We start from the raw sequence: 55,407 nt of genomic DNA, 5'->3' as shown, positions 1-55,407 counted from the left end.
CTTCGTGGCGCGGGATGGCGTAGAGGTTCTGCACGGCCGCGGCCATCGCCTGCACGGCGTTGCGGCCCTGTGCGGGGCGGCCGCCGGCGTGGACGGGTTCGCCCGTGAAGTCCGCGCGGAACTGGTGGACCGCGAGGAACCCCTCGACGCCGGCGACGACCTCGCCGGTCGGGTGGTCGAGGCCGACGTGGACCGCGAGCAGGGAGTCCACGTCGTCGAGCAGGCCGCTCTCGGCCATCGGCTTGCCGCCGCCGATGGCTTCCTCGGCGGGCTGGAAGAACACCTTCAGCGTCCCGTCGAAGTCGCTGTCGGCGATCGCTTCTAGCACGCCCAGACCGATCGTGGCGTGCGCGTCGTGGCCGCAGGCGTGCATCGCGCCCTCGTGTTCGGAGCGAAAGCCCTCGCTGACGGGCACGTGCGTCTCGTCGGACGACTCCGCGCGCGGCAGGCCGTCGATATCGACGCGCAGGCCGACAGTCGGGCCGTCACCGCCCTCGATAGTCGCCATCGCGCCCGTGTACCCGCCGCGGAGTCGTTCCAGCGTCTCCGGGTTCGCGCCGGCGTCTTCGGCCTGTCGGTACCAGCGGTCGAGTTCCGCCTCGTCGGGGACTGAGAAGCGCTCGCCCTCGGCGAGCACCTCGGGGCCGACGCGGATCTCGTCCACGTCGAGCGATTCGAGTTCCGCGACGATGCGGGCGGTCGTCCAGAACTCCCGCCAGGCGGGTTCGGGTCGTCGGTGGAACGCGCGGCGCAACTCGACCAGGCGCTCGCGACTCGGCTGACTCATGGCGTGTGGTGGGTGCCGCGGGAAGGTGACGGTTTCGACGTCCGTGCCTGTCGAGTGGGTGCCGTCGGAGAGAAGATAGTGACCGCAGTGAACGGCGTGATTTCGGTCTCTCCAGCGGTGGCGGTCGCTGGAATGCCAGCGCCTTCAGAAACGGCGGGCGACGAGACGACTCGAGCTCATCGGACCTGTTCTATCTCGGCTTCGACGTGGATGCGGTCGGGGTAGTCGTCGCCGGCGACCGACCGGGCGAACTCGTCGTGGCCGTGGATCTCGACGGTTCGGGTGTAGGCGGTGTACTGCCAGGGCTCGAACTCGCCGCCGTCGGCCGCGAGCCGCTTGCTCTGGGGCACGCGGTGGTCGGTCGGCGGCTGCGGGTGTGGCCCTTTCAGTTCCACGCCCTTGCGCTCGGCGGTCGTCTTGACGCCGTCGACGATGTCGTCGAGGAGGCGCCGACGGCCGCTCGTGAACGTGAGTTTCGTGACGAAGGGCATGTCCGTCCGGTCGCCAGCGACGGGGATAAGCGATGCGTTTGGCGCCGCGGTCTCCTGTCGAAGCTGTGAGAAGTCACCGGACCGACGCTCCGATATTCACTTAAGTTGTGATCGAGTACGTATCCGCAATGATAGAGGCCACGAGCGCGGGAGCCATCCTCTTTCGCGACACGCGTGGCCGGCGGGAGTACCTGCTCCTCAAGAGCCGCCCGGGCGACTGGGAGTTCCCGAAAGGGGGCGTCGAAGGCGACGAGGAACTGCAACAGACCGCCATCCGCGAAGTGAAAGAGGAGGCCGGAATCGGTGATTTCCGGCTCTTGGACGGCTTCCGAGAAGACTACGACTACGTGTTCGAAGCCAACGGCAACACGATCCACAAGACCGTACACCTGTTCATCGCCCGCTCGTTCGAGGCGTCGGCGGAGCTCTCTCACGAGCACCGCGACCTCCAGTGGCGCGACTACGAACAGGCCGTCAACACCGTCACGCAGGACGGCCCCCGCGAGATCCTCGAACAGGCCCACGAGTTCCTCGACGAGAAACTCGCCGAGGAGGAAGCGGAGAACGAGGAACAGGCCGAAGAGGCCTGAGGACGGCCACGCCCTCCGTCGGCCGCCCCGTCAGCGACTGCCACGCCCTCCGGCAGGTCGAATCTGTCGGCCACCGCGAGAGCCACCGATTCCTCGACGCCGAGCGACCGCTCGGTACTCGCCTCGCGGCGACCGCTACTGTCGGCACTCTCCGGCGCTGTCGTCGAGAGAACGGCGTCCCGGTGACCGGCCTATATCGCCGAGGAACTCCCGCGATATCGAGCGTCGCCGAAGCCCAGCAGCGGGAAGAAGACGAATCCGAGGAAGAACAGACCGATCCCGTAGCCCGCTCCCTTCCCGAACGCCTTCGCCACGTCGATCATCGGGACGATGACGGCGAACGGCACGAAGATGCTCAACAGCACCCACACCATGTCCCGGCCCGCGATCTCCGCCACGAGCACGTAGATGTTGTAGATCGGAATGATGGCGGCCCAGCCCGGTTGTCCAGCCTTCGTGAACGTCTTCCACATCCCCGCGACCGCGAGCAGCGCCAGGACCATCGGAATCACGAAGAACATCAGTCCGAGCGCGGCGATCGCGCCCGCGCCGTCTCCCTGCAGTGCTACCGTTCCAATCCCGGGTATCATGTTCCCAGCCATGTGCCCAAGTGTTACCGCATACTATTTAAATCCTATTGAACTACAAACACGTCACGCGCAGCGTTATTTCGGCGAAATACAACTACTATGTTCCGTAGTTCGGACGTGTGTGTATCTCAACGTCCCAATCTGTGCTTCCGATGGGTACTGAAATAATATAACGAGGCAGATATGTTCTCGGGTGATGGCTTCGAACGGTGCCGAGATCGATTCGCGCAACACCTAAACGCCTGCCGCCCCCTCCCTCGGTCGTGTCATCCGTGGACGGCGCCCCCATCGACGGGTCCGAGTTCGTCTTCGAGCTGTGCGTGTGCCAGTGGGCGGAGCGAGCGTGGCCGCCGGAGGGGGTCGATACGGACGATTCGGCGCTCGTCGTCGCCCGGCAGATCGGGACGAAGCGACGCCGGTGGGACACCGTCGTCGTCGAGTGCGACCCCGAGGGACTCCGTCAGCGCGCGAACTTCGGGCTCGCGGAACTCGACTCGGATCTGCTGCACGTCGTCCGCAACGCGCCCGCCGAGTGGACGTGGTACCGCGACGCGCTGCCCGACCCGGGGTACCCCTGGCGCTACGTCCGCGAGGCGGTCCACGAGGCGGCCGACCGCGGGCTCGTCGAGCGCCGACGCCTGTCGAACAACCGGATCGAACTCCGCCGCAAGTGGGAGTACCCCGACTGGGTCCGGCGGATCGTCGCCATCGAGAACAAGCCGGACCTGGACGCGAGCGCGGCGCGGGCGCTGGCCCCGCAACTCGAACGCGACGTCGCGCTCGCGCTCGCCGACGAGGTGTGGGTCGCGACCACCGAGACGGGCGACACGGTCGAACCCGCGCTGATCGAGGACGTGCCCGTCGAGGCCGGCGTCCTGACCGTCGACGCCGACGGCGACGCGAGCGTCTCCTGGCACCCGCGCTCGCTCTCGGTCGACGACCCGGGAACCCGGATCCTCGAACGGCCCGCCGGCGGGGAGCACGACGCCTCCGCCGCACGCTTCGAGTACGCCGACGCCGAGTGGAAGGCCGACAAGCGCCTCGAACTCGCCGAGCGGGCATACGGCCGGGGCTGGCGCGCCTACGCCGACACGATGCGCCCGGACTGCCGGCAGTTCCGACTCTCGGACGAGACGCCCGGGTTCCTGCCGTACTGTGACGCCAAGGAGTGCCACCAGACCGCCGGCCAGTGTTCGGGTTCCTGCCCCGACTTCGAACCGGAGCCGCCGGTCTGGCGGTCGGGCGACTGGCCGATCACCGGCGGGCCGGGGAAGGGGATCAAGCGGTTGCTGGAGCGACAGCGGCGGCGCGAACGCCCTGGACTGGACGGGGAGTCGTAGCGTCCCTCTCCGACCGGTCCGGATCTCTCGCATCGAATAGATTAGACAAACGACCGAAGTACCGCTCCGCCGAACGGGGAACTGTGCTCGTTCCTGCTTCGGCGTCCGGGAAAGTCGCCGCCGCGTTGCTCGGTCTCTTCTTCGTCGCGATGAATCCACCAGTCGTGACAGCGATCGGCAGTGGTCCAGCCGTCGCGGGGTTCGCCCCACTGTACGTCTGGTTCGTGTTCTGGGGCGTGTTCGTGTCCCTCGTCCTGGCCTGGGCCGCTCACGAGAACGCGTTCGGTCTGGGAGCGGACCAGGTACCGCCCGAACTCGAACAGACCGACCCGACGCCGGAGGGGCCTGCCGATGCTCCGGGTGACTCGCGGGTAAACTGATGGTCTCCCTGCAGGCGACTGTCGCGCTGACCACCATCGGCGTCTACCTCCTCGTCGTCCTCGCCGTGGGGTACCGCGGGTGGCAGATCGGGACGCTCGAGGTCGACGACTGGATGGCCGCCGGTCGCGACCTCGGCCTCGTCGTGCTCCTGTTCACCTATACGGCGACCTATCACTCCGCGTTCGCGTTCCTGGGTATCGGGGGGTTCGTCTACGACAACGGGATCGGCATCTTCGGAGCGGCGTTCCTCTGGGTCGCGCTGTCGGGGCTCATCCTCTGGGTGCTCGGAACCCGCGTCTGGCTGCTCGGGAAGAAGTACGGGTACATCACGCCCGCGGACCTCGTCGGCGACCTCTACGACTCCGACCTGCTGGCGCGACTCGTCAGCCTCACGCTCGTCGTCGTCACGTTCCCGTACGTGGCCATCCAGCTGATCGGGAGCGGACTCGTCTTCGAGACCGCCACCCGCGGCCTCGTGAGCTTCGAGGTCGGTGCGGCGCTCCTCCTGCTCGTCGGCGTCCTCTACGTGTGGCTCGGTGGCCTGCGTGCCGTGGCGTGGACGGACACGATCCAGGGCGTGTTCCTCTTCGCCGCGATGTGGCTCGCCGGCTGGGTCTTCGTCTTCACCGCGTTCCGGGGCCCCGCGTCGTTCTGGACGCGGCTCTCGGAGAACTTCGCCGCGTACCTGGCCCTCCCGGGGCCGGCGGGCCTGTTCACCCCGGCGTACTACACGACGCTGTGGCTCACGTTCGCACTCGGTATCATGATGCTGCCACACCTGTTTCTCCGGTACGTCGCCGCCCGCTCGCCGCGAGTCCTCAGGTGGACCGCGGCGTTCGGCACCGGCTATCTGATCCTCTTCTACGTCCCGACCGCGTTTCTGGCCCTCGGTGCGGTCGTCGCCTTCCCGGACCTGGCGCGGCCCGACTCCGCGATCCCGGCGGTCCTGTTCGAGTTCACACCGGTCTGGTTCGCGTCCGTCGTCGTGGCGGGCGCGGTCGCCGCCGCGATGAGTACGGCCGACTCACAGCTCCACGCCGTCTCGACGCTGATCACGCGTGACTGGTACGAGCCCCTCGCCGGCAGCGACGTCGACGAGCGGACCGTGACTCGCACGGCCCGACTGCTGGTCCCCCTGCTCGGCGCGATTTCGTACGTCATCGCCGTTCAGGAGGTCAGGTTCATCCTCGACCTCGCCGCCGTCTCGCTCTACAACGCCGCACAGGTGTTCCCCATCCTCGTCGGCGGGCTGGTCTGGCCCCGGGCGTCCCGGTCCGGCGCGCTGTCTGGGTTCGTGCTCGGCGTCACCGTCACGTGCGTGCTCACCTTCGACGTCATCACACTGCCAGCGAGCCTGCCGGGGTTCGTCCCCGGGTTCTACGGGCTCCTCGTCAACGTCGTCACGTTCGTCTCCCTCGGTCTGCTCGGTCCCGATTCCGAAAACGAGGACGTACTCCGCGTGCAGCGGTATCTCGAATACGCGACCCGCCGTCAGTGGGAGGAGACGGTTCGAGACGACGATTGAATCGAATCCAGCGGCCAGCCTAGTTGGGCGTCTCGGTGGGCCAGCATCAGTCGGGCGTCTCGAGCGGCGGTCGCAGCGACCACGTCCTCGCGAGCCGGGACGGCCGAACCGCGGGTCCGCCCGCTTACTGTTCGATCGGACGAGTCACCGTCGACTCGATCCACGCTCGCTCGTTCTCCGGGTCCTGAATGACCGCGATTTTCGTTCCGCGGTCGTCGTCGTATTCGGTGTACGTTTCTCGCACGTCAGCCTGTCCGTCTCGGTGTTCCATCTGTTGGTGTCGGTTGTCGGGTTCGGTTCACTCCGCGTCGTTCGATTCGCTGTTCTCCCACGTCTCGAGGCACTCTTCGCTGCAGAACGTATACAGACTGAAGTTCACGTCCTCGACCTGGCCGCGGATCGGATACCACTCGGTGGTCTCGATAGCGTGCTCACAGACGGAGCACTGTTCGTTTGGCTGCCCACCGGTGGCAGTCGACTCGGGGCCTGCTGTGTCGTTCCTGTCGTACATTGCGATTGGATCCGCTCTCGGGCGTCTCTCGACTCGTGCCCCCTGCTCATTCGATCGTGCCGCTCGATTCGGGCCGTTCCACGACTACCTTCCGGTCCTCGTGGACGACGACGTCACAGCCGTGGAACGTGAAGTTCACCTGGCCGCCCGTCCGGTGCGGGCCTGCAGGGTCCGTCTCGAAGAGAGCGTCCAGCGCGTCCGGGTCGACCGTCCAGTAGAGTGGGTCCAGTTCTGTCGGCTCGTTTCCAGTCACGTCTGCCACTGCGGAGACGACCGCGAGGGACGGCACCTCATCGTAGATCGCCCGTTCGATGCGAGTACCTTTCAAGCTCATCGATTACTCGTAGGCCGCTCGGCCCGATAGCCGGAGCGGGTCGGTAGTGAGGGTACGAGGAGAGCGGGGGGTAACTATCTAGGGTGTGCGGCCGGAGTGACGCGCCGTCCCCGTCGGCAGGTCACCGATGGTCGAACACGAGAGAGAGGAATTTGCGCTCTGCGGCGCGGAGATGGCCCGAGACCGTCGGCGCGGAGACGCGGAGCGACTCGGCGAGCTCCTGGCCGCTGGTCCGCCGGGGCGACTCGAAGTAGCCGCTGTAGAAGGCCGTCTTGAGAACCTCCAGCTGTCGATCGGTGAGCGTCTCCTCGAGAGCGACCCGGAACTCCTGGCGCGTCTGCATCGAACGTTCGCGGTCGCGCCGGGCGACGAACTCCGCGCCGGCGTATCTGTCGTGGAACGTCTCGACGAATTCGCGGACGTCCGCACTCTGGGGGAGTTCGATGACGATGTGGACGGTCCCGTCCCTGACCGATATCGTCTGCGGGGACCCGCCGTGTTCGGCGAGCGTCGTCGCGATGGTCGGTCCGGCGACGGTCGCCTCGTACAGGGCCTCGTCGTCTTCGGCGACCAGTCGATACGACTCGACGGAGACCGACGCGTCGAGTGCCGACCGGACGGATTCCGGTGACGCCCCTCGAACGGTGAAGATGATTCGCGACGACTCCTCGGAGACCGGGACGATGCCCTCGAACTCGATCTCGGCGTCGATCTGGGTGGCCAGCCGGGGGAGGAAACTCTGGGTGTCGTCGTGGAGCCGGAAGTCGAGTTCGACCACGCGGTCGGTGAGCAGCGCTTCCTTCGTCTCGACGGCGTTGATGGCGTTCGCCACCGTCTGCCCGAGTTCGGCGAACACGGCCTGTCCCACCTCGTCGAACAGTCCGACCTCGTCGGTGTAGACGGTGAGCCCGCCGAAACTGAACTCGCCGTACGACAGCGGAACGCTGACGACGGACTGAAACTCGCGGGAGAACGCCTCTGCCCGCCACGGCGCGGACCGGAGGTCCGTCGCGACGTTGGGAACACTCGTCACCTCGCCGGTCCGTATCGTCTCGACCGACGGTTCGCCCGTCTCGCCGTCCGTCTCCAGCGACACGCTGTCGAGATACCCTCCCTCGGCCCCGCTCCACGCCCTCGGAACGACCCGGTCCGCCGCCGAGTCCTGTTCGCCGATCCAGGCGAATCGGAATCGCTCGGCCCCGGTCAATCGGTCGCAGACGACCGTCTCGATCTCCTGGCGCGTCGTGGCCTGGACGAGGCCCTGGTCGACGTCGCGGATGAGTTCGTTGAGTCGGTTGAGGCGAACGAGTTGCTCGTTTTGCTCTCGAAGCCGCTCGTCCCGTTCGCGGAGTTCGGTCTCTCCCTCGACGCGGTCGAACGCGGCTTCGGCCGTCGCGGCCAGCAGATCGACGAGTTTCCGGGTGCTCCGATCGAACGCGCCGACTTCCGACGCGCCGACGAACACGCCGTGTTCGCCGAGCGGAACCGCTATCACACTCCGCATCGGTGCGGAAACCGAGTCCAACCCGAAGGCTTCGATGTCGTCGGCGGTAGACGACTCCCCGTCGACGAATCCCGTCCAGACGGGCGAGTCGTCGCCCGGTCGGAACGTCGGATGCACGTCGGTCTCGCTCGTGAAATCGCCCGCCGAGACGGCCGGGACCAGCGCGTTCTCCGTATCGTCGAAGCGGTACAGCAGCGCGCCCGAGAGGGCGAGGTCGGAGACGGCCCGCTCGACGACTAGCCGGCCGATGTCGTCGTGCATCTCCGTGTGAAGCAGCCCTCGCGTCGACTCGTGCAGGGCGGTGAGCGACTGTTCCCGCTTCTCGCTTTCGAGCGCCGCGATCGCGTGACTGATCGTCTCGCCGAGTTCGCCGAGCACCTCCGTTTCGCGGTCGTCGAACGCGCTGGACCGCCCGGAGTACACCGCGAGGACGCCGTACTCGACGTCGCCGTAGACGAGCGGGATCGATGCCATCGACCGGAGGTCCTGCGTACCCGCACTCTCGTGCCACGGGGCGAACGCACGGGCGTTCTGGACCGCCTTGAGAGTCTGGACTGTCTCCGTACGGAGCGCCGTCGCACCGTTGGCCTGCTCGACCGAAGGGGTGTCACTGGCGTCGAGGACGTCGCCGAAGTCGTCTGCGCCCGCTCCCGCCCACGCACGCGGCACGACCGCGTCGGAGTCCCGACCGTACTCCGCGATCCAGGCGAACACGTACTGATCCGCGGCGGCGAGGCGGTCACACACCGCCTGTTCGATCTCGTCTCTCGTCCCTGCCGTGACGAGCGCCTGATCGATGTCCCGGATGACAGCGTTGATGCGGTTGAGTTCGTCGAGTTCGTTCCGCTGGCGTTCGATCTCTCGCTGTCGGTCGAGGCGGTCCGAGACGTCCCGAATCACCCCGGCAGTGCCCGAGAACTCCTCGTCGAACTCGAGCGCCCTGAACCGGACCTCGACCGGAACCTCGGCCCCTGCTTTCGTGTACAGATCGTACTGTGCCGTCAGTACGTCCTCGGGGTGTTCCGCCAGGTACGTCCGCCGCTCTGCGACCTGATCCATCGTCTCGTCCGAGAGGATGAGAGAGACGGAGGCGCCGAGCAGTTCGTCCCGCGTGTACCCCGTGAGGTCGACCATCCCCTCGTTGACCGACGTGAAACGGGATTCGGCGTCGAGGATGTAGACGCCGTCGGGGACCGTCTCGACCAGCGACCTGTACTGCTCTACCTTCGAGCCGCGAGCCGTCACGACCGCTGTCCTCGCGTCGGCAGTGCCGCCGGTTCCGACCGAGACCCCGTCCGCGGAGAGGCGCTGGCGTCGCCTTCGACACCACGGGGCGTCTCTCCGGGTGCCATCTGTCTCACTGTTCGACGAGGACCGACGGGCGCCGGGGCTGAACCGCGGTGGGTCTGCGATCGGTCCCCGCCCCTCCGATCGGCGGCTCTCGACCGGCCGGATGCGAGCGGACCGTCCGCAGAGATCTGTAGAACGGCGTGTCGAACGGGACATTCGCGCCGGAATCGGAAGAAAAACGGAGACTTCTCATGGGTAATATGTAAGGGTCTCGACCCGCTTAAGGGGGACCCCTAAAGAATTAGTCGGGTTCCATGATCGATTCGGTGAGGTGATGCCGATTGACTGGACGGCCGGCCACAGAGGTCTTCTCCGGTGTCGTTCGAAGCGATGCCGGCGCTGGGCGATCCAGCGCAGTTGGTGACCGCTCTCCGCGACCGAGCGGGGAGTGGAACGTGTCGCTCAGTCGTCCGCGTCGCTCAGTCGTCGCCGTCGGTGCGTTCGACCTCCAGCGCGTCGCGCTCGACGGCGAGCCGGTAGGTCGGGACGGTCTTCTGGACGCGCTCGACGACGCCCTTCTCGGTGAGCGAGCGCAGTGCCGAACGCACGTCGTCCACCTCGGGGTCGAAGCCCTCCTCGCGGAGGTCGTGGAGCGTCGCGACGACGCTCTGGGGCTCCGCGTCGTGGTCGGGGAGGACGTCGATGGTCGCCGCCTGGAGCGGCGGGGCGGTGACGACCTGTTCGTTCACCTCGCCCTCGATCTCGTCGCCGACGAGTTCGTTGGCCTCGGGCGTCGCGCAGATGAGGCTGTCCTCGTTGCGGTAGTAGAAGTCTTTCAGCTCGGATTCGAGGTACTGGTGGACGTCGCTCCCGCTGTCCATCTCCCACTGGGCCTGTAGCTCCGCGTTCTTCGTCGGCTGGAGCGCCACCACGTCCGCGAGTCGCTCGCGGGCCTCGTCCGATAACGTCATTCGTCCGCCGGTAGGGACATGGGCTATTAAGCCGTGTTGCTTGCCGGTCGCGGCCGGCGCTCGCGCGAGTCGAGACTGCCGACGGATCAGAGGTCGTCGAGCGTGCCGGCCACGTCGTCCCAGTGGCTCCCTTTCCAGAAGTGCTGCCCGCAGTTGCGACAGCGCCAGACGGTCTCCTCGTGGGTCTCGGGCGCGTACTCGGGCGTCGGCTCCGTCCGGTCGACCCGTTCGAGCGGGCCGTTGCAGGCGCTACACCGGCTCGGTTCCGGGGCGAGCTCCACGTCGAACCCCGACCGACGGAGCTCGCGCAGTTGCTCGGTCACCTCGCGAGTCGAGAGCAGTTGCGAGCGCTCGGCCCGAGCGGCCAGGTCGCGGTCGCGCGTGACGAGCACGCGCCCCTCGGTGTGAGCCACTGCCAGTACGTCCTCGTCGTCCTCGATGCCGCGCTCGCCCGCGTAGGCCGCGTCGTACCCGCACATCCGCAGGTACGTCGCGAGTTTGCCCAGCATCGTGTCGAGGAGGAGCGCCGTCTCGACGGCTGGCTCCCGCGGGATCGCCTCCTCGGCGGTCACGGCGCCCGGGCTCCGGTCGAGGGCGCGCTCGTCGCTGTCGGACTCGTCGCCGGTCGTGTCGGGCTCGTCGCCGGTCATTCGAGAAACTCGCGCAGATCTTCGACGCCTCGCGTATTGAGTACGTCGGTCTCCTCGGCCCAGCCCCGCCGCGCCGTGTGCACGCCGTATCGCAGGAGTCCGTACCGCTGCGGGCTGTGTGCGTCCGTGTTGATCGCGATCGTCGCGCCCGCGTCGACGGCCGTCTTGACCGGCCCGCCGCCGAGGTCGAGTCGCGCCGGGTTGGCGTTGACCTCCAGTGCGGTGTCGTGGTCGGCCGCGGCCGTCGCCAGTCGCTCCACGTCCACGTCCAGCCCCGACCGCTGGTTGATGTACCGACCGGTCGGGTGGCCGATGATGTCGACCCCCGGGTGTTCGACCGCGGCGACGAGCCGGTCGGTCCCGTCGCCGTCGAGCCCCGCGTGGGGCGAGGCGACGACCACGTCCAGGTCGGCCAGCAGGTCGTCCGCGACCGATATCGACCCGTCGGTCCCGATATTCCCCTCGACGCCGGTTAACACCTCGATCTCGGCGTCGTCGGCTACCGCGTGGACGGCCTCGATCTGCTCGCGGAGGTCCGCGTCGGAGACGCCGACGCCGCCGACCATCCCGGGTCCGGTCGCGTGGTCGGTGATCGCGACGTAGTCGTGGCCGAACGCCGCGGCCCCCTCGACCATCTCGCGGATCGTGTGACCGCCGTCGGACCAGTCGCTGTGGACGTGCAGGTCGCCGCGCACGTCGGACTGCGCGAGCAGGTCCGGCAGTTCCCCCGCTCGCGCGGCCTCTATCTCGCCCCTGTTCTCCCGGATCTCGGGGGCCATCCACGGGAGATCCAGCGCTTCGTACATCCCCTCCTCCGTCTCGCCGGCGACGCGGTCGCCCGCCCGCTGGTCGGCGTCTGGGTCGTCGACCTCGGAGATATCGAACACGCCGTACTCGTTCATCTTCAGGTCCCGCTCGATGGCGACGTTCCGGAGTGTGACGTTGTGGTCCTTGCTCCCGGTGAAGTACTGGAGCGCGCTCCCGAACTCCGAGGTGTCGACGACCCGGAGGTCGACACGCACCTCGCCCGAGCGGACGCTCGCTTTCTGGTCGCCCGCCTCGATGACCGCGTCGGCCTCGGGCCAGTCGGTGAAGGCGTCGACGACCGCCCCGGGCTCCTCGCTCCCGACGAGCACGTCCACGTCGCCGATCGTCTCCTTCCACCGCCGGAGCGACCCCGCGAGGTCGATCCGCTCGACGCCCGGGCGCCCGTCGAGATAGTCGACGACGCCCTCGCCGCGGGGGCGGGCCTCGCCGAGCAACTCCCGCTCGGTCGCCTCGCGGGCGAACTCGATGTTCTCCAGGATGTTCTGTTCGGTCTTGGCGCCGAAGCCGCTCACCTCCTGAATCTCGCCGGCCTCGGCGGCCGCTTCGAGGTCGTCGAGCGTCTCGATACCGAGCGCCTCGTAGAGGCTCCCGACCGTCTTCGGGCCGACGCCCTCGACCCGGGTGAGCTCCGACATGTCGACCGGGAGCTCCGCGCGAAGCTCCTCGAGTTCCTCGATCTCGCTGGTCTCGACGTACTCGACGATCTTCGAGGCGATGGCGTCGCCGACGCCCTCGATGTCGTCGAGCGCGTCCTCGCCGGCGCGGGCGAGTCTGGCGACGTCGTCGGTGTGCTCGCGGACGTTCTCCGCGGCCCGGCGGTACGCGCGCGGTTTGTACTCAACGCCCTGGGCCGCCAGCAAGTCGGCGAACTCCTCGAGTCGGGCGGCGATCTCGTCGTTCCGGCTCATGGCGACCTCGAGCGGTGCGAGCCCTGACTGTCCGTGTCCTGGCCCAGCGCCTTCTTCAGGAAGCTCATCCAGCGCTTCTTGTCGGCGGTCTCCTGCGCCTGGATCTCCGCCTCCAGGTTCGTGGGTCCGAGATTCTCCAGGGCGTTGAGCGCGCGGTCGATGCCGATGATCGCCTCGGCGAGGTCCTCGCCCTCGGCGCGGGAGATGTCGCCGTCCTCGATCAGGTCCTTGCGCTCCCGGCGCTCGCGTCGGAGGTTCGTCTTGGCCCGGTCGACGCGCTCGCGTTCGCCGGCCGGGATCGTGTCCCGACGCTTGATCTCGAAGACGAACTCCCGCAGGTCGATCGACTCCCCCTGGACGTCGATGCGCTCGGGGATGTCCGCGCCCACGGTGGCTCCCTCCCGTCCGATGCGTTCCAGGAGCTGTTTGCGCTCGTACTCTTTCACGACTCCGTGTCGGGTCTCGACGGTGAAAAACCCACGCGATACCCGTCCCATCGACGCTGTGTCGGTCGCTCACGGCGGGTGGCGCCCGTCGGTAGGGTGGCCGTTCGACCCGGGCCAGAAGGGTAGGCCCTATATGGTTGGGCGTCCTACGGCTGTGTAGCACCGTCGTCAGCGGACGGCCGGCGATTACCCAAATATGAGCCGCGTATACAGACTCCACTCGACACTGGAACTGCCCCTGGAGGACGTGTACGACTTCTTCGATGACGCGGACCTGCCCGAGGCCATCGAAGACGTCGATATCACACGCCGGAACAACACGCTCATCATCAGCGCTGTCTCCGTGGACGAGAGCATCAGCAAGTACACGCCCACGGCGCAGTTGAAGGCCAGCGTGACCGAGAACCGCGTCTACGAGGAGATCGAAGAGGACGAGGAAGACGACAGTTCTCCGGTCCACACCACCGACACCGCCGGCGGCCCGCAGTGGGGCGCCCTCGAGGAGGAAGAGGAGGAGCCGCCCTCGGAGCTCGTCGAGTACGCCTGTTTCAAGGGCGACCGCGAGACCGTCCTCCAGAACAGCACCCTCCAGTACGAGATGTTTCTCGTCCTCACCGAGATCGCTCGCATCGCCGAGAAAGGGACGCTCACCGCCATCACCTGCCCGGACGACGACCTTCAGGCCGTCCGCATCGTCGACGGCGAGGACCGACCCGCCTCCATCAACGTCGTCGAGGACCCCCGCGAAGACGAGGACTCCGAGGGCGTCAACTGGCGCGACAACGAGTTCATCTCCGGATAACACGCCGCCGTCTCCTGCGGTCTCCGTTCACGTTCGTCCAGTAGCCACACCGTTCGCGACCTCGTTCCCCCCGAACGACCGCTCACACCGACCGCTCACACCGACAGGTCCCTACGCGCCGGAGTCGCGGACGTCGACGCTCCCGTCGCTGGAATAGACGACCGTACAGTCCGCGTACTCGAAGGTTGCCGTCCCCTGCTCTCCGTCCGGCGACCGGAAGAGCGCGTCGAGCGCGTCCGGGTCGAGCACCTCGTAGAGCGGCGGCAACGCCATCGGATCGACGTTTCTGTGCGCCGCGACCGCCGATACGACCGCTTCGCTCGGCGAGTTCGGATCGTCGCTGTGGCCGGAGCCTGTCGCACTCATCGGTCGAATCGAGGCCAGTTCGACGTAAAACTCCACCGAACGCCAGTACCACGTTCGTCGTACCACCGGCCGATACGACGGCGGAGTTCCCGACGACGAGGACGACGGTCGATTACTCGCCGACCGGAACGGTCGTTGACCACTCTGCGATCGAGGAACGCCCGCCGACTACTCGGGGAGCGCGTCCGGCCCGGCGACCCACTCGACCACGTCGAGGGTGACGTTCACCTCGATCCACGCGGCGACGACGATCATGACGACCAGGACGACGGAGATAACGGCGAGTTCGAACAGTTCGACGCGGGTCAGCGGCGTCTCGTCCCACCCGAGCAGATAGCGGAGGAACCGGTGGGGTATCCGCAGGCCGATGGACGCGGCGACGAAGAACGCCGAGAGTTCGAGCACGCCGTGGGGGAGGAGCGCGGCGAGGACGACGGCCCACGAGGACTGACGGACCACGAACGAGACGACGGCGCCGACGATGGCGCCGTTGACGACCAGTCCGAACAGGGAGAGGAGTCCGCCGGTCACCGCCCCGAGACCGATCAACAGCAGCGCCCGGAGGTTGTTGAGCAGGAGCGGCACGAACGACAGCTCCGGGAGCGGACTGTCGCTCGGCATCCCCGCTTGCGCCTCCTCGACCAGCGCCTCTAGCTGCGCGACGGGGACCGACCCGACGACAGCGTAGGCCGCGAACGCGCTCGCGAAGAATATCGCCACCGACACCGCCAGGTGCCACCCGAGCCATCGTCTGAAGCGAACCTCGCCGCGGAGCGACCGCGGCGACTCCGCCCCGTGCTGTTCTGCCGCCGCCTCGTCGGCACGCGCGCTCATACCCCGTCCTTCGCCCCCGACCCATTTCCGTGCATCGACTGACACGACAGGCTCCAGACGGTTCCCGGCGGACTCCCGATGGGCTCCCGACGGCACCTGACGGGCCCCAACGGGCCCCCGACCGGCGAGAGACTCGCCGTGTGGTATGCATTCACGACACGAACGATACGTCCTCCAAAAAGAACTTATCCGACCGGGTAATTACATCTAATTACCGATGCCAGAGAACTTCCCCGACTACCTGGACGTCGACTACACGGACGGCGAAGGCGAGGACCCCGCCGAGTACCCGCACGTCAACGACAAGATCGAGAAGGCCATCGAGGTCACCCGGCAGGGCCTCGAGGAGTACGAGAACCCGGTCGTCATGTGGACCGGCGGCAAGGACTCGACGCTCACCCTCTACTTCGTCAAGGAGGTCGCCGAGCAGTTCGACCTGGAGGTTCCCCCGGTCGTGTTCATCGACCACTACCAGCACTTCGACGAGCTGATCGACTTCGTCGAGCACTGGGCGGACGAGTGGGACCTCGAAGTCATCTGGGCGCGTAACACGGACGTCGGCGACTACGTCGACGAGCACGGCCTCGAGCCGGGCGACGACATCCCGATCGACGAGCTCTCGGAGCACAACCAGCACCACGTCCGCGACATCCTCGAGTACGAGGAGGACACCTTCCCGTTCCTGCTCGACACCTACGTGGGCAACCACCTGCTCAAGACCGTCGCGCTCAACGACGCCATCGAGGAGCACGACGTCGACGGCATCATCTCCGGCATCCGCTGGGACGAGCAGGAGTCCCGCGCGGACGAGACGTTCTTCTCGCCGCGCCACGACCCGGACATCTACCCGCCCCACGACCGCGTCCAGACCATCCTCCAGTTCGACGAGGCCGCCGTCTGGGAGGCCTTCTGGAACTTCGTGGTCCCCGACACCGTCGAGGGCTTCCCCGAGGAGGGCTACGTCCCGCAGGGCCAGGACGACCTCCCCGAGGGCATCGAGAAGGAAGACGTCCCGGTCTCGCCGAAGTACTTCGCCGGCTTCCGCTCGCTCGGCAGCGAAGTCAGCACGGACAAGGCGGCCCAGGAGCCCGCCTGGCTGCAGGATCTGGACTCGACGACCGAACGCGCCGGCCGCGCCCAGGACAAGGAAGACCTGATGGAGCGCCTGCGCGACCTCGGCTACATGTAGGAGACGACCGGGTCTCGCCTCGGCGTCTGCGGTCCGCGTAACGGCCTGCGGACGCCGCTCGCGTCTCATCCCGGCAGAGTGGCCGGTCGCACGAAAGGGCAGTTCGCTCCGAACGTATCATTCTCGACTAGAATCACGAATCGACCCTGAGTACGCAGTGAACGGGCAAAGAAGCTTTACCGCAGGTCTGTGTCTTGGTTCAGATATGTCTTCACAGGAGGTACGACTACGAAGCACTGTTGCGGGATTCACTGCCGAGGGGCGACTCCACACCCTCAGCGTCTGGTTCATCCTCGCACTGCGACTGATGATGGGACTGGCGTTTTTCCAGAGCGGTCTCGACAAAGTGCTGTCCGGGAGTTTCAGCGCGTCGGGGTATCTCCAGAACGCGCCGCCGGCGAACGGGAGCCCCGTGGCCGACCTCTTCGTCTCGATGGGGAGCACCGGCTGGTTCGTCGACTTCGTGAACGTCGCCGTCCCGTGGGGTGAGGTCCTCATCGGTCTCGGTCTCCTGTTCGGCGCGCTGACCCGCCTCGCCGCGTTCTGGGGCGCGTTCATGATGCTGCTGTTCTACCTCGGGAACTGGGAGATCGATCACGGCTACATCAACGGCGACTTCGCGTACATGCTCGTCTTCCTCTCGGTCGCCGCCTTCGGCGCCGGTCGCATCCTCGGCCTCGACGCCTACATCGAACAGTACGACGTCGGCGGCGAACCGCTCGTCGAACGGTACCCCTGGACGCGGTATCTCCTGGGCTGATCCGCTCTTCGGTACCCGGAACCCAGTTCGTCCCGGGTGCGACACCCGAGAGACGGTCGAACTGAATCCGAGACGTCTCCGCGGCCGACCGCCGGACCAGTCTTAAGTCCCTACCGCGCCGATACGGGGGGTATGCCGTCCCGACGAGCGGTGATCGGTGCGCTCCTCGGCGGGAGCGTCGGCGCCGCGTCGCTCACGGACGTTCGGACGTATCTCGACCGCTTCGCGCCGCTCTCTGGCGACGTGTGGGACGCCGCGACCGCCGGAACTCGCGAGCGGGTCGCGACACCGTACGGTCGGGCGACGGTGCGCTACGACGACGCGGGAATCCCGACCGTGCAGGGGGCGAACGAGCGGTCGCTCTACTTCGCGGTCGGGTACGTCCACGCTGCCGACCGGCTGTTCGAGATGGACCTGATCCGCCGGCGGATGCGCGGGACCCTCTCGGCGGCCGTGGGCGAGCGGACCGTCGAGTCCGACCGCTTCCACGCCCAGATGGACTTCGAGGGCGCCGCCGAGGCGAACTGGCGGACGGTCGAGGACACGGAGACGGGCGACGCGATGCGGGCCTACGCCGCCGGCGTCGAGACCCAGCGAACGGGGGAACCGCTCCCCCTGGAGTTTCGCCTGCTCGACTACGAGCCGGCGCCGTGGACGCCCGTGGACTCGATGCTCGTCGAGAAACAGATAAGCTGGGGGCTGACCGGGAGTTTCCGGTCGCTCCGGCGGGCGGTCGCCGCCGACGCGCTCGGCGAGTCCGCCGCCTCGACGCTGTACCCCGACCGACTGGACCACGACGTCCCGGTCCTCCGGGCGGAGTCGGGGACCGACCGACCCGCGTCCGAGGACGCGGCTGTCACCGCGACCGACGCCGATACCGCGCAGGACGACTTCGCACCGCTGACGTCGTGGCTCGCCGACTTCGAGACCGACCCGGGGGTCGGCTCGAACAGCTGGCTCGTCTCCGGCGAGCACACCGACAGCGGCCGGCCGCTCCTCGCGAACGACCCCCACCTGACGCTGATGGCGCCGCCGGTGTGGTACCAGATGCACCAGCGCAGTCCGGGCATGCGGGTCGCCGGCGTCACCTTCCCGGGCGTCCCGTTCGTCGTGATCGGCGAGAACCGTGCAGGCGCCTGGGGGTTCACCAACGCCGGCGCGGACGTGCTCGACGTCTACACCTACGAGACGCGGGACGGCGAGTACCGCTACGGCGACGAGTGGCGCGCCTTCGACACTGAGGAGCGGGCCATCGAGGTGTCGGGCGGCGAGGACCGCTCGGTGACCGTCCGCAAGACCGTCCACGGCCCGGTGATCGAACGCGAGGGCCGGCGCGTCGGCGTCGCCTGGACCGGCCTGCAGGCGTCCCGGACCGCCGTGGCCGTCCGCGAACTCGACCGGAGTCGCGGCCGCGAGGAGGCCCTCGCTGCGATCAGGAAGTTCGACACACCCACGCAGAACGCCGTCTACGCCGACCGCGAGGGGAACACCGCCTACTGGGTGACCGGGCTGATACCCCGCCGGCGGACCGGCGGCGAGACCGTCCGGGGCGACCGGGTGTTCGACGGCTCCGCCCGCGAGGGCGAGTGGCCCGGCTACGAGCCCTATGGCGAACCGGACACGGAGACCGGGTGGATCCCCTTCGACGAGAAACCCGGCGTGCTCGACCCCGACTACGTCGCGACGGCCAATCAGCGCATCGCTGACGACACCGAGCACTACGTCGGGGAGGGGTACGCCGCTCCGTTCCGCGCCCGGCGCATCTACGACGTGCTCGACGACCGAGCGGCGGCCGACGACCCCTTCGACTTCGCGCTTATGCGCCGCCTCCAGCGCGACGTGGTCGACGAGCGTGCGCGACTGTTCGTCCCCACTATTCTGGACGCCCGCGACGCGATGGACGAACGCGCCCGGACCGCTGCCGACCGGCTGGAGGGGTGGGACTACCGAATGGACCGAGACTCTCGGGCGGCCCTCGTCTTCGAGCGGTTCGTCGAGTACTATCGGGGAGGCGTCTTCGACCCCGTGTTTGATGCGGCAGAGCTCGACGACGGCCACTACCCGAACGACTGGGTCCTGTTCACGCTCGGTTCGGACAGCCCGTGGTTCACCGATCCACCGGCCGACGGCGTGAGCCCCCGTTCGCGTCGGGACGTGATCGCCGCCGCGATGAGCGACGCCGCGACGGAAATCGACGAACAGGGCTACGAGACGTACGGCGACTACAACCGGACGGTCATCGACCACCCGTTCGACCTGTCCTTCCTGAACTATCCGCGGCTCCCGACGGACGGCTCGCCCGCCACGGTCCGCAACTTCAGGCGGCAGTCGGGCGTCGGAAGCAGTTTCCGCCTGCTCGCGCGCTTCGACGGCCAGCCCTCGCTCGGGAGCCTCCCCGGCGGCAACGACGGCGAGTACTTCTCCGACCACTACAGCGACCGACTGCGCGCCTGGGCCGACGCGGAGTACCGCCCGATGCGCCCGACCACGGACGGCGACCCGACGATCCGGTTCGAACCGAACGACGGCGAGGCGAGCGACGGTGGCGGTTCCGATGAGTGATTCGTCACCGCTGGGGTCGCAGTCGGAATCGGGTTCCGGCCACGAGTCGGTCGTCGACCGCCTCTACGACGCTCAGACGGCTGCCCGCGAACGGCGGCTCCTGACCGTCGTCGCGACCGTCGCGGGGCTGGCGCTCGCGACCGTCCACTGGAGCGGATTACTGGCGGGCGGCGCGCTCGTCGGACTCTGCCAGCCGACGCTCCGGCGGGCGCTCGTGGCCGGACTCGGGTTCGGCCTCGTCGTGCTCGGCGTCGTCGCCGCGCAGTTCGCGCTCGCCGGGAGCCTGTCGGCGTCGCTCGCGATGGGGCCGTTACTCGCTCTCGGCGTCGCCGTCCCGCTCGTCGCGGGACCGCTCGGTGCGACTGCTCGGGGGCTGTTGCCCGACGCACCGTCGAGAGACGCTGAACCGGGAGAGTGAGACTCAGTCGGCGCGTTCGTGGGTTTTGGTGTCGACGACCGTCGGCAGGTCGACGGTGAGCTGTTTGGCCTGTCGGAGGTGGAACACCGCCGTCTCGTCGGTCGCGTGTTCGAGCGCGTCGTCGAGGTGTTCGGCGAGCGTCTGCTGGGCCGCTTCGATAGACTCGTCGGGTGCCATTACGACCCGGACGCACCGTGTTCGGATATACGTACCGGGCTGTTCGTCGCGCTCACCCGTCCAGATCGTCGATCAGGCGCTCCAGCGTGCCGATGTGCTCCTGGAACTTCTCGCGGCCGCGGTCGGTGAGTTCGTAGGTGGTCTGCGGTTTCCGGTCGACGAACTGCTTCTCGACGGCGACGCAGTCGGCGTCTTCCATCTTCCCGATGTGGCTGGCGAGGTTGCCCTCCGTGACGTCGAGGGCGTCCTTCAGGTCAGGGAAACTCGTCTCGCCGTGCTGATACAGGTAGGCGAATATCTGCAATCGCGTCGGCTGGTGGACGAGTTTGTCGAAGTCCATGGCATCAGGCCCGCGTCAGATACACGTAGGCGACTATCGCGTACACGATGAAGAGGACACCGAAAAGTCCGACGCCGACCCACCGGAGGATCTGGGGGTAGGGGAGCACGGAGGCGTAAACGAGCACCCACACGCCCCCGGCGTAGAACACGAGGCGGTCGCGCCGCCGGACGCGGTAGGACGACAGCACGGCGCCGGTCACCAGCAGCCCGAGGCCGACGGTCGCGATGACGAGTCCGAAGTACACCAGCGCCCGGTCGAGCCCGCCGACCTGCGTGGCGGCCTCGCCCACGACGCCGGCCGCGGCGACGAGGAAGGCCGCCAGCGATCCAAAGACGGCCCGCCAGCTGGGCGCCGTCTCGGGGACCGCCGCTCTCGGAACGCGCGACGACATCCACCACGTCGCCACACCGGCGACGGCGACGAACCCGAGCCACACCGCGGTGTACTCGGTGTCTCCCAGCGCCTCGTAGTAGAAGAATGTCACCTGGACGAGCAGCGCCGCGACGCCGATCAGCAGTCCCGCGAACAGCCACAGGCGCGCCCGACCGGGGTACTGCTCGGCCAGCCCCATCGCGCCCTTGATCTCCGAGAGCTGGCGCTGGAGTTCCTCCGGGTCGACGTCGTCGGTCGCGTCACTCATCCCGACCGCCTCCCCGACCAGCTACCGGACCGGTCGCGACGGTGTCACTCCGGCGACGACTGACCGACCGAGTCACGGCCTGCAGCGCGCGCCGACGTGCGTTCCTGTCTCTCATGTGTTCCATCGAGGGGGGTTGCGGCGATATTGTCGGAGGGCCGGTAAGTCGATTCCGGAAGCGTCGGCGGGGACCGTGACCGCGCGGGCCGGCGGCGTCGTCACCCCAGTTCGGCCGAGCGAAAGCGGAGGTAGCCGACGAGGGGCGCACCGACGGCCCAGGCGGCCATTACCGCGACGTTGAACCACGGCTCGTAACCGAGGTAGTCCGGCGCGTCGTCGAACTGCGCGAGCGCCTCGTACTGGCCGGGCGCGCCCGCCCAGACGAGTTCCGGCAGGGTGTTGAAGTACGCACCGGCGGGGGAGAGCGCCCCGATCAGCGCCATCGTCGAGTCGGAGATGGTCACGCCGGGGAGCGACGCGACCGCGTCGAGGACGGTATCGAGGTTCAGGGCGGGGAGCGGCCCGATCCAGAACGCCGAGAGGACGAAGTACGCGGCGAGGACGCCCATCATCGCGCGAGAGCGGGACCCGACCGAGGCGGAGATTGCGACGAAGATCCCGACCATCGAGAGGGCGAACAGCGTCGAGAGCGCCCCGAGCATCAGGAATCGGCCGGCGTCGGGCGCGTGCTCGTAGGTCGCGAGCGCGACGACGAACGCGACGACCACGCCCAGCGCCATGGTCGCGGCGCCGACGGCCGCACGGGTGGCGTACTTGCCGCCGAAGTAGTCCGCGCGGGTGTTCGGAAGCCCCAGGTAGTAGGTGATCGTCCCGCGCGCCCGGTCGCCGGCGACGGCGAGGTAGGCGAGCGGCGCGAGCAGGAGCGGGAACACCCACGCGACCAGCGCCGAGAAGCCGAACGTCGTCCGAACCGGATGGGGGTGGACGTCGCTCGACCCCAGGAACGCGAGGGCGACGATAGCGACGAACGTCGCGGCGACGCCGACGACCACGTACGAGCGCCGGATGCTCCGGAAGTCCGTCCGGGCGACGGTCGGCGCGCTCACGCCCCCTCACCTCCAGCGGTCGCGGCCCGCTCGCCCGATCCCGGGGTCTGCCGTGCCTCGCCGCCGCTTCTGTCGCCGCCGCGACCACCGGCCCTGCCCTCCCCCGCGGTGTATGCCTCGAAGAGGTCCTCCAGCGACGCCTCCTCGATCGTCACGTCCGCGACGGTCGTCGCCCGGTCGATCAGGCGCAGCGCGGGCATCTTCGCGCGCGGCGTGGCGCAGGCGACGTGAACGGTCGAGTCCGCGACGGTTACGTCTGTGACGCCGTCGACGGCTGCGAGGGGATCGGTTTCGGGCAGTTCGTCGACGGTCGCCTCGACCACGGCGCCCATGCCCAGGTCCGCGCGGAGGTTCTCGACGGAGTTGACCGCGGTGAGCGCGCCGTCCTGGAGGATCGCGACCCGGTCGGAGACGCGCTCGACCTCGTCCAGGATGTGCGAGGAGAAGACGACGGTCGCGCCGCGCTCGGCCTCCTCGCGGACGATCTCCCGGACCAGCTGGACGCCGTTCGGGTCCAGCCCCGAGGAGGGCTCGTCGAGTATCAGCAGGTCGGGCTCGCCGACGAGGGCGATCGCCAGCCCCATCCGCTGGTGCATCCCCTTCGAGTAGTCGTCGGCTGGGCGACGGGCGTCCTCCGGGTCGAGGCCCACGCGGTCGAAGAGGTCGGCGGGGTCGTCGTCGGCGTCCTTGGTCTCGATAGCTGCCGCGACGTGCTCGTGCGCGGTGACGTTCGGCACGCCGTCGAACGCCTCCGGGAGGAGGCCGACGCGCCGTTTGATCCGCTGGACGTCCTCGGTCACGTCCGTCCCGAGCACGCGAGCCGACCCCGCGGTCGGTTCGAGGAACCCGAGCAAGACGTTGATCGTCGTCGACTTCCCGGCGCCGTTCGGGCCGAGGACGCCGAACACCTCCCCTCGCTCGACCGTCAGCGAGAGGTCGTCGACCGCCGTCACGTCGCCGAACCGCTTCGTCAGCCCGTCGATCTCGACGGCGCTCATGAGGGAGTCACCCCCGGAGGGCCTGCCGTGTTCGGAGGGCGATTCCGTTCGCGTCGATCGGGGACCAGTTCGATCATGCGTCCGATCCGAACCGTTGGTTTCTATCTCAATAAAGTTTGCGTCGCAAACTGGCTTTGCAATGCAAAGTCAGATTTGCGTCGGAAAGTCCGGGATAGCTGCGTGATATCGACCGATATCCGGGCCGGAGGCCGCGTGGCCCGGAGGAGCGAGCGGAGCGCGTGGCGGCCTGTCCCGGCGGACGGGGAGACTTTTTGAGTCCCGGGGTTCGTAGTGTGAGCTATGACAACGACTGACGAGGACACGTACGTCCGGCAGGGCGTGATAATCACGTTCCTGTGGCTGCTGGCGATGCTGGTGGGCGGTGTCCTGCTCCTGCGGTTCGGCGACGTGATCCAGAGCGTGTTCGCGTGACGCACTGGTTCTCCGCGTAGCGCCCCGGTTGGGGCCCAGTGGCGCCCGCGAGTCCCCGCCGGAGCGGATAAAAGTACATACGGGGCGAGAGCGACTGGGCGACATATGGTAACGATCGAGACTGACGTCAACCGACCGTACGTCCCGGCGGACGGGGCGACGCTGACGGCGACGGTCGACGTCGAGCCCGGGACGCAGACGGGGGTGAGCGAGCGCCACATCGTCCTCTGTCTGGACACGAGCGGATCGATGGACGGCGCGAAACTCGACCAGGCCCGCGAGGGCGCCTCGTGGGTGTTCGGACTGCTCGAACCCGACGACTACGTGGGGATCGTGGCGTTCGACTCGGACGCGTCGGTCGTCATGCGCCCGACGAAGTGGAGCGAGACCTCACGCGAGGCGGCGATGAGCCGCGTCGACGACCTCGGCGCCGGCGGCGGCACCGACATGTACGACGGCCTCGACAGCGCGAGAACCGCCCTCGACTCGCTGGGCTACCGCCCGGAGACCGACGACGCCGTCCGCCGGATCCTCCTCCTCTCCGACGGCAAGGACAACTCCCACGAACCCGGCGACTTCCGCGAACTCGCGAAGGACATCGACGAGTCGGGCATCCGGATCCTCTCGGCGGGTATCGGCACCGACTACGACGAGGAGACCATCCGCACCCTCGGGACGACCGCCCGCGGAGAGTGGACCCATCTCGAATCGCCCGGCGACATCGAGTCGTTCTTCGGCGCAGCCGTCGAGCAGGCCCAGTCCGTCGTCGCCACGGACGCCCACATCGAACTCGACGCGGCGGCCGGTGTCGAGGTGAGCGAGGTGTACCGCGCGCTCCCGCAGGCACAGGAGGTCGACGTGAACTGGCGGGGCAACGCCGCACGGGTTCCCCTCCCGGACCTGGCCGAGCGCGAGGACCAGCGCGTCGTCCTGAAGGTCCACGCGCCGAGTCGGGAGACGACGGGCGAGGAGACGCTCGTCGACGTGACGCTGTCGGCGTCGGGCCGCGAGGCGACCGACCGCATCGCCGTCGAGTACACCGACGACAACACCAGACTCGCCGAGCACAACGAGGACGTGTCGCTCGACCACCGCCAGACGGTCGTGCGGACGGAACTCGGGAAGGGCAACGTCGCCGCCGCCGAGACCGAGGTGGAGAAGATGACTCGCGTCCACGGCGAGGACACCGCCGTCGTCCAGGAGGCCAAACAGCAGACGCGCCTCGTCGACGAGGGCGGCCGGCAGGAGCGCAACGAGGCCACGCGGATCGTCGACGACTCGCGGGTAGAATGACGGCGTCGCCGGAGGCGGGGGACCTGGTCGTCGGCCGGTACGAACTCGGCGAGGTGGTCGGCGAGGGCGGGTTCGCCAAGGTGTTCGGCGCGACCGACGTCCAGACCGGCGAGCGCGTCGCGCTCAAGTACCCCAACTACGAGGGGAGCCAGAACGACCGCGACATCGTCACGCTCTACTTCGAGAAGGAGGCGGAGACGCTCGAGGCGATCGCAGAAGCGGGGGGACACCCCAGCATCATGTCGCTCGTCGAGGTGACGGAGGACCGCGGGACCCCCGTGGTGGTCGTCGAACTCGTCGACGGCTACGAACTCGACGACGCGATCCGGCGGACCGGCCCGCTGGACGACATCGACGAGGTCCGCCAGATCGGCATCGACCTCTGTGACGCGATGAGCTTCCTCCACGAGAACGAGATCGTCTACCGGGACCTGAAACCGGACAACGTGATGATCACCCACCGCGGGGGGACCGTGACGCCGGTGCTCATCGACTTCAACACGGCGACGGGGTTCGACGCCGGCGGCAACTCGGCCGACCAGACGACGATCGTCGGTCCGTACAAGCCGCGGGAAGTCGCCGAGGCCGACCAGACGGAGATGCGACAGGGCCCCTGGTCGGACGTCTACTCCGTCGGGAAGATCCTCCTCTACCTGCTCAAGGGGACCGTCCCGCGGAAGGACGGCGTCGATCCGCGCGATTTCGGCGCGGACTGTGAGCCGTATCTCGCGGAGATCGTCGAGAAGGCGACACAGACCGACTACGAGGACCGGTATCGCAACGCGACGGCGATGAAGCGCGTGCTGGAGGATCGCGACCCGAGTCCGCCGCCCTCGGCGACGGTGCGGTACACGCAGGCGGGCGAAACGTACACCGTCTACCCGGGCGACACGATCGGGCGCCGGTACGCAGAGGGGCCGCGCTCCTCTATCGTCGTCGAGGACGACGACGAGTACATCTCGACGGTGCAGGTGCAGTTCGACACGGACGCGGACGGGGAGTGGTTCATCCGCGACCGGAGCCTCAACGGCACGTACGTCCAGACGGGTGGCGGCTGGCAGCGCGTGCTCAGCGAGGCGGGACGCGAGCGACTCGAGGAACGCGGTGAGGACGCCACCGACCGGAACGGTGAGGTGCCGCCGGAGCTGTACGGGCTGCGCGAGGGGGACCTGATCGCGCTCGTCCACCCCAGCTACGGCGTCACGTTCGAGTTCGGGACTGACTGACCATGGATTACGCGACACACTACGACGTTGGCGACCGAAAACGCGACGGGGGAATCAACGAGGACAGCGTCGCCGTCTCCGTGTTCGAACAGGGCCACCGCGAGGGGTTCCTCGGATACGACTGGGACGACGCGGACGACGCGGACGACGCTGCCGAGGAGACCGAGGGGGACGCGGAGTCGTCTGGGTCGGAGGAAGACCCCGACGAACGCGCGACGGCGGACGACTCCGACCCGACCAACCGGAGCGCGGCGGTGTTCGCGCTCGCGGACGGCGCCGGTGGTCACGACGCGGGGGACGCGGCCTCGTACATCGCGACGACGGCCGTCTGCGAACGCCTCGCGGGGACGGCCGTCTCGGCCGCGCGGAGCGATCCCGGCGGCTTCGGCGTCGCAGTCGACGACCCGCTGCCCCGTCCGCCGCGGGACGCGGACCTCGAGTCGGCCGTCGCCGAGGCGGTCGTCGCCGCCCACCGGGAGGTGCTCGCCTACGCCGAGAGCGCGGGCGAACAGGCCCACGCGACGGTCGTCGCCGGCGTCTGCGCCGGCGGGCGACTCCACTACGGGTGGGTCGGCGACAGCCGAGCCTACGTCGTCAACGCGGCACGCGAGGAGATCATCCCGCTCACCACGGACCACGCCGTCGTCCAGCGCCTCCGGGAGGCCGGAGAGATCGACGACGTGGAGGCGCTGGTCCACCCGCGCGGGAACGAGATCACCCGCGCCGTCGGCGGGAGCGGGCGGGCGGACCCGGAGACGGCGACAGTCGAGGTCGAGACGGCGACCGTCCCGCTGTACCGCGAGGACGTGCTGCTCGTGACGAGCGACGGCCTCCTCGACGCCCAGACGGAGGCGGCGAAGCTCTACGAGTGGTACGTCGACGCCGGTCGCGACGAGGAGATGGCCGACGTGGTCCGCGACCGCGCGGTGACCGACGAGGAGATCCGCGACCACGTCCTCTCGGCGCCGTCGCTCGACGACGCGGCGGCCGGACTGGTCGAACTGGCCAACGACCGCGGCGGGAAGGACAACCTCTCGGCGCTCCTCCTCCACGACGGGACGCTCCCGGAGACGCCGGACGACCCGCCGGCGCGGGCTGCCGGCGCGGAAGCGGCCGTCGAGGACCGGGAGACGCTGGTCGGCGGCGACTGACGGACCGACGTCGGAATCGCCCGCGGTCTCTCGGTTCGTCACACGACGGTCGGCCGCGCGTCGCCGGACGGAGCGGGGGCAACTGTTTTGGCGGCACGCCTGTATATGCCGACAGACTATGTCGCACAGCACAGGCGAGTCGGTCGAATGTCCCCTCTGTGGGGAGGAGTTCGACCCGACCGCGGCAGGGGGCTGGTGTACGAATTCAGACTGCGGAGAGTGGCAACACGAGGCCGCTGCGGACGCAGTAGCGGGTACAGGAGGCGAATCACGGGGGGACGACGACGCCGGGGACGACGTCGAAGCGGCCGTCACCGGCGGGAGCGAACCCGAAGTCGATCCCGAGGAGCGAGTCGACGACGTGCTCGAAGGGGCGGACGACCCGATCCCGGACGCGGAGGCGGACGCGACCGGCGAAAGCGCGACCAGTGAGAACGCGACCGACGAGAGCGTGACCGACGAGAGCGCGACCGGCGCTACCGCCGGGAACTCGGTCGAAGCGAGCGCAGAATCGGCAGAGTCTGCCGAATCTGGCGGAGCGGCCGAACGCGAACCGGCGACCGGAGCCGAGAACGAGGCCGAAGAAGAGTCGTCGGACGCGAGCGGCGAAGCTGCGACAGACGACGAAGCGGGGGAAGACGCGGCGGACGGATCCGACGACGCCGACCTGTTCTGTCCGAACTGCGGCGAGTCGGTCGCCGCCGAGGACAACTTCTGCGTGAGTTGCGGGGAGGACGTCTCCGCGCTCGAACCGGGGCCGCTGACGGAGTGCCCCGCCTGCGACGCCGACGTGGAGCCCGAGGACAACTTCTGTGCGAGCTGTGGCGAGGACCTGGCGGCCCACCGACAGGGCGCCAGCGACGGGGACGACGCGGCGGACGGGAGCAGCGCCGACATGGGCGGTAGCGAGGCCGCCGGAGCCGGCGGATCCACGGGCGACCGTTCCGTCCAGTCGTCCGAAACGACGGGTACGGCGTCCGAGGAGTCGGCCGGAGCGACGGACGCGGCGCCGGAATCGCTGGTGCTGGTGGTGCGCAACCGCGAGGTTCAAGTGTGGGACGGGGATACGGTCGGTCGAACGATCCGAAGTATCGTGATGAACACCGGCGGTGACGAGGACGACGCGGTTCGCATCCACCGCGAGCACGTGCGGTTCGTCCGCGAGGGCGGGCAGTTCCACCTCGTCGCGCTGGGGCAGAACCCGACCGTCGTGAACGGCGACTCACTCGACGAGGGCGAGCGCGTCCCCGTCTCGCCCGGCGACCGGATCGAACTCTCCGGCGTCGCGAGCATCCGCGTCGAGGCCCCCTGACGCCCCCCGGTCGGACAGGCCAGCATGGATACCAGAGACACCAGACGCGAACTCGGCAGGTCCGCCCGCCTCCTCCTGGACGAGGAGCGGTGGCTCTTCGCCGGCCTGGTTTTGGGCGCCGCCGGCTACCTCATCTGGCTCGCCGGCACCGGCGCCGCGGTCTCGCAGATCGCGGACCTCGCCGTCGGCTCGTACTCCGTCGACCCCTGGTCCTCGGAGGCGACGGCCCTCACGGCCGCGTTCGCGGTGCTCTGGATCCTCGTCCCGTCGCTCGCTGCGGTCCGCTACGTCGTCGGGAACCTCACGAACCTCCGCGGCAACGTCGAGCAGTGTTACCGCTTCGACCGCCCGCTGGTCGCGCTCGTCCCGCCGCTCGCCCTCCTCGCCGTCGGCGTCGCCGTCGCCGCGGTCCGCGGCGCCGCGACGTGGTACGTCCTCGCCGCGGTCGGCGTGGCCAACACCCTCCTGCTCGTCCGTACCGTCGCGTACGGCTACCGGGTGTACTCCTTCTCGACGCCGCGCCTGCTCAAGTTCCTGCTGTTCGTCTCGGCGGTCGTCGCGACGACCGCGGCGGTCAGCCGCACGGCGGCGCTCGCCAACCAGGCGGCGCTCGTGGAGGGGGCCGCCGCGCGCTACGGCGTCTCCGAGATTGCGTTCGGCACCGTCAGTCGGGCTGGCGTCTCCGCCCCGGTGCTCCCGCTGGCAGCCGTCGCCGTCCCCGGCGTGCTCGCAGTCGCCTACGTCTGGGTCCAGCTGTTCGCCAGCCTGCTCGTCAGGATCCGCCGGCCGGACGTGCCGCGGTCGGCGATCCGCGCCGGCCAGCGCTACCCGCAGGTCGTCCAGCCGGGGACGCGGGACCGCCTCGCGATGGGCACTGCCTCCGGCGACGAGAGCGAGGCCGCCGAGTCGACGGAGGACACGCCGGATTCGGCGGCCACCGACCCCGACCCCGACACCGACGCGGGCGGACCGGCCGCGACCGACGGTGAGGGGGCGCCCGCCTCGGCGGACGGCTCGGTCGAGCCGGCCGGCCAGACCCGGGTGTACACGCCGCCGGAGGACGCCGACGACGTGACCGCCGAGGCCAGTCGCTCGAACGCCACGAAAAACGAGTTCTGTCCGATCTGCGGGGAGACGTACGCGGCCGACGCCGGCCACGCGAACTGTCCGAACTGCAACGCGGTCCTCGACCGGGACTGAGTCGTGCGCCGCCGTCGTCCGTTCCGTCGCTACTCGTAGGTGAGCGTCATCCCGCCGTCGAACAGCAGATCGCCGCCGTTGAGGTGGTCGCCGTGCTCTGAGAACCCGAAGACGAAGAGGTTCGCCACGTCGACGGGGTCCATCATCTCCTTCACGCGCGACTGACCGAGCATCACGTCGTCGATGACCTCGTCGACGCTGATACCGCGCTGGTCGGCGGTGTCGGGTATCTGGTCGGTCACGAGCGGGGTCTTGACGTATCCGGTCGAGACGGAGAACGCCCGGAGCCCGTTCCCGCCTTCGGCGGCGATAGACTGTGTGAGTCCCCGGAGGCCGAACTTCGAGACGTTGTACCCCACCTTGTCGGCGGTGACGTAGTGGCCGTGGACCGAGGCCATGTTCCCGACGACGCCGACGCCGTCGTCGGTCCGGCGGACCCGACCGACGACGAGTTTCGAGAGGTACAGCGGCGCCCGGAGCATCACGTCGTGCATCAGGTCGTACCGGTCCATCGGGAAGTCCTCGACGGCGTCGATGTGCTGGAGCCCCGCGACGTTGGCCAGGTAGCGGACCGTCCCGAAGTCGGCGGCCCGCTCGACGATGCGCTCGACGTCCTCGTCGGCGGTGAGGTCGGCGACGACCGTCTCGACGCTGCCGTCGACGCCGAGGCGGTCGGCTTCGGCCACCGTCTCGCGCAGGCCCTCCTCGTCCACGTCGGTCGCTGCGACGGAGAGCCCGTTCGCGGCCAGCGCGAGCGCGGTCGCCTGCCCGATGCCCGAGGCCGCACCGGTGACGACGGCGACGTTCCCCGGCGCGAAGCGGTCGTCGTCGACGAACAGCAGGTCGTCGTCGGTGATCGGCTCGACAGCGAGCCGGTCGTGTGTGGTACTTGATGGCATGCTACGAGAGACGACTCCGAGCCCGGAAAAGGGGCGGGTTGACATGTTCACCCCGGACGCCCCCAGCGTCCGAGCGCGTCGGTGCTCACCGCGCGGCGTCGATCTCGTCGAGCGCGTCGGGGTTCTCGATGCTGGACATGTCGCCCAGATCCTCGCCGGTGTAGGTGCCCTGGACGGCCCGGCGGATGATCTTCCCGCTCTGGGTCTTGGGGAACTCGTCGACGAACAGCACCTCGCGGGGGCGGAACGGCTTGCCCAGTTCCTCGCCGACGAGCTGTCGGATCTCCTCGCGCAGGTCGTCGCCCTCCTCGAAATCGTCCTCGACGACGACGTAGAGGACGACCGCCGTCCCCGTGGTGTCGTCCGGGACGCCGACGGCCGCGGCCTGGTTGACGCCGTCGTGTTCGATGGCGGCGCCCTCGACTTCCGCGGGGCCGACCTTCCGACCGGCGACGTTCAGCGCGTCGTCGGCCCGGCCGTGGAGGAACCAGAACCCGTCCTCGTCCTTCTGGGCCCAGTCGCCGTGGTTCCAGCGGTCCTCCCACCTCGACCAGTACTCCCGGAGGTAGCGCTCGTCGCCTGACCACAGCGACTTCGTCATCGAGGGACAGGAGTCGCGAGCGACGAGGTACCCGCGCTCGTGCGTGTCGGCGATGCTCTCGCCTGTCTCGTCGACGATGTCGACGTCCATCCCGAGCCCCGGTCCCCCGAGCGTGCAGGGCTTGAGGTCCTGTATCGGCATCGGCATCAGGAAACAGCCGCAGATCTCGGTGCCGCCGGAGATGTTGATTATCGGGGCGTCGCCGCCACCGACCGTCTCGTAGAACCACAGCCACGACTCGGGGTCCCACGGTTCGCCGGTCGAACCGAGCAGGCGGAGCGTCGACAGGTCGTGGTCCTCGACCCACTCGTCACCGTGTTTGCGGAGCGCGCGGATCGCGGTGGGGGAGATACCGAACTGCGTGATCCCGTGCCGGTCGATCATCTCCCAGTAGCGGTCCGGGTCCGGGTAGTCCGGCGCCCCCTCGTACATGAAGACGGTGTTGCCGAAGTGGTGGTTGCCGATCAGGGTCCACGGGCCCATCATCCAGCCGATGTCGGAGACCCAGAAAAAGCGGTCTGCGGGCTGCAGGTCGAACCCGAAGTACAGTTCCTTGGCGCACTGGACGTTCACGCCGGCGTGGGTGTGGACGATGCCCTTCGGTTCCCCGGTGGTGCCAGACGAGTAGAGGAGCATCGACTCCCGGTCGGCGTCGAGTTCGCGCGTCTCGAACTCGTCGTCCCGCGTCGCGACGGCCTCGTCCCACCAGCGGTCCCGGCCCTCGGTCCACGGGATGTCGTGGTCGCTCGCCTCGGCGTCGCCGTCCGCGTCGCCCCGCGTTCCGAGCCGGTCGTAGACGACGACCTCCTCGACGTAGCCGGCCTCCTCGATGGCATCGTCGGCGGTAGTCTTCAGGCGGACCTCGCTCCCCCGGCGATAGAAGCCGTCGCCGGTGAACAGCACCGAGCACTCCGCGTCGTCGATCCGCGTCGCGGTCGCGTCGACGCCGAACCCCGAGAAGATGGGGACGGCGATTGCGCCCACCTTGAAACAGCCGTAGAGGATCGAGACGACCTCGGGGACCATCGGCATGTACAGCCCGACCGTGTCGCCGACGCCGACACCCTTCGAGTCGAGGTAGTTCGCGACTTCGTCGGTCTGCCGGTGGAGCTCGTGGAAGGTGACCTCGCGGACCTCCGTCGCCTCGCCGTTCTCGTCGACGGGTTCTCCCTCCCAGATGCAGGCGACCTTGTTGCGCGTCTCGACGTCGCTCGCGGCGTGGCGGTCGAGCACGTTGTGCGCGACGTTCGTCGTTCCCCCGGGGTACCAGTCGGTGAACTGCGGGCCTTCACTGTCGTCTCGTACCCGGTCGTACGGCTCGAAGAACTCCACGTCGAGGTACTCGGTCATCGTGTCCCAGAACCAGTCGACCCCCGACGCCGGCTCGTCCGGGTCGGCGCGCGTCGTCCTGTCGATCAGCTCCTCGTAGTCGTCGATATCGTACGCCTGCATGAACGCCCAGACGTTCGTCGACTCGACGAACTCGCGGTCGGGCCGGTGGACCACCTCGTCGATGTCCTCGAGTGAATCGGACGCCATACCCGAACTTCGCTCAGCTGTCATAAGTTACTTTCCCGAACGATCGTGTCGGATGTGGGTCGGATGCCGGCCCCGTCGGCCCGTCGGGTTCCGCGAGGGGGCGTGGGCGCACCGGCCCGCAAGTACTTTTCACGTGGCCGTCTGAGAGTAGCATATGTACGTTCGGGACGCGAAAAACCGCGACGAGGCCTGGTTGCTGGACCACATCGAGGCGATGGGGTTAGACGAGACAGCGTTCCGTTCGCGCGACTACGTCATCGCGATCGACGAGGCGTCCAACGAGCGCGCGGGGTTCGGCCGCTACCGGGTCCACAAGACCGACGACGGAGAGGTGTGTGAGCTCACGAGCATCGGCGTCCTCGACGGCTGGCGCGACCAGGGCGTTGGCGCGCACGTCGTCGAGCGACTCGTCAGGACCGCCGGGGACGAGGGGTTCGACACCGTCTACTCGCTGACCGACCAGCCGGAGTACCTCTCGCAGTTCGGCTTCGAGCGCATCGAGACGTCGGGACTGCCCGAGCGCCTGCAGGAGCGACTGGAGGAGAAGCGGGCGGGCGTCGCGCCCGAGGCCGTACCGATGCGCGTCGACCCCGAGCGATTCCAGGTGCCCGACCGCCTCCGCGAGTCGTTCAAGAGCGCTGCCGCCGCCGAAGAGGACACGGAACCCGAGGAGGGCCCCGAGGACTTCGGGATCGACCCCGACGAGGCCACCTACAAGTACGACACCGGACGGTAGCAGCGCGGGAACGGAAGGTTAAAGTCCGTATCACGGCCAGTTTCCAGACAAGAATGTTCGCGATCCCACTGCAGGTCATCGACGGGTTCCTGCTCAAGGTGAACATGGGCGACGCGCTCATCGTCGGGTTCGTCCTGGGACTGTTCGCCGTGGCCACCCAGCGGTCCCGGAAACTGCTGACGCTCCACCTCATCACCTTCGGCGCGCTCTTTCTCCTCGTCCCCGGTAGCATGTACGAACCCAGCGAGCTGAGCCTCCTCGGCAGCATCCTCCAGTACAAGATGATCGGCCTGATCCTCGTGGTCGTCTCGCCCGTCCTCTACACGACCGCGCAGAACTGACCGGCCGCTCGCTCCTCGTTCTCTCCCAAGTCACCAGTTCACGACGCGGTGTCGGAGCGCGTGCTCCGACCGCCGCTCACTCTATCTTCCCGAGCGCGGCGAAGAAGTCCAGCGGCGGTCCGGCGATCCGGATCGGTTGGTCCGCGCGTTCGATCGTCACCTGTGCCGGGACCGACAGCTCCTGTCGGGCGCGACCGTCGCTGACGACGAACCCGCCGTCGGCGTCGTCGAGTCGGACGGTGACGGTGCTGTCGACGCCGACGGTCAGCGGCGGCATCGACTCCTCGCCGCACATCTCCGTGAGGACGAGCGTCGACACGCTCGGGTGGACGAGCGGCCCGCCCTCGCTGAGGTTGTACGCGGTGCTTCCGGTCGGCGTGGCGACGAGGACGCCGTCGGCGTGCCCGCTGGTGTACAGCGAACCGTCGACGCGCACCTCGACCGCGGCGCCGCCGCCGTGGCCGCGCCGCGGCCCCTGCACGACCACCTCGTTGAGCGACGGCGGGAGCGACCACCCCTCGCCGGTCGCCTGCACGCGCGGCATGTCCCGCGTCTGTACCGCGCCGCGGGTCTGGTACTCCTCGACTTCCGCGGCGACGGCGTCGACCGCGTTCTCGGGTCTGACGGCGTTGAGGAAGCCGACCTCGCCGAGGTTGACCCCCATGATCGGGGTCGACCCGGCCGCTCGGGCGGCGAAGAGGAAGGTGCCGTCGCCCCCGATGCTCACCACGAGGTCGCAGTCGACGAACTCGTCGACGGGCACGCCCAGTTCGTCCGGGTCGGGGTGGTCGCTCGGCCAGGCGGCCGGGTCGTTGGCCGACTCCTCGTCGACGGCGACCGCGACGCCCATCCCGTCCAGGCGCTCGTAGAGATCAGCGACGATGGCCGCGGCGCGACTGTTACCCCGCTGCCCGACGATTCCGACTCGCATCGTCGGCGTGTTCGCAGTCCACCCCAATAAACGACGCCTTCGCCGTCCGCCGGACGGACAGCTCCGCGAGTGGCCCGACCGCTCGCACCCGACCGCTCGCATCCGACTGCTCGAATCAGCTCCGATAGTCGGCGGGCAACATTAATCCGTAGGGAGACTCATCTTCGGCCATGGTTTCCCCGAAAACCGGGTGCTGAACGCATGAGCGACGACGCAGACGACGACTGGTTCGAGGACGCGCTCCGCGACGACGAGTCCGAGGAGCCGACAGACGCCGGAGCGGACGAGTCGTTCGACGACGAGAGCGGAGACGACGACCCGTTCGCCGGTGGCGACACCGACGACCCGTTCGCCGGCGGCGACGGGGACGGCGACTCCTTCGGCGGTGCGGACACCGCGGAACCGTCGTTCGGCGGTGACGGCGACGAGACGTCGTTCGGCGGGACGGACGCGGAGGAACCGTCGTTCGGCGGGTCCGGCAGTGCCGGGAGCGGTCCGACCGGCGGCGACGACGGCGCGAGCGCGTTCGGCGACGTCGGGACCGGTGAGGAGAGCCCCTTCGGCGACGCGGGCGGCGGTGGTCAGTTCGGGGCCGACACGGACCCGGACGGCGACGGCGGCGGCCTGTTCGACGAGGACTTCTCCGACGCGATGGGCGGAAGCGGCGGCGACGCCGACTTCGAGGACGACGACTTCGAGTCGGACATCCCCCGCCTCGACATCGGTATCGAAGGGCTGGACAACATGGTTCAGGGCGGCATCCCGCTTCGCCACCTCATCGTCATCGTCGGCGGCGCCGGGACCGGGAAGACGACGTTCGGCCTCCAGTTCCTCCAGCACGGCCTCGAGAAGGAGGACACCGACCGCGGCGTCTTCATCACCCTCGAACAGACCTACGAGGACATCATGGCCACCGCCAACGAGCGCGGCTGGGAGTTCGACCGCCACGAGGAGGACGGCAACCTCGCGGTCATCGACCTCGACCCCGTCGAGATGGCCAACAGCCTCGACAACATCCGCGGCGAACTCCCGGAACTCATCGAGGACTTCGGCGCCGACCGGTTCGTCCTCGACTCCGTCTCCCTGCTGGAGATGATGTACGACGACGTCTCCCGGCGGCGCACCGAGGTGTTCGACTTCACCCAGAGTCTCAAGCAGGCCGGCGTCACCACCGTCCTCACCAGCGAGGCCAACGAGGACAACCCCTACTCCTCACGCCACGGCATCATCGAGTACCTCACCGACGCCGTCCTCCTCCTGCGCTACGTCCGCTCGGAGACCCAGGAGACCAGGCTGGCCGTCGAGATTCAGAAGATACGCAACGCCAACCACTCCCGGGAGACCAAACCCTACGAGATCACGATGGACGGCATCTCGGTGTACGAGCAGGCCAACATTTTCTAACCATCTTTTTCGCCGGGGGGTGTCCTCGCTCACTTCGTTCGCTGCGGGCACCCCCGGGCCAAAAACATGGGTGAAAAAACCGGTCGCTCCTGCGGTCGCGACCGGCGAACCGGCGCCTCCGGCGCCGGACGCTCGGTGTGGGGTGCGTCTCGACTAGTGGCGCCGACCGACGGCGCACCTGCGACCGTATCATCGCTCCTTCACACAAGGATTAACCTTCGCTCTCGTAAAATGCGATAGTAATGGGGTTATCACCGCTCACAGCGGTATCTGTGGCCAGTGTCACGCAGTCCGCTGTACCGATCGGGATCGAACTGGACCAGACGGGGATCACCGCGATCGGTATCGTCCTCATCCTGCTCCTCCTCATGGGGTCTGGCTTCTTCTCGTCGTCGGAGATCGCGATGTTCTCCCTGTCGAACCACCAGATCGACGCGATGGTCGAGCACGGCAAGCGCGGCGCACAGGCGGTCAAATCCCTCAAGGAGGACCCCCACCGCTTGCTCGTGACGATTCTGGTCGGGAACAACCTCGTCAACATCACGATGTCCTCTATCTCGACCACCATCGTCGGCTTCTACTTCGACGCGAGCACGGCGGTCCTCGTCTCGTCGCTCGGTATCACGTCGATGGTCCTGCTGTTCGGCGAGAGCGCACCCAAGTCCTACGCCGTCGACAACACCGAGACGTGGGCGCGGACCGTCGCTCCGCTCTTGCGTATCGTCGGCAAGGTGCTGTGGCCGCTCATCACGATATTCTACTACCTGACGAGACTCGTCAACAAGGTCACTCCCGGGGACTCGTCCATCGAGTCGTCGTACGTCAGTCGTGACGAGATCCGGAACATGGTCAAGATGGGCGAGCGCGAGGGGATCCTCGACGAGGAGGAACGCGAGATGATCCAGCGCACCCTGCGGTTCCAGAACACCTCCGCCAAGGAAGTGATGACTCCCCGCCTCGACGTCGAGGCGATATCCAGCGACGCGACCGTCGAGGAGGCCATCGAGGAGTGTATGGAGTCGGGCCACGCCCGCCTGCCGGTGTACGAGGGGTCGCTGGACAACGTGATCGGCGTCTTCGACATCCGCGACCTCGACAGGGACTCCAACGCCGACGCCCCCGATCTCGCTGTCGCGGACGTGGTCAGCCCGACGCTCCACGTCCCCGAATCCAAGAACGTGGACGAACTCCTCCTGGAGATGCGCGAGAACCGGATGCACATGGTCATCGTCGTCGACGAGTTCGGTGCCACCGAGGGGCTCATCACGATAGAGGACATCGTCGAGGAGATCGTCGGCGAGATACTGGTGGGCGACGAGGAACACCCGTTCGAGTACGTCACCGAAACGGAGGTGCTGGTCCGCGGCGAGGTCACCATCGACGAGGTCAACGAGACGCTCGACATCGACCTCCCCGAGGGGGAGGAGTTCGAGACCATCGCGGGCTTCATCTTCAACCGCGCCGGGCGCCTCGTCGAACAGGGCGAGGAGTTCGACTACGAGAACGTGACGCTACGGGCCGAACAGGTGGAAGACAGCCGTATCCAGAAAGCTCGGGTGACCGTCGACACCGTCGAACCAGCCGAAGAGCAGTCCTCGGCCGGCGACGACGAAACCGACTGACCGGCGGCGTCTCGACAGCCGAGACCGACTCCCTCACCAGTCGACGGAGAGCGAGCCGTCGCCGTTCGGGTCGGGGGCGATCTCCTCGTCGGTGCGGCGGTCGACGACGTGGATGACGCCGCGGTCTTTCTTCGCGGGGCAGACCTCCGCGGCGCGGACGTTGTCGTCGAGGTCCGATTCGTCGATAAAGTACGCCTCCGGTTTGGCGATGCCCGTCGAGATGTCGAGTTTCCAGTTGTCGGAGACTTCCGCGCACTTCCCGGCGCCGAAGCACTTGTTCGCCTCGAAGATGATCTTGTACGGTTTCTCCTCGACGGGCGGCGCGTCGCGCTCACCGATCGTGCTCGGATCGACGGGTCCGTCCTCTGCCATGCCACGCGATTCGTCCCAGCGGACCTTTCCTCTGTCGTTTCCGTCGCACGACGGCGACCGGACGGTCGGCCGGTCGGCCCCGCGACCAGCGACCGTCGTCCCGGGACGCCGCCGTCTATAAGATGTGGGCGACCGCACGACGAGACATGACCTATCTGGTTCCGTTCGACGGGTCCGCCCTCGCCGAGGCCGCGCTGGAGCGAGCGCGCGAGTTCGCGGCGCTCACAGACGAAGAAGTCCTCGCGCTGTCCGTCGTCCCCCTCGACGAGCGGGATTTCGCGGTCGAACGCGGCTGGATCGACGAGACGGACCGCTACGACCCCGACGACGTCGCGTCGGCCCTCGAAGCACAGGTGAAAGCGATCGCCCCCGACGCGACCTTCCAGTGTGAACGTCCCGAAGACGTGAGCTCCGTGGCGTCCGTGACGACCGACGTGGTTCGGACGATCCGGACCGTCGCGCAGGAGGCCGACGCCACGATCGTCTTCATCGGCAGCGAGAACGCGGGTCGCGTCTCGACGCCGGTCTCCAGCGTCGGCGCACCCGTCTCGGAGGACCCCCGCTACGATGTCCACATCGTCAGACACGCGGGCGACGACTGAGCGGCAGCGCGGACCGGAACCGCACGGAGGACCGCTCAGCGGACGACGGTGACCGGAACGGGAGACCGGCGGACAACGGCCTCCGCGACGCTCCCGAGCAGGATCCTCGTGACGCCCGACCGGCCGTGGCTTCCCATGACGATCTGGTCGACGTCGTGGTCCGCGGCGTAGTCGACGATGGCGCGGATGGGCTTGCCGACCTCTATCTCGCGGGTGACCGTGAGTTCGGTGTCCGCCGCGAGGGCGGCGATCTCGCCGAACAGTTCCTCGGCGGCGGCCTTCTCGCCCTCGTACCACTCCTCGGAGAACGTCGGGATGGAGGCCTGCGCGCTGTAGCCGGCCTCGGCGGGGTTGATCACGTGCAGGAGGACGACCTCGGCGTCGTCGAACTCCTCGGCGACGAAGTCGAACGCCTCGTGGGCCTGCTCGGACCGGTCGACCGGGACGAGGATGCGCTTGGCCATGCCTGCTATTCGATCGCACGGGGCATCAATCTTCGCCGCGTCCGGCCTTCGGCGCATGGTCTCGGGGCCGATCCCGGGGCGGTCGAGCGCCGCTGTCGACAGGGAAGGCTTAGGACGCCCGCGCGACTACGCGAGTCCATGATCTCCCCACTCGCGGTCGCGGGACCGCTCAATGTGGTCGCTGGACCGTTCGGTGCGGTCGCGTCGGCGCCGCTCCAGACGACCGGGGCGCTGGTCGCCGGGGCGACGATCCCGGCGCTCACGTGGGTCACGCTGGTCGTCTGGGTGTATCTGGACGCTCGCGCCCGCGACAGCGACCACGTCCTCCGCTCCACGGCGACCGTCGCCGTCTTCCCGCCCGCACTAGTGGCGTACGTCTACTATCGGCCCGAGCGCGCGCGCCCGCAGTCGGACGAGGAGCGGTTGACGCTCACGGTGTTGCTCGCGCTGCTGAGCGCGATGATGGCCGGAACGGTGTTCTCGCCGCCGGACGTGTTCGCACAGCCGCGGAACACGTTCGGAGCGCTGCTGGTCACGCTCCCGCTGTTCTACTTTCTGGTCTACCGCGAGGACGGGGCGAACGGGTCGGAAGAGGCGGCGTCCTGACGAGGTCAGCCCCTCAGTCGTCGCCGTTGACCTCCGAGCGGAGCGTCGCGACGTCGGCGACGCGCTCGGCGTGGGCGTTGTGCTGGTGGATCGACTCGTCGTTCGACTGCTCCATGCGGACGACGGCCTCGTCGTCGAGGTCCGGGAACTCCTCGATCACGCCCTCGGCCATCGCGCGCACGCAGTCCTCGACGAACTTCGCGTCGAGGTGTGACTGGTAGGTCATGTGGTCCTCGTCGGGCCGTTTGGCGAGGTTGTAGATCCGCGCGCTCATCGAGTCGCGCGCGACTTCGATGAGCTCCGTCAGGTCCACGTCCGGGCCGCCCTCGCTCTCGACGGTGAGCGTGGCGTGGCCGCGCTGGGAGTGCCCGGGCTGAGGGACTTCTTTGAGGAACTCCTCGATGGTCCGGTCGTCGACGCCCTGGTCGCGGAGTTTCTCGCGGGCGCGAGCGGCGGACATCCCCTGCGAGCAGGGACAGACGGTCATCCCGGTGACGCGGGCGCCGACCTCCTCGTGCGTGCCGTCCTCGGTCGCGGTCGCGGAGGCGATCACGTCCGCGGTCGACTGCGTCGGGAGGTCGCTCTCGGGCGTTCGCTCACGCGTGACGAACTCCGCCTCCATGCGGACCTCCGCCTGTTCGGTGTAGTCGTGTTTCTCGAGGAGCCGCTCGGCGGCGTTGCCGCAGATGTCCTCGACGCGGTAGTTGGTCTCGCTGACGGCCGCTTCCAGGGTCTCGTCGATGACCTGCATGTTGCGGCTCATGTCCGCGCCCTTCCGCCAGCTGGGCAGGTCGACGAACACTTCGAACTCGGCCATCAGGACGTACGGGCGTTTCTCCTCGCGCGCGATCTCGACGAGCTTCTCGACGCCGGTGACGCCGACGCGATTGAGGCCGACGGTCACGTCCGGGCTCGACGCCTGGACGTCCGGCAGTTGCGGAGTCATTGCGCCCGGCTTAGGACTTTCCCCGAATAGTGTTTTCGAAAGGACGGGTACTCGCCGCTCACGGCGAGTCCCCACGGAGCGTCCCCAGCGATCCCGACCAGTCGGGTTCGAGCGCTCTCTCCGACCGGTTCAGTCCTCGAGGTCGCGAAACAGCGCCTCGAAGTCGTCGTCGGCGAGGCTCTCGGCGGCCGTCGACAGCGAGTCGCGTAACTCCCCCCGCCGAGACTCGAGTTGCCTGAACTCCTCGCTGTCGTCCAGTTCCGCCTGCTCTTTCGTCGACTCCAGCGCGACGTACGTGCGAGTGACGCGGTAGTACTCCCGGAGCGTCCGCTCGTACTCCGCACATCGGAGCAAGCGGTCGATCGTTTCGAGCAGCTCCGCCCCCGTGACGGGCTTGACGACGTAGTCGTCGAACTCCATGTCGACGATGTCGAAGTCCGCGTCGACCGCGGTCACCATCGCGACGCGGGCGTCGAGTCCGCGCTCCCGGATCGTCTCCAGAACTTCGTCCCCCACCAGATCCGGCATGCGTCGGTCGAGCAACACCACGTCGACGTCCTCGTCGAGCTTCTCGAGCGCTTCTTCCCCCCCGTAGGCGGTTCGGACCGCGTGCGTCTCGCGGACGTGTGCGGCGTACGAGTCGGCGACCGCCGGCTCGTCGTCCACGATCAGGACCACCGCCCGCTCAGGACCCGTCATTCGAGTGTAGACATATGGAACAACGGGGCGCAAAAAGCTTCCGTCGGTTTCCCGTTCCCGTGACGACACCACTCCAGACGCGCCGGACTCGTCGCCCGACCCGCTCGGACCTGACCCGCTCCGGCCTCGACCCTACTCTCCCGCCCGGTCGTCGACGAGGTCCTCGTAGCGCGCCCCGGTCTGTTTGAGCGTCTCCGTGGAGTAGAGCCGCTCGTGGTCGTACGGCAGGTGCTCGTCCGCGAGTTCGTCGATCTTCTCGTCGACCGCGTCCTGTTCGCGCCCGTGGATCATCGTGAAGAGGTTGTACGGCCAGTCCTGGTCCGGCCGGCGTGGCCGGTGATAGCAGAGCGTGACGTAGGGGAGCCGCCCCACAGCGACGCCGCACTCGTCGAGGTCGTCGTCGGGCACGTCCCAGACGACCATGCAGTTGGCGTCGAACCCCGTCACGAGGTGGTTGACGACACAGCCGATCCGCTTGATACAGCCGTCGGCCAGCAGGCGCTCGACGCTGTCGAGCACGTCCGCCACCGGGGCGTCGACCGCCGCGGCCACGTCGGCGTAGGGGGTCGCCGTCAGCGGGAACCCCTCCTGTATCTCGAGGAGGACGCGCCGGTCGAGCGGCGTCAGGTCCGCCGCGGCCCGCTCGCTGATCGTCGTCGCCGACACGTCGGTCTCCGCCAGACTCTCCCGCGCGAACCGGTCGGTGTTGACCACCGGGAACTCCAGATCGATGTAGAAGTCGGTGAGCATCGGCAGGACCAGCACCGTACAGCCCGTCCGCTCCTCGATCTCCGCGAGGATCTCGTCGCGTCGCTCCTTCGAGGCGGCGGTCACGACGAACCACATGTTCCACTCGTGGTCGCGCGCGTAGTTGTGGTTCACCTGGTCGTACTCGTTTATCACCGCCGCGACCTCGTCGAAGCGGCCCGCGGGCGCCTTGACCGCCGCCAGCGTCGAACTCCCGATCACCGGCGGGTTGAGCACCGGCCCGAACCGCCGGAAGACGCCCGCCTCGTACAGACGCTGGACCCGCTCCAGCGCCTCGGCCTCGTCGACGCCGACATCGGCGGCGACGGCCTCGAACGGCCGCTCCCGGACCGGGAACCCGCTCTGCCACCCGTCCACGATGGCCGCGTCCACGGCGTCCACCTGTGCCCGCCAGTCCGCGGTCCCCTGACTCATTCGACGGTGGTTAGGAGTAGAGCGCCCTATCCCTTTCGGACCATCTTTTTCCCGGCCGGGTTTCCTCGGTCGCTGCGCTCCCTGCGGGAACCCGGCCGGCAAAAACATGGTCTTGCCGAGCGAAGCGAGACAAGGCTCGGGAGAGCTTTGCTCTCCCGGTGGTGAAAAAGGCCGGACGACTCGCTCACTCCGTTCGCTCGCGCGAATGCTCAGTATAGGCGATCAACTCTCCGAACTCGAAGGTCGTTCCACCGAGGCTTCGGCAGTCTCCGTCCCCGCCCGAATCGGAATCGAGTCCAAAACGAGAAGCACGGCCACGCAATATGAAGGCTTGAGACGTTCTCTCCACCACAACATTTACTTCGCTGACACGAGGTGCTACGGTATGGGGGAACGAGGACAGCGGGTCCGTTCAGTGACTTCGAGTGCGGCCCAGTGGCTGCTACGCAGAGCGCTATTGCTCGCTGTCGTCGCCGCGATACTGCTCGCTCTCATCGGCGGCTTCGTGGTCGTGCTGTTCGCTATCGACTGGTTCGCCGTGAACGCCCTCGGCGGACAAGGCGGACGGGACTACTGGGTTGTCGATCTCCTGACCGTAGTCAGCCTCCCCGTGTACCTGTTCGTCGTTTTCAGGTTGTTCTCCGGGGGGTACCCGAGTCCAGGCGGGAGAGCGGGCAAGTACGTAGATTTGGGCGACGACCTGCTGTAACTCGGATCCGCGTCGATCGCGGCGATTGTACGGTACCCTCGCTGCTGTTCAGTTCGCACGCCACACCGAACACTCCACACCCGACCCCTCACCACCGAGTCAGCCGAAGCGCGCCGCTTTATAATCCACAGTCCGAACGGCTTCGTATGGCACAAGCGACGCAGGAGTTCGGCGACTGGCCGCTCAAGCGGCTCATGACCGAGGTCGTCGGTTCGGGACACAAGTCCGCCGACGACATGGACCGCGACCAGGCCCGCGAGGCGTTCCAGCGGATCCTCGCCGGCGAACCGGACCACACCACGCTCGGCGCGTTCTGGCTCGCGAACCGCTGGAAGCGCAACACCCCCGAGGAACTCGCCGCCTACGTCGACGTGATGCGCGAGGAGAGCGTCGAGACGGCCGAACCCGAGGCCGACCCCGTGGACTGCGGCGCCAACTACGACGGCAAGGGCCGCTCAGCTATTCTGGGCGTCGCTGCGGGACTCGTCGCCGCCGCGGCGGGCACGCCCGTCGTCGTCCACAGCGGCGACCGCGTCCCGACGCAGAAACAGGACGCCTACAAGCACGTCCTCGACGAACTCGGCGTCGAGACGGAGCTTCGCCCCTCCGAGAGCGCCGACATGGTCGACGAGATCGGCTTCGGCTACTACTACCAGCCCGAGTTCAACCCCGGGATCGACGCGCTGTTCGACCGCCGCGACAACATGGGCGTGCGAACCTTCGTCAACACCGTCGAGACGCTCGCAAACCCCGCGAACGCCGACGTGCATCTCGGCTCCTTCTACCACCTCGCGTTCGCGACGAAGATGACCGACACGCTGCAGGCCGCCCAGAGCCAGACCGTCTCCCGGACCCTGTTCTTCCAGGGGATGGAAGGCTACGACGACGTGCGACCCGGATCGACTATCGTGGCCGAGTGGGGGTCGGTGCGGAGCACCGACGAATCGTCGAGCGGGGAGCGGAGCGACCCGAGAGACGGCGACGACGAACTCGACGACTTCGAGATCGAGACCGCCAACTACGGCATGGACTTCGAGAGCGAGGACCTGCAGGTCGACGACGTGGCCGGCGACTCCGCGGAGATCACGAAAGAGGTCCTGACTGGCGAGCGCGACGACCAGTTCGCCGACGCCGTCGCGCTCAACGCCGCACTGCGGATCTACGCCCGCGAGGACGCCGACTCGCTGGACGAGGGGCTCGAAATCGCCCGCGAGGTCCTCGACAGCGGCGAGGCCGAGGCGACGCTGGAAGCGCTGCAGGAGTTCTGAACGGGACCGACGACCGATCCGTTCCGGCGGGTCGTCGTCAGGTGACAGGTTTCGCGAGAGCGCGACAGTTTATTGCAGCGCGAGGCGGATCCGCTCCCATGGACACCTTTCACGGCTACCGCCGACCGGACGGCCGGATCGGCGTGCGCAACCACGTGGCGGTGTTGCCCACGTCGGTCGCGGCGAGCCCGGTAGCGGACCGGGTCGCGAGCGACGCCGGTCGCTGGGCCCGCGCGACGCCGCACCAGATGGGGACGAGTCAGCCCGACGCTGGGCGCGAGCGCACGCGGATGGTCCTCTCCGGGATCGGCCGCAACCCGAACGTCGGCGCGGCGCTCGTGGTCGAACTCGGGACAGAGGATCTGAGTGCGGAGACGGTCGCCGACGACATCGCCGAGTCGGGCAAGCCCGTCGAGACGCTGGCCGTCCGCGAGGCCGGCGGGACCGCCGGCGCGCTCGACGCCGGCGCGGACGTCGTCGCCGACCTCTGGGACGAGGTGGGCGACCAGTCCCGCGAGGAGGCGGACGCGAGCGAACTCGTCTTCGGCGTGGAGTGCGGTGGGAGCGACGCGACGAGCGGCATTGCGGCCAACCCCGCCGTCGGCGACGCGTCGGACCGCCTCGTCGACGCGGGCGGGACGCCCTGTATCTCCGAGACGCCGGAGTTCATCGGCGCCGAACACGTCGTCGCCGAGCGCTGTGCGGACGCGAGCACGCGCGAGAAGCTACTCGACTGCGTGAATCGCCGCGAGGGCCTGGCCGACCTGATGGGCGTGGACATGCGGGGCGCCCAGCCGTCGCCCGGCAACCAGGAGGGCGGGCTGACGACCATCGAGGAGAAGAGCCTCGGCGCCATCGCCAAGTGCGGCACGCGGCCGATCCGCCACGTCGTCGACTACGGCGAGGAGATCCCCGTCGGCGGCGGCGTGACGGTGATGGACACGCCCGGGTACGACGTCGAGAGCGTCGTCGGCAAAGTCGCCGGCGGCGCGCAGGTGATCGCCTTCACGACCGGCCGCGGGTCGACGACGGGCAACCCGATAGCGCCGGTGATCAAGGTGACGGGCAACCCGCGGACCGCGGAGCGACTCGCCTCGAATATGGACGTGGACGCGAGCACCGTCGTCGAGGGCGAACCGCTTTCCGAGGCGGGCGAGCGGGTGTACCGGACGCTCCTCTCGGTCGTCGACGGCGCGGAGACGGCGGCAGAGACCCGTGGACTGGCGGAGTTCGCGATCAACGAGCGCCAGCCCCTCGAACTCGCGGAGGGCGGGTCATGAAAGGCGAGGTACTCGACGGCCGGGCGCTCCTGATGGCCGACGACGACACCGTGGCGACGGCGCTGGAGGACCTCGAAGCGGGCGACCGCCTGGCGGACGCCGACCCGCCGCTGACCGTCAGCGAGGAAATCCCGTTCGGCCACAAGGTGGCGCTCACGGACATCGAGGCGGGCGAGCGCGTGCGGAAGTACGGCGAGGTGGTCGGCGAGGCCTCCGAGTCCATCGCGCGCGGCGAGTGGGTCCACACCCACAACTGCGAGAGCCTGCGGGGGCGGGGCGACCGAGCGGCGGTCGAGCGCGAGGGCGGTGAGTCGGCGTGAGCCTCCGACAGGGGTTCTCCGCCGTCGACCGCGGCGAGCGCGGCGTCGGTGTCCGCGACCGGGTGCTGGTCCTCCCGTCGGTCATCTGCTCGCGCGTCGTCGCCGACCGCATCGCCGAAGGGGTGCCGGGAGCGGCGAGCGCCCCGCACGACCACGGTTGCGGGCAGATCGGCGCGGACAAGGACCAGACGCTCCGCGCGTTCCTGGGCGTGGGCTCGAACCCCAACGTCGCAGGGACGCTCGTCGTCGGCCTCGGCTGTGAGTCGATCCAGAGCGACGACGTGGCCGCGGACCTGACGGACCTGGGGGTTCCCGTCCGCCAGACGGCGATCCAGGACGCCGGCGGCACCGACGCGACCGTCGAGGCCGGCGTCGCCGCCGTCGAGGATCTGCGTGCGTCCGAGCGGTCGGGTGCGGAGCGGACGGCCGCGCTCTCGGATCTCACGGTCGGCGTCGTCTCCGGTGACCTCTCGGCATCGACGCGCGAGACGGCCGATCCGCTCGTGGGCGAGCTCGTCGACGAACTAGTCGGATTGGGCGCGCGTTTGGTCGCGGCAGGGAGCGAGCGCGCGGTGGTACACCCCGACGCCGCGGCGAAGCGGGCGGCGAACGACGAGGCCGCCGAGGCCGTCCGGGCACTGGTCGAACGCCACCGCGGTCAGCCTGCCCGGGCGTCCCGGGTCGGGCGCGACGCCGCGGACCACGAGTTCGACGCCGTGACGCGGGCCTGGGGCGACCAGCCGATCCGGGACGTGCTCGCCTACGGCGAGCGCACGGATCTCGACGAGGGACTGGCCCTCGTCGACGCGCCGTCCCGGTTCGAGGAGGCAGCGACGGGGCTGGTCGCGGCCGGGGCGCAACTCGTGGTCCACGTCACCGGCGAGGGCGTGCCGACGGGGCACCCTGTCGCGCCGGTCCTCAAGGTCTCGGGCGACGCGGCGACGCTGTCTGCGGTCGGCGACGACGTCGACGTGGACGCGAGAGCGGCCGACGTTGATGATCTCCTCGGCCGAGTGCGGGCGGTCGCGGGCGGCGAGCGCGTGCGCGCGGAGGAGCACGGGCTGGAGGCGTCGGCGATCACGCGAGTCGGCCCGTCGATGTGACCGGATCGGACAGCGGTACCACCAGCGTTTTCTTCGCGCCGGTGCTCCCTCGAACTATGAGTGACGACCTGACTGCGACACTCCACACCTCCGAAGGTGACATCGAGGTTCGACTGTTCGAAGACCGCGTGCCCCGCACCGTCGAGGCGTTCGTCGACCACGCGACCGAAGCGGACTACGAGGAGGCCGAGGTCGGTCCGGGCGAGGGCGCCTGGGAGGACCCCGAGAGCGGCGAGAAGCGCGTCGACCCGCTGTACGAAGACGTCGAGTTCCACCGCGTCATCGAGGACTTCATGCTCCAGGTCGGCGACCCGACCGGCACCGGCCGCGGCGGCCCGGGTTACACGTTCGACGACGAGTTCCACGACGACCTGCGCCACGACGAACCCGGAAAGCTCTCGATGGCCAACCGCGGCCCCGACACCAACGGCTCGCAGTTCTTCATCACGCTGGACGCCCAGCCCCACCTCGACGACAAACACGCCGTCTTCGGCGAAGTCGTCGACGGCATGGACGTGGTCGAAGCCATCGGAAACGTCGAGACCGACCCCAGCGACCGTCCCATCGACACGGTGCTGCTCGAATCCGTCGAAATCCACGACTAATTCCGGCCGCCCCGGCGCTGGGAGCACATACTTTTATTACCTCGACTCACTAGCTGTCTGTGGTAGACAGTTCCATACCTACGATTCCCTGTTATAATACCAGGGGATCAAATATAATTTAAAATAATTTTCGACCGGCGTGGTATGGCGGTTTCGGGAGAAACTGATCACAAGTTCCACCGCAATTTAAGTGGTACGGCAGGCTATGCCACAGTATGCTTCGCGAATCCGACGATTCCGACACTAGCCGACGACGGTTTCTGAAAGCGACGGGCGCTGCGACCCTCACTTCCATGGTCGCGGGCTGTGGATCCGACGGGAACGACACTGACACGCCGGGAGACGGTGCCGGCGACGGCGACGGCGATGGCGACGGGATGGACGGCGACGGTGACGGCGGCGGCGACGGCGACGGCGACGGTGACGGCGATGGAACGGACGGTGACGGCGAGACGGACACCGACACTGGGCCGATCACGATCAACGGGTATCCGTACGGGGTCGGCGAGACGCGAATTCAGGAGGCACAGCAGGTGATGGAGGAGGCCGGCTACGGTGAGGACAATCGGTTCACCCTCGACTGGCTCCAGTACACCAGCCCGACGTGGACGGAGATGGCGGACACCATCGCCAGCCGGCTGGAGTCTGCGTACATCGACATGAACCAGAGCGAAGCGGCGTTCTCGCCGCTGCTGGAGACCACCCGCAACGGCAACCACATGGCCTACACGCTGGGGTGGATCGCGGACTACCCCGGCCCGCAGAACTTCGTCCAGCTGCTCGACCCGGAAAACACCGTCTACGACGAGAACGACGCCGCCAACGGCGCGCGTATCTTCTGGTCCGAGGACGCCGACGCCGACGAGGAAGTTCGGCAGTTCATGACCGAGCAGTTCGACAGGATCGAGGACAACCCGCAGGACACCGAGGACGCCGCACAGATCCGCGGTGAAGCGGCCGTGAACATGGAAGAGGGGATGTGGCAGGAAGCGGCCCTGCTACCCCTCTACCAGTCGGTCACCGAGGGCATGTGGTACGACTACGTCGACTACAACCCGCCGGGCCCGATGGGTCCCTCGCGGGCGAAGGCGAACGTGTCCGTCTCGGGGATCGAGGGCAAGGACCGCCTCTCGACGACCTCCGCGACGTTCAGCAGCCTCGACCCGATCGCCTCGGGCAACACGGCCAGTGGCGGGAAGATCATGGACATGTTCGACGCCCTGACGAACTACCGGAACGGGACCACCGAGGTCGAGAACCTCCTGGCGACGGAGTACGAACTCAGCGAGGACTTCCGAACGTACACGTTCTCCATCAAGGAGGGCGTCACGTTCCACGACGGCTCGGAACTGACCGCCGCCGACTTCGAGTACTCGATCAAGCGGCTGATGGCGTCGACGAACTCGACGAACGCCCGATTCCCGATCAGCGTCATGGGCATCGAACACGAGACCGACGACGACGGCAACGTCGTGCTTGACTCCATCGGCGTGTCGGCGACCGACGACTACACGCTCGAGATCACCACGAACGAGCCGTTCGCGTTCTCGCTGTCCGTGCTGGCCTACTCGGCGTTCTCCGCGGTGCCCGAAGGTATCGTCGGGGACATCGAGGGCTACGACGGCGAGATGGAGTGGGAGGAGTTCTCCCAGAACCCCGTCGGGTGTGGCCCCTTCGAGTTCGTCAACTGGGAGTCCGGTAACGGCGGCGAGTTCGTCATGGACGCCTTCGACGACTACCACGGCGAGGGCGCTTCCTTCGACGGGATCGACGCGGCGATCCTCACGGAGACGCAGGCGACCTACAACCGCTTCCTCAACCAGAACGCCGACATCGGCGGCGTGCCGACCGCACAGTACCAGGCCGACAGCGTCTCGATCGACGAAACCGACGACCTCGGACGGGACCTGGGGACCTACGAGCTCGAGAACGGCGAGACGGTCAACTACGCTCGAACGCCGGAACTTGGGACCTTCTACATCGGCTTCAACATGGAGGAAGTGCCCAAGGCGGTCCGCCAGGCGATGGCGTACGCCATCAACCGGCCGGAGTTCATGGAGAACGTGTTCAAGAGCCGCTTCGAACCGGCCTACCACCTCACGCCGCCCCAGATCTTCCCCGGCGGTATCGAGGCGTACGACGAACACGTCAATCCGGAGTAACGCCGGTCTCCCCCGTATCAGCGGCTACCTCCGATGACTCGCCACCGCAGACGACGGACGTATTACTCGTCGGCCCGCATAGCGGAACGAACACACGTATAACGGATACGACGCCATGAACAAACTCCTATATATCGCGAAGCGGCTCCTCCTGGGGATCCCGGTAGTACTGTTCGGACTCACGATGACGTTCGTCATCATCTATCTCTCGCCGTTCGACCCGATGACGGCGATCCTGGGTCGCGACTCCGACCCGGAAACGGCCCGGCAGCTGGCTATCGCGCTCGGACTCCGGAACCCCGACGGCAGTCCGGTCCCCCTGTGGATCCAGTACAAGGACTTCCTCGTCGAAACGATCACGTTCAACTTCGGCCAGTCGTGGGTCGTCACCCGCGGGCAACCCGTCGGCGCGCTCGTCTGGGAGCGGATGCCGGCGACGGTGTGGCTGGGCTTCTGGTCGGTGCTCATCGCACTGATATTCGGTATCCCGCTCGGCCTGTACGCCGGCCTCCGCTCGAACACGTGGGGCGACTACACCGCCTCCTTCGGCGGGATCGTCTGGCGCGCGATGCCCAACTTCTGGCTCGCCGTCATGCTCGCCGGCCTCCTCTCGGCCGGCGGCGCCCTCTCCTTCTACCGGGGCTTCCTCATCCCGACCGACGTGATCGGGACCTCGGACGCGATCGGGGCGCTGTTCGGCGGTTTCACACCGATATCGAGCCTGGAGTGGCTCCGGATACCGGTGCCGAACCTCTACAACTGGGCCGCCGGGTTCAAGTGGATCCTCCCGGCCGCCCTCGTGCTGGGTTCGTCGTCGATGGGGAACGAGGTCCGGATCGGTCGGACGGCGGTCCTCGAGAGCATCAACGCGCCGTACATCGACACGGCGAAGGCGAAGGGGCTCTCGACGCGGTCGATCATCGGGAAACACGTCGCCAGGAACGCCATGATCCCGCTCTTGCCGGTGATCATGGGCGAGTTCTACCTGCTCATCGGCGGGTCGGTACTCGTCGAGTTGATCTTCGGTATCCGGGGGCTGGGGAACCTCTTCCTCTCGGCGATCTTCGCCTCGGACGTGCCGATCATCGGCGCGCTGACGTACGTCTTCATCCTGATAATCGTCTTCTTCAACATCGCGCAGGACATCGCCTACACGATAATCGACCCGCGCATCGGGCTGGAAGGAGGGAACGAGTGAATCATGTGTGCAACGCTCACTGACACGGCCCGAGACCGCGAACGGCAGGACGAGACGACGCTCCGCGAGCGGATCGCGGCCAATCCCGAACCCGCCATCGCGTGGTCTCTCGTCGCGGTCGCGCTGATCGGACTCGAGTTCGGGGCGTTCATCGCGGGACTCCTGCTGGTGGTCGACTCGGCGGTCATCGCCGTCACCGCGCTCATCGAGGTGACAGTCGGACTCGTCTCGCCGAGCGCGTCCGAGAGTATCGTCGGCATCCAGCAGGCGGCCAGCGGGACCCTCGACGGGTTCCGGAGCACCGCGAACAGCCTCCCGACGCTGCTCTCCCGGGAGACGATCCCGAATCAGGGCTACAAGACCGGACCGAACGGCCCGTGGGAGAACACCTTCCTCGGGCTCGAACCCGCGGTCGCGTGGGCGATCCGCGCGGCGCTCGTCTACGCGTACGCGGCGTTCGTCTCGTTCTGGGCGTTCCGCGGCTGGAAGATCTTCCGTGCCAACTACCGGCAGTCCGACTGGACGCCCCGCGACGACGTGATCGACCGACTCGACGGCCACCGCTGGGCGCAGTTCGGGATCATCGTCGTGTTGATATTCACGACGATGGCCCTGTTCGCCCCGGCGCTCGGGCCGACGACCGTCGAACAGAACATCCAGTCGCCGTACAGCCACGAACTGCAGTACTTCGACGCCGAGGACGGTGAGGTCCGAACGGCACTGGTCGGCGACGCCAACTTCAACTCCAAGTCGAAGGGCAACGGCGAACAGAACGTCGGACCGATGACCTACGACGACTTCGGCCGGTTCCACCCGTTCGGTACGCTGACCAACGGGCGGGACCTGTTCACGTTCGCGGTCATGGGCGCGCGGATATCGCTCACGGTCTCGGCGCTCTCGATGGCGATCGCGGGGCTGATAGCGATCGTCATGTCGCTCGCCTCGGCGTACTACAAGGGGATCGTGGATCTGGCCGCGATCCTCTCTGCGGACGGGATAACGTCGATCCCACAGCTACTCCTGCTGTTGATGGTCGCGATGGCGTTCCAGGGCCACTGGCTCTCGGACGTGTTCAACGGCGGGTTCCTCCTCGCGCTGGTGTTCGGCTTCACGGGCTGGCCGGGACTGTGGCGCGCGGTCCGCGGTCCCGCGTTGCAGGTCTCCGAGGAGGAGTGGATCGACGCCGCGCGGAGCTTCGGACAGCGACCGAGCGTCACGATGCGAAAACACATGTTACCCTACGTGCTCCCGTACCTGCTGATCTACGGGTCGATGGCGGTCGGTGGTATCATCATCGCACTCTCGGCGCTCTCGTTCATCGGGAGCGGGCTCGGCATCAACCCGCCGACGCCCGCCTGGGGCCGAGCCATCTCGATGGGTCGGGAGTACGTCTCGACTCAGTCGTGGCACATCGCGCTCATCCCGGGGGTCCTCATCGTCGTCCTCGTGACCGGGCTCAACGCCTTCGGTGACGGCATCCGCGACGCGATCGACCCCGAGAGCGAAGGCGGCGCCGAAGAGGAAGCCGCTGCAGGGGGGACCGCAGGATGAGCACACCTCCTGCCGGCGACGACCGGCACGTCCCCGAGGACCGACGGACCGAGGAGGAGCCGATCCTCTCGGTGCGCAACCTCCAGACGGTGTTCCACACCGACCGGGAGACGATCCGCGCCGTGGACGGGATCGACCTCGACATCTACGAGGGCGAGACCGTCGGCCTCGTCGGCGAGTCCGGGTCGGGCAAGAGCGTCACCGCCCGCTCGATCATGGGACTCGTCGACGAACCCGGCGAGATCCTGCCGGGCTCGTCGATCAAATTTCAGGGCGAGGAGATCACCGGCTACGACACCAAGCAGTACCAGAACCTCCGGGGGAGCGGGATCGGGATGGTGTTCCAGGACCCGCTGTCGTCGCTGAACCCCGTGTTCACCGTCGGCAACCAGATCCGGGAGGCGCTGAAGGTGAATCGCGGGATCACCGGGGAGGCCGCTCGCGAGGAGGCGATCGACCTGCTGGAGGCCGTCCAGATCCCCGACGCCTCCCGCCGACTCGGGGAGTACCCCCACGAGTTCTCCGGTGGGATGCGCCAGCGAGCGGTCATCGCGATGATGCTCGCCTGCGACCCGGAGGTGCTGATCTGCGACGAACCGACGACCGCGCTGGACGTGACCATCCAGGCGCAGATCCTCGACCTCCTCAGAGAGCTTCAGGAGGACCGGGGTCTGTCGATCCTCTTCATCACGCACGACATGGGCGTCATCGCCGACGTCACGGATCGCGTGAACGTGATGTACGCCGGCGAGATCGTCGAGAAGGCGCCGACGGAGGAGCTGTTCGCCGCACCGAGTCACCCGTACACGCGGGGACTGCTCGAGGCGATCCCGGGTCAGCAGGCCGGTCAGGAGCGACTGCGGACCATCGAGGGCGACGTGCCGACGCCGAACGAACCGGCGACGTACTGTCGGTTCGCCCCACGCTGTCCGCAGGCGTTCGACGACTGCGAGGCGGTCCACCCGGAACTCGTCGGCGTCACCGAGGGCGAGACCGAGCACACCGCCGCGTGCCTCCTCTACCCCGAAGACATGTCGACGGGCGAGGCGGTCGCCTACCACGAACGGCTGGGCGGCGACAGTTCGGGGACCGACGAGTCAGGCGCCGCCGGCGACGGCGACGTCGCGGCCGACGGCGGTCGCTCGACCGGGGACCGTGGCCGCGATTCGGTCGACGGAGGTGACGGCCGATGAGCGAGATGACACAGCAGCGCGGCCGCGCTGACCCCGCCGTGGTCGGCGAGACGCTCGTCGAGGTGAAGGGGCTGAAGAAGTACTACGGCGGCCAGGGCGTGCTGGCGGACCCGCCGGTGAAAGCCGTCGACGGCGTCGACTTCACCATCCAGCGCGGGGAGACGCTCGGGCTCGTCGGCGAGTCGGGCTGTGGGAAGACGACGCTCGGTCGGACGCTGGTGCAACTGGAGACGGCGACGGAGGGCAGCGTCGAGTTCGACGGCACGGACATCACCGAGCTGACGGGCAAACAGCTCAAGCAGTGGCGACGCAACGCCCAGATCGTCTTCCAGGACCCCGAGTCGAGCCTCAACGACCGGATGACGATCGGCGAAATCGTCCGCGAACCGCTCGACGTCCACGAGGTGGGGAGCCCGCGCGACCGCCGCGACAAGGTCAAGGACCTGCTCGCCTCGGTCGGACTCCAGCCCGAACACTACTACCGGTACCCCCACCAGTTCTCCGGGGGACAGCGCCAGCGCATCGGTATCGCCCGCGCGCTGGCACTCGAACCGGAGTTCGTCGTCCTCGACGAGCCGGTGAGCGCGCTCGACACGTCGGTGCAGGCGAAGATCCTCAACCTGCTGGAGGACCTCCAGGAGGAGTACGACCTCACCTACCTGTTCATCGCGCACGACCTCGCGGCGGTCCGTCACATCTGTGACCGCGTCGCCGTGATGTACCTCGGGAAGATCATGGAGATCGGACTCACCGAGGAGCTGTACACCGACCCGGCCAACCCGTACACCCACTCGCTACTGTCGGCGATCCCCGAACCGGACCCGACCGTCGAGAAGGAGCGGATCACGCTCCCGGGGACGCCGCCGAGCCCGCGAGACCCGCCGGAGGGGTGCCAGTTCACGACCCGCTGTCCGGCGAAGATCCGCCCGGAGACGCACGAGCAACTGGACGCCGAGACGTGGAACGCGATCGAGCGGTTCCGCGAGGTGATCCGCGAGCGGAGCCGGATCGACCTCTCGATCAGGAACCGGATCCGCCGTCGGGTCGGACGCTTCTCGAAGTACGACGACATCGACGAGACTGTCGCCGACCTCTTCGACGGAACCGGCGTCTCCGAGGAGGTCATGGCCCACGTCGAGCAGGCCGCCGACCACGTCAAGG

The 55,407-nt window shown here is 68.1% G+C and carries 57 protein-coding genes and 1 pseudogene (2 of these 58 running past the window's edge); 32 read left to right on the top strand and 26 right to left on the bottom strand.

The genetic code is table 11. The features are described from left to right. Positions 1-787, bottom strand: the 5' portion of a protein-coding gene (locus D1409_RS12140; protein WP_123537255.1) for an amidohydrolase. It extends 494 nt beyond the left edge of the window; only the first 787 of its 1,281 coding nucleotides appear in the window; it begins with the start codon at positions 785-787; the stop codon falls past the left edge of the window. 176 nt (positions 788-963) lie between these two features. Beyond that, a complete protein-coding gene (locus tag D1409_RS12135) occupies positions 964-1,278 on the bottom strand; it encodes an uS10/mL48 family ribosomal protein (protein ID WP_123537254.1) in 315 nt (104 codons plus the stop codon). Positions 1,279-1,406: 128 nt separating this feature from the next. On the opposite strand from D1409_RS12135, the gene D1409_RS12130 reads away from it, so the two are divergent. Then, positions 1,407-1,868 (top strand): bis(5'-nucleosyl)-tetraphosphatase, encoded by a 462-nt coding sequence (locus tag D1409_RS12130; RefSeq protein WP_123537253.1) that lies wholly within the window; start codon positions 1,407-1,409, stop codon positions 1,866-1,868. Positions 1,869-2,059: 191 nt separating this feature from the next. Here D1409_RS12130 and D1409_RS12125 read toward each other — a convergent pair whose 3' ends face one another. Then, positions 2,060-2,470, bottom strand: a complete 411-nt coding sequence (locus D1409_RS12125) for a DUF5684 domain-containing protein (protein ID WP_235853550.1) — start codon at positions 2,468-2,470, stop codon at positions 2,060-2,062. A gap of 251 nt (positions 2,471-2,721) precedes the next feature. Between D1409_RS12125 and D1409_RS12120 the strand changes: the two genes are divergently transcribed. The 3 genes from D1409_RS12120 (at position 2,722) to D1409_RS12110 (ending at position 5,704) form a co-directional block, all read left to right on the top strand. Next, positions 2,722-3,798 (top strand): DUF5787 family protein, encoded by a 1,077-nt coding sequence (locus tag D1409_RS12120; RefSeq protein ID WP_206425044.1) that lies wholly within the window; start codon positions 2,722-2,724, stop codon positions 3,796-3,798. 83 nt (positions 3,799-3,881) lie between these two features. Further along, entirely contained in the window at positions 3,882-4,178 is a 297-nt protein-coding gene (locus tag D1409_RS12115; protein ID WP_123537252.1) for a hypothetical protein, read from the top strand. Then, positions 4,178-5,704, top strand: a complete 1,527-nt coding sequence (locus D1409_RS12110) for a sodium:solute symporter family protein (RefSeq protein ID WP_123537251.1) — start codon at positions 4,178-4,180, stop codon at positions 5,702-5,704. The genes D1409_RS12115 and D1409_RS12110 overlap by 1 nt, the downstream gene beginning before the upstream one ends. A gap of 124 nt (positions 5,705-5,828) precedes the next feature. Here D1409_RS12110 and D1409_RS24515 read toward each other — a convergent pair whose 3' ends face one another. The 8 genes from D1409_RS24515 to D1409_RS12075 form a co-directional block, all read right to left on the bottom strand. Beyond that, entirely contained in the window at positions 5,829-5,975 is a 147-nt protein-coding gene (locus tag D1409_RS24515) for a hypothetical protein (RefSeq protein WP_164471658.1), read from the bottom strand. A gap of 27 nt (positions 5,976-6,002) precedes the next feature. Further along, on the bottom strand, positions 6,003-6,215 hold the full coding sequence (locus D1409_RS12105) for a DUF7576 family protein (RefSeq protein WP_123537250.1): 213 nt from the start codon (positions 6,213-6,215) through the stop codon (positions 6,003-6,005). 46 nt (positions 6,216-6,261) lie between these two features. After that, entirely contained in the window at positions 6,262-6,549 is a 288-nt protein-coding gene (locus D1409_RS12100; RefSeq protein WP_123537249.1) for a HalOD1 output domain-containing protein, read from the bottom strand. Positions 6,550-6,670: 121 nt separating this feature from the next. Beyond that, positions 6,671-9,298: a bacterio-opsin activator domain-containing protein gene (locus D1409_RS12095; protein WP_164471657.1), complete on the bottom strand. Its 2,628-nt coding sequence runs from the start codon at positions 9,296-9,298 to the stop codon at positions 6,671-6,673. Between the two features lie 524 nt (positions 9,299-9,822). Next, a complete protein-coding gene (locus D1409_RS12090; protein ID WP_123537247.1) occupies positions 9,823-10,314 on the bottom strand; it encodes a DUF5797 family protein in 492 nt (163 codons plus the stop codon). Between the two features lie 86 nt (positions 10,315-10,400). Then, positions 10,401-10,964, bottom strand: a complete 564-nt coding sequence (locus D1409_RS12085; protein WP_123537246.1) for a DUF5615 family PIN-like protein — start codon at positions 10,962-10,964, stop codon at positions 10,401-10,403. Beyond that, the gene (gene polX / locus D1409_RS12080; protein ID WP_123537245.1) at positions 10,961-12,700 is read right to left on the bottom strand and encodes a DNA polymerase/3'-5' exonuclease PolX; all 1,740 of its coding nucleotides are present in this window, start codon (positions 12,698-12,700) and stop codon (positions 10,961-10,963) included. The genes D1409_RS12085 and polX overlap by 4 nt, the downstream gene beginning before the upstream one ends. Then, entirely contained in the window at positions 12,697-13,146 is a 450-nt protein-coding gene (locus D1409_RS12075; RefSeq protein WP_123537244.1) for a DUF5788 family protein, read from the bottom strand. Before D1409_RS12075 ends, polX begins: the two co-directional genes overlap by 4 nt. A 196-nt stretch (positions 13,147-13,342) precedes the next feature. Between D1409_RS12075 and D1409_RS12070 the strand changes: the two genes are divergently transcribed. After that, complete coding sequence (locus tag D1409_RS12070) at positions 13,343-13,948, top strand: DUF7110 family protein (protein WP_123537243.1); 606 nt, start codon at positions 13,343-13,345, stop codon at positions 13,946-13,948. A gap of 111 nt (positions 13,949-14,059) precedes the next feature. Here the strand turns inward: D1409_RS12070 and D1409_RS12065 are convergent, their stop codons facing one another. Both D1409_RS12065 and D1409_RS12060 read right to left on the bottom strand, forming a co-directional pair. Beyond that, positions 14,060-14,314: a HalOD1 output domain-containing protein gene (locus tag D1409_RS12065; protein WP_123537242.1), complete on the bottom strand. Its 255-nt coding sequence runs from the start codon at positions 14,312-14,314 to the stop codon at positions 14,060-14,062. A 168-nt stretch (positions 14,315-14,482) separates the two neighbouring features. Beyond that, positions 14,483-15,148, bottom strand: a complete 666-nt coding sequence (locus tag D1409_RS12060; RefSeq protein WP_123537241.1) for a stage II sporulation protein M — start codon at positions 15,146-15,148, stop codon at positions 14,483-14,485. Positions 15,149-15,365: 217 nt separating this feature from the next. On the opposite strand from D1409_RS12060, the gene D1409_RS12055 reads away from it, so the two are divergent. The 4 genes from D1409_RS12055 (at position 15,366) to D1409_RS12040 (ending at position 20,077) form a co-directional block, all read left to right on the top strand. Further along, complete coding sequence (locus D1409_RS12055) at positions 15,366-16,337, top strand: phosphoadenosine phosphosulfate reductase family protein (protein ID WP_123537240.1); 972 nt, start codon at positions 15,366-15,368, stop codon at positions 16,335-16,337. A 205-nt stretch (positions 16,338-16,542) separates the two neighbouring features. Next, on the top strand, positions 16,543-17,097 hold the full coding sequence (locus D1409_RS12050) for a DoxX family protein (protein ID WP_123537239.1): 555 nt from the start codon (positions 16,543-16,545) through the stop codon (positions 17,095-17,097). A 132-nt stretch (positions 17,098-17,229) separates the two neighbouring features. Next, a complete protein-coding gene (locus tag D1409_RS12045) occupies positions 17,230-19,659 on the top strand; it encodes a penicillin acylase family protein (protein WP_123537238.1) in 2,430 nt (809 codons plus the stop codon). Beyond that, positions 19,652-20,077: a hypothetical protein gene (locus D1409_RS12040; RefSeq protein WP_123537237.1), complete on the top strand. Its 426-nt coding sequence runs from the start codon at positions 19,652-19,654 to the stop codon at positions 20,075-20,077. Before D1409_RS12045 ends, D1409_RS12040 begins: the two co-directional genes overlap by 8 nt. A 3-nt stretch (positions 20,078-20,080) precedes the next feature. Here D1409_RS12040 and D1409_RS24510 read toward each other — a convergent pair whose 3' ends face one another. The 5 genes and pseudogenes from D1409_RS24510 to D1409_RS12020 form a co-directional block, all read right to left on the bottom strand. Then, the gene (locus D1409_RS24510; RefSeq protein ID WP_164471656.1) at positions 20,081-20,254 is read right to left on the bottom strand and encodes a hypothetical protein; all 174 of its coding nucleotides are present in this window, start codon (positions 20,252-20,254) and stop codon (positions 20,081-20,083) included. A 52-nt stretch (positions 20,255-20,306) separates the two neighbouring features. Continuing rightward, positions 20,307-20,594 (bottom strand): winged helix-turn-helix domain-containing protein, encoded by a 288-nt coding sequence (locus D1409_RS12035; protein WP_123537236.1) that lies wholly within the window; start codon positions 20,592-20,594, stop codon positions 20,307-20,309. A 4-nt stretch (positions 20,595-20,598) separates the two neighbouring features. Next, positions 20,599-21,237, bottom strand: coding sequence for an NAD(P)(+) transhydrogenase (Re/Si-specific) subunit beta (locus D1409_RS12030; RefSeq protein WP_123537235.1), 639 nt, complete (start codon positions 21,235-21,237; stop codon positions 20,599-20,601). A gap of 215 nt (positions 21,238-21,452) precedes the next feature. Then, positions 21,453-22,301 carry an ABC transporter permease gene (locus D1409_RS12025; protein ID WP_123537234.1) on the bottom strand — a complete coding sequence of 283 codons (849 nt, stop codon included), beginning with the start codon at positions 22,299-22,301 and terminating at the stop codon, positions 21,453-21,455. After that, positions 22,298-23,248: pseudogene (locus D1409_RS12020) on the bottom strand (ABC transporter ATP-binding protein); the annotation flags it as partial. The gene D1409_RS12025 and the pseudogene D1409_RS12020, both read right to left, overlap by 4 nt. Before the next feature lie 351 nt (positions 23,249-23,599). On the opposite strand from D1409_RS12020, the gene D1409_RS25585 reads away from it, so the two are divergent. From D1409_RS25585 to D1409_RS11995, 6 genes are all read left to right on the top strand, one after another. Then, positions 23,600-23,731, top strand: a complete 132-nt coding sequence (locus D1409_RS25585; RefSeq protein ID WP_268895824.1) for a hypothetical protein — start codon at positions 23,600-23,602, stop codon at positions 23,729-23,731. Between the two features lie 105 nt (positions 23,732-23,836). Then, the gene (locus D1409_RS12015) at positions 23,837-25,024 is read left to right on the top strand and encodes a vWA domain-containing protein (protein ID WP_123537232.1); all 1,188 of its coding nucleotides are present in this window, start codon (positions 23,837-23,839) and stop codon (positions 25,022-25,024) included. Continuing rightward, the gene (locus D1409_RS12010) at positions 25,021-26,250 is read left to right on the top strand and encodes a serine/threonine protein kinase (protein WP_123537231.1); all 1,230 of its coding nucleotides are present in this window, start codon (positions 25,021-25,023) and stop codon (positions 26,248-26,250) included. The genes D1409_RS12015 and D1409_RS12010 overlap by 4 nt, the downstream gene beginning before the upstream one ends. Before the next feature lie 2 nt (positions 26,251-26,252). After that, on the top strand, positions 26,253-27,401 hold the full coding sequence (locus D1409_RS12005; protein ID WP_123537230.1) for a PP2C family protein-serine/threonine phosphatase: 1,149 nt from the start codon (positions 26,253-26,255) through the stop codon (positions 27,399-27,401). A 118-nt stretch (positions 27,402-27,519) separates the two neighbouring features. Next, positions 27,520-28,713, top strand: a complete 1,194-nt coding sequence (locus D1409_RS12000; protein WP_123537229.1) for a zinc ribbon domain-containing protein — start codon at positions 27,520-27,522, stop codon at positions 28,711-28,713. Positions 28,714-28,737: 24 nt separating this feature from the next. Further along, complete coding sequence (locus D1409_RS11995; RefSeq protein WP_123537228.1) at positions 28,738-29,913, top strand: hypothetical protein; 1,176 nt, start codon at positions 28,738-28,740, stop codon at positions 29,911-29,913. 29 nt (positions 29,914-29,942) lie between these two features. Here D1409_RS11995 and D1409_RS11990 read toward each other — a convergent pair whose 3' ends face one another. Beyond that, positions 29,943-30,812, bottom strand: a complete 870-nt coding sequence (locus tag D1409_RS11990) for an SDR family oxidoreductase (protein ID WP_123537227.1) — start codon at positions 30,810-30,812, stop codon at positions 29,943-29,945. Between the two features lie 85 nt (positions 30,813-30,897). Next, the gene (locus tag D1409_RS11985) at positions 30,898-32,952 is read right to left on the bottom strand and encodes an AMP-binding protein (RefSeq protein ID WP_123537226.1); all 2,055 of its coding nucleotides are present in this window, start codon (positions 32,950-32,952) and stop codon (positions 30,898-30,900) included. A 154-nt stretch (positions 32,953-33,106) separates the two neighbouring features. Here D1409_RS11985 and D1409_RS11980 point away from each other — a divergent pair, with 154 nt between their 5' ends. Together D1409_RS11980 and D1409_RS11975 are read left to right on the top strand one after the other, a co-directional pair. Further along, positions 33,107-33,688, top strand: coding sequence for a GNAT family N-acetyltransferase (locus tag D1409_RS11980; protein WP_123537225.1), 582 nt, complete (start codon positions 33,107-33,109; stop codon positions 33,686-33,688). 53 nt (positions 33,689-33,741) lie between these two features. Further along, positions 33,742-34,029, top strand: a complete 288-nt coding sequence (locus D1409_RS11975; RefSeq protein WP_123537224.1) for a hypothetical protein — start codon at positions 33,742-33,744, stop codon at positions 34,027-34,029. Between the two features lie 76 nt (positions 34,030-34,105). Here the strand turns inward: D1409_RS11975 and D1409_RS11970 are convergent, their stop codons facing one another. Continuing rightward, entirely contained in the window at positions 34,106-34,960 is an 855-nt protein-coding gene (locus D1409_RS11970; protein WP_123537223.1) for an NAD(+)/NADH kinase, read from the bottom strand. A 201-nt stretch (positions 34,961-35,161) separates the two neighbouring features. Here D1409_RS11970 and D1409_RS11965 point away from each other — a divergent pair, with 201 nt between their 5' ends. Next, positions 35,162-36,364 (top strand): KaiC domain-containing protein, encoded by a 1,203-nt coding sequence (locus tag D1409_RS11965; RefSeq protein ID WP_123537222.1) that lies wholly within the window; start codon positions 35,162-35,164, stop codon positions 36,362-36,364. A 242-nt stretch (positions 36,365-36,606) separates the two neighbouring features. Next, entirely contained in the window at positions 36,607-37,986 is a 1,380-nt protein-coding gene (locus tag D1409_RS11960; protein WP_123537221.1) for a hemolysin family protein, read from the top strand. A gap of 33 nt (positions 37,987-38,019) precedes the next feature. On the opposite strand, the gene D1409_RS11955 is transcribed toward D1409_RS11960, so the two are convergent. Then, positions 38,020-38,358, bottom strand: a complete 339-nt coding sequence (locus D1409_RS11955; protein ID WP_123537220.1) for a ferredoxin — start codon at positions 38,356-38,358, stop codon at positions 38,020-38,022. A 146-nt stretch (positions 38,359-38,504) separates the two neighbouring features. Here D1409_RS11955 and D1409_RS11950 point away from each other — a divergent pair, with 146 nt between their 5' ends. Beyond that, on the top strand, positions 38,505-38,960 hold the full coding sequence (locus D1409_RS11950; RefSeq protein ID WP_123537219.1) for a universal stress protein: 456 nt from the start codon (positions 38,505-38,507) through the stop codon (positions 38,958-38,960). Between the two features lie 35 nt (positions 38,961-38,995). On the opposite strand, the gene D1409_RS11945 is transcribed toward D1409_RS11950, so the two are convergent. Continuing rightward, on the bottom strand, positions 38,996-39,424 hold the full coding sequence (locus D1409_RS11945; protein WP_123537218.1) for a universal stress protein: 429 nt from the start codon (positions 39,422-39,424) through the stop codon (positions 38,996-38,998). Positions 39,425-39,562: 138 nt separating this feature from the next. On the opposite strand from D1409_RS11945, the gene D1409_RS11940 reads away from it, so the two are divergent. Further along, the gene (locus D1409_RS11940; protein WP_123537217.1) at positions 39,563-40,030 is read left to right on the top strand and encodes a hypothetical protein; all 468 of its coding nucleotides are present in this window, start codon (positions 39,563-39,565) and stop codon (positions 40,028-40,030) included. Between the two features lie 13 nt (positions 40,031-40,043). On the opposite strand, the gene mptA is transcribed toward D1409_RS11940, so the two are convergent. From mptA to ahbB, 3 genes are all read right to left on the bottom strand, one after another. Beyond that, positions 40,044-40,976, bottom strand: coding sequence for a GTP cyclohydrolase MptA (mptA, locus tag D1409_RS11935; protein WP_123537216.1), 933 nt, complete (start codon positions 40,974-40,976; stop codon positions 40,044-40,046). A gap of 129 nt (positions 40,977-41,105) precedes the next feature. Beyond that, on the bottom strand, positions 41,106-41,675 hold the full coding sequence (locus tag D1409_RS11930) for a response regulator (protein ID WP_123537215.1): 570 nt from the start codon (positions 41,673-41,675) through the stop codon (positions 41,106-41,108). Between the two features lie 132 nt (positions 41,676-41,807). Next, positions 41,808-42,857 (bottom strand): siroheme decarboxylase subunit beta, encoded by a 1,050-nt coding sequence (gene ahbB / locus D1409_RS11925; protein ID WP_123537214.1) that lies wholly within the window; start codon positions 42,855-42,857, stop codon positions 41,808-41,810. A gap of 385 nt (positions 42,858-43,242) precedes the next feature. On the opposite strand from ahbB, the gene D1409_RS11920 reads away from it, so the two are divergent. From D1409_RS11920 to D1409_RS11870, 11 genes are all read left to right on the top strand, one after another. Continuing rightward, positions 43,243-43,566 (top strand): hypothetical protein, encoded by a 324-nt coding sequence (locus tag D1409_RS11920; RefSeq protein ID WP_123537213.1) that lies wholly within the window; start codon positions 43,243-43,245, stop codon positions 43,564-43,566. A gap of 146 nt (positions 43,567-43,712) precedes the next feature. Continuing rightward, complete coding sequence (locus D1409_RS11915) at positions 43,713-44,834, top strand: anthranilate phosphoribosyltransferase (protein WP_123537212.1); 1,122 nt, start codon at positions 43,713-43,715, stop codon at positions 44,832-44,834. A 98-nt stretch (positions 44,835-44,932) separates the two neighbouring features. Beyond that, positions 44,933-46,114 (top strand): UxaA family hydrolase, encoded by a 1,182-nt coding sequence (locus D1409_RS11910; protein ID WP_123537211.1) that lies wholly within the window; start codon positions 44,933-44,935, stop codon positions 46,112-46,114. Then, positions 46,111-46,434, top strand: coding sequence for a UxaA family hydrolase (locus D1409_RS11905; RefSeq protein WP_123537210.1), 324 nt, complete (start codon positions 46,111-46,113; stop codon positions 46,432-46,434). The genes D1409_RS11910 and D1409_RS11905 overlap by 4 nt, the downstream gene beginning before the upstream one ends. Next, complete coding sequence (locus D1409_RS11900) at positions 46,431-47,537, top strand: UxaA family hydrolase (protein WP_123537209.1); 1,107 nt, start codon at positions 46,431-46,433, stop codon at positions 47,535-47,537. Before D1409_RS11905 ends, D1409_RS11900 begins: the two co-directional genes overlap by 4 nt. A 56-nt stretch (positions 47,538-47,593) precedes the next feature. Then, positions 47,594-48,142 (top strand): peptidylprolyl isomerase, encoded by a 549-nt coding sequence (locus D1409_RS11895; RefSeq protein WP_123537208.1) that lies wholly within the window; start codon positions 47,594-47,596, stop codon positions 48,140-48,142. Between the two features lie 215 nt (positions 48,143-48,357). Further along, a complete protein-coding gene (locus tag D1409_RS11890; RefSeq protein ID WP_123537207.1) occupies positions 48,358-50,304 on the top strand; it encodes an ABC transporter substrate-binding protein in 1,947 nt (648 codons plus the stop codon). Positions 50,305-50,419: 115 nt separating this feature from the next. After that, positions 50,420-51,502 carry an ABC transporter permease gene (locus tag D1409_RS11885; RefSeq protein WP_123537206.1) on the top strand — a complete coding sequence of 361 codons (1,083 nt, stop codon included), beginning with the start codon at positions 50,420-50,422 and terminating at the stop codon, positions 51,500-51,502. A 3-nt stretch (positions 51,503-51,505) separates the two neighbouring features. Then, positions 51,506-53,053: an ABC transporter permease gene (locus tag D1409_RS11880; RefSeq protein WP_123537205.1), complete on the top strand. Its 1,548-nt coding sequence runs from the start codon at positions 51,506-51,508 to the stop codon at positions 53,051-53,053. Continuing rightward, a complete protein-coding gene (locus D1409_RS11875; protein WP_123537204.1) occupies positions 53,050-54,246 on the top strand; it encodes an ABC transporter ATP-binding protein in 1,197 nt (398 codons plus the stop codon). The genes D1409_RS11880 and D1409_RS11875 overlap by 4 nt, the downstream gene beginning before the upstream one ends. Next, positions 54,243-55,407 carry the 5' portion of an ABC transporter ATP-binding protein gene (locus D1409_RS11870; RefSeq protein ID WP_206425043.1) on the top strand. Its footprint extends 179 nt past the window's final position, so only the first 1,165 of its 1,344 coding nucleotides appear in the window; its start codon is at positions 54,243-54,245; its stop codon lies beyond the right edge, outside the window. The genes D1409_RS11875 and D1409_RS11870 overlap by 4 nt, the downstream gene beginning before the upstream one ends.

Source organism: Halosimplex salinum, assembly GCF_003730195.1.
GTDB classification, from domain to species: domain Archaea; phylum Halobacteriota; class Halobacteria; order Halobacteriales; family Haloarculaceae; genus Halosimplex; species Halosimplex salinum.
The sequence above is the reverse complement of the archived record's forward strand: the minus strand, read 5'-3'. Positions and strand labels throughout refer to the sequence as shown.

Excerpts from the sequence above, each read along its gene's own strand:
- D1409_RS12135 (WP_123537254.1), bottom strand. The coding sequence starts at position 1,278 with ATGCCCTTCGTCACGAAACTCACGTTCACGAGCGGCCGTCGGCGCCTC.
- D1409_RS12130 (WP_123537253.1), top strand. The coding sequence starts at position 1,407 with ATGATAGAGGCCACGAGCGCGGGAGCCATCCTCTTTCGCGACACGCGT.
- D1409_RS12125 (WP_235853550.1), bottom strand. The coding sequence starts at position 2,470 with ATGGCTGGGAACATGATACCCGGGATTGGAACGGTAGCACTGCAGGGA.
- D1409_RS12110 (WP_123537251.1), top strand. The coding sequence starts at position 4,178 with ATGGTCTCCCTGCAGGCGACTGTCGCGCTGACCACCATCGGCGTCTAC.
- D1409_RS24515 (WP_164471658.1), bottom strand. The coding sequence starts at position 5,975 with ATGGAACACCGAGACGGACAGGCTGACGTGCGAGAAACGTACACCGAA.
- D1409_RS12105 (WP_123537250.1), bottom strand. The coding sequence starts at position 6,215 with ATGTACGACAGGAACGACACAGCAGGCCCCGAGTCGACTGCCACCGGT.
- D1409_RS12100 (WP_123537249.1), bottom strand. The coding sequence starts at position 6,549 with ATGAGCTTGAAAGGTACTCGCATCGAACGGGCGATCTACGATGAGGTG.
- D1409_RS12090 (WP_123537247.1), bottom strand. The coding sequence starts at position 10,314 with ATGACGTTATCGGACGAGGCCCGCGAGCGACTCGCGGACGTGGTGGCG.
- D1409_RS12085 (WP_123537246.1), bottom strand. The coding sequence starts at position 10,964 with ATGACCGGCGACGAGCCCGACACGACCGGCGACGAGTCCGACAGCGAC.
- polX (WP_123537245.1), bottom strand. The coding sequence starts at position 12,700 with ATGAGCCGGAACGACGAGATCGCCGCCCGACTCGAGGAGTTCGCCGAC.
- D1409_RS12070 (WP_123537243.1), top strand. The coding sequence starts at position 13,343 with ATGAGCCGCGTATACAGACTCCACTCGACACTGGAACTGCCCCTGGAG.
- D1409_RS12065 (WP_123537242.1), bottom strand. The coding sequence starts at position 14,314 with ATGAGTGCGACAGGCTCCGGCCACAGCGACGATCCGAACTCGCCGAGC.
- D1409_RS12060 (WP_123537241.1), bottom strand. The coding sequence starts at position 15,148 with ATGAGCGCGCGTGCCGACGAGGCGGCGGCAGAACAGCACGGGGCGGAG.
- D1409_RS12055 (WP_123537240.1), top strand. The coding sequence starts at position 15,366 with ATGCCAGAGAACTTCCCCGACTACCTGGACGTCGACTACACGGACGGC.
- D1409_RS12050 (WP_123537239.1), top strand. The coding sequence starts at position 16,543 with ATGTCTTCACAGGAGGTACGACTACGAAGCACTGTTGCGGGATTCACT.
- D1409_RS12045 (WP_123537238.1), top strand. The coding sequence starts at position 17,230 with ATGCCGTCCCGACGAGCGGTGATCGGTGCGCTCCTCGGCGGGAGCGTC.
- D1409_RS12040 (WP_123537237.1), top strand. The coding sequence starts at position 19,652 with ATGAGTGATTCGTCACCGCTGGGGTCGCAGTCGGAATCGGGTTCCGGC.
- D1409_RS24510 (WP_164471656.1), bottom strand. The coding sequence starts at position 20,254 with ATGGCACCCGACGAGTCTATCGAAGCGGCCCAGCAGACGCTCGCCGAA.
- D1409_RS12035 (WP_123537236.1), bottom strand. The coding sequence starts at position 20,594 with ATGGACTTCGACAAACTCGTCCACCAGCCGACGCGATTGCAGATATTC.
- D1409_RS12030 (WP_123537235.1), bottom strand. The coding sequence starts at position 21,237 with ATGAGTGACGCGACCGACGACGTCGACCCGGAGGAACTCCAGCGCCAG.
- D1409_RS25585 (WP_268895824.1), top strand. The coding sequence starts at position 23,600 with ATGACAACGACTGACGAGGACACGTACGTCCGGCAGGGCGTGATAATC.
- D1409_RS12015 (WP_123537232.1), top strand. The coding sequence starts at position 23,837 with ATGGTAACGATCGAGACTGACGTCAACCGACCGTACGTCCCGGCGGAC.
- D1409_RS12010 (WP_123537231.1), top strand. The coding sequence starts at position 25,021 with ATGACGGCGTCGCCGGAGGCGGGGGACCTGGTCGTCGGCCGGTACGAA.
- D1409_RS12005 (WP_123537230.1), top strand. The coding sequence starts at position 26,253 with ATGGATTACGCGACACACTACGACGTTGGCGACCGAAAACGCGACGGG.
- D1409_RS12000 (WP_123537229.1), top strand. The coding sequence starts at position 27,520 with ATGTCGCACAGCACAGGCGAGTCGGTCGAATGTCCCCTCTGTGGGGAG.
- D1409_RS11995 (WP_123537228.1), top strand. The coding sequence starts at position 28,738 with ATGGATACCAGAGACACCAGACGCGAACTCGGCAGGTCCGCCCGCCTC.
- D1409_RS11990 (WP_123537227.1), bottom strand. The coding sequence starts at position 30,812 with ATGCCATCAAGTACCACACACGACCGGCTCGCTGTCGAGCCGATCACC.
- D1409_RS11985 (WP_123537226.1), bottom strand. The coding sequence starts at position 32,952 with ATGGCGTCCGATTCACTCGAGGACATCGACGAGGTGGTCCACCGGCCC.
- D1409_RS11980 (WP_123537225.1), top strand. The coding sequence starts at position 33,107 with ATGTACGTTCGGGACGCGAAAAACCGCGACGAGGCCTGGTTGCTGGAC.
- D1409_RS11975 (WP_123537224.1), top strand. The coding sequence starts at position 33,742 with ATGTTCGCGATCCCACTGCAGGTCATCGACGGGTTCCTGCTCAAGGTG.
- D1409_RS11970 (WP_123537223.1), bottom strand. The coding sequence starts at position 34,960 with ATGCGAGTCGGAATCGTCGGGCAGCGGGGTAACAGTCGCGCCGCGGCC.
- D1409_RS11965 (WP_123537222.1), top strand. The coding sequence starts at position 35,162 with ATGAGCGACGACGCAGACGACGACTGGTTCGAGGACGCGCTCCGCGAC.
- D1409_RS11960 (WP_123537221.1), top strand. The coding sequence starts at position 36,607 with ATGGGGTTATCACCGCTCACAGCGGTATCTGTGGCCAGTGTCACGCAG.
- D1409_RS11955 (WP_123537220.1), bottom strand. The coding sequence starts at position 38,358 with ATGGCAGAGGACGGACCCGTCGATCCGAGCACGATCGGTGAGCGCGAC.
- D1409_RS11950 (WP_123537219.1), top strand. The coding sequence starts at position 38,505 with ATGACCTATCTGGTTCCGTTCGACGGGTCCGCCCTCGCCGAGGCCGCG.
- D1409_RS11945 (WP_123537218.1), bottom strand. The coding sequence starts at position 39,424 with ATGGCCAAGCGCATCCTCGTCCCGGTCGACCGGTCCGAGCAGGCCCAC.
- D1409_RS11940 (WP_123537217.1), top strand. The coding sequence starts at position 39,563 with ATGATCTCCCCACTCGCGGTCGCGGGACCGCTCAATGTGGTCGCTGGA.
- mptA (WP_123537216.1), bottom strand. The coding sequence starts at position 40,976 with ATGACTCCGCAACTGCCGGACGTCCAGGCGTCGAGCCCGGACGTGACC.
- D1409_RS11930 (WP_123537215.1), bottom strand. The coding sequence starts at position 41,675 with ATGACGGGTCCTGAGCGGGCGGTGGTCCTGATCGTGGACGACGAGCCG.
- ahbB (WP_123537214.1), bottom strand. The coding sequence starts at position 42,857 with ATGAGTCAGGGGACCGCGGACTGGCGGGCACAGGTGGACGCCGTGGAC.
- D1409_RS11920 (WP_123537213.1), top strand. The coding sequence starts at position 43,243 with ATGGGGGAACGAGGACAGCGGGTCCGTTCAGTGACTTCGAGTGCGGCC.
- D1409_RS11915 (WP_123537212.1), top strand. The coding sequence starts at position 43,713 with ATGGCACAAGCGACGCAGGAGTTCGGCGACTGGCCGCTCAAGCGGCTC.
- D1409_RS11910 (WP_123537211.1), top strand. The coding sequence starts at position 44,933 with ATGGACACCTTTCACGGCTACCGCCGACCGGACGGCCGGATCGGCGTG.
- D1409_RS11905 (WP_123537210.1), top strand. The coding sequence starts at position 46,111 with ATGAAAGGCGAGGTACTCGACGGCCGGGCGCTCCTGATGGCCGACGAC.
- D1409_RS11895 (WP_123537208.1), top strand. The coding sequence starts at position 47,594 with ATGAGTGACGACCTGACTGCGACACTCCACACCTCCGAAGGTGACATC.
- D1409_RS11890 (WP_123537207.1), top strand. The coding sequence starts at position 48,358 with ATGCTTCGCGAATCCGACGATTCCGACACTAGCCGACGACGGTTTCTG.
- D1409_RS11885 (WP_123537206.1), top strand. The coding sequence starts at position 50,420 with ATGAACAAACTCCTATATATCGCGAAGCGGCTCCTCCTGGGGATCCCG.
- D1409_RS11880 (WP_123537205.1), top strand. The coding sequence starts at position 51,506 with ATGTGTGCAACGCTCACTGACACGGCCCGAGACCGCGAACGGCAGGAC.
- D1409_RS11875 (WP_123537204.1), top strand. The coding sequence starts at position 53,050 with ATGAGCACACCTCCTGCCGGCGACGACCGGCACGTCCCCGAGGACCGA.